This is a genomic window from Rhizobium sp. ZX09 (assembly GCF_017357485.1).
Lineage (GTDB): Bacteria > Pseudomonadota > Alphaproteobacteria > Rhizobiales > Rhizobiaceae > Agrobacterium > Agrobacterium pusense.
The window spans coordinates 114888-172233 of sequence record NZ_CP031363.1 but is presented as its reverse complement, the minus strand read 5'-3'; the positions used below and the strand labels follow the sequence as shown (position 1 = coordinate 172233).

Genomic DNA, 57346 nt, shown 5'->3' with positions numbered 1-57346 from the left:
CGTCTTCAGCAGATCGCGAATTTCGGTAAGGAGCCTCACGTCCTCCGGCGGCGGGGCAGCTGCCGGCTTTTCCTCGACCTTCTTGCGTTCGACGGAATCGCGAAGCTTATTGACGCCCTTCACCATCAAGAAAATGATCCAGGCGAGGATGAGGAAGTTGATGAGAACGGTCAGAAAGTTACCGTAAGCGAAAACGGCGCCCTGCTCGCGGGCTGCGGCGAGCGAGGTGGCATTGACGTTAGAGCTCAGTGGCAGGAAGTAGTTCGAGAAGTCGAACCCGCCGAAGATTGCGCCGACGATAGGCATGATAAGATCGTTGACGACGGAGTCGACGATCTTGCTGAAAGCGGCACCGATAATAACACCCACGGCAAGGTCCATGACATTGCCGCGGGCAATGAAGGTTTTAAATTCGTTAAGCATTCAGATTGTCCCTCTCGTGCTTCGCGAGCTGAAGCTATGTGACTGTCCCTACACCTTCAACCATACAGATTCCCTTACACTTTTGGAATTCGTCAAGATTGCATTTATCGGGTTTTTTGCGCGCTGATCTTGAACTTTATGATCAGACCGCGCTCATTCTCAATGGCGCGGATTTCGCCTATGCTTGATATCAGGAAACTCTTGCATGGGAGGATGCGTGCTTCCTGGGTGGATCATATTCGGTTCGGCTTTCGCCTATATCCTGCTGCTGTTTGCTGTTGCGAGCTACGGGGACAGGAAGAGCCGTAAGAGAAACGCGCCGAAAAAGGGGCGTCCGTTCGTTTATGCGCTCAGCCTTGCGATCTATTGCACCTCCTGGACCTATTTCGGTGGTGTTGGGCTTGCAGCCGACAAGGGACTGGAATTTCTTGGCATCTATACCGGGCCTATCCTTGCCTTCACCCTTGGCATGCCAATCATCCGACGCATCGTTGAGCTTGCCAAAACGGAAAAACTGACCTCGGTTGCAGACTTCATTGCCGCCCGTTATGGCAAGAATTCCACCGTGGCGATGATTGTCGCCATCATCGCGCTCGTCGGCGCCATTCCCTATATCGCGCTGCAGCTGAAAGCGGTTTCCAGCTCGGTGGCGACGATGGTCGACCCCGGTGATTATGGCATCGGCAGCGGCAACCTCTACTTCCTCGATCTGCCGCTTGTTGTCACCATTGTCATGGCGGGCTTCGCCGTCATGTTCGGCACCCGCCACACGGATGCAACCGAACATCAGGACGGGCTCATACTGGCGATCTCGATGGAATCGCTGGTCAAGCTCGTCGCCATGTGCACCGTCGGCTTCTATGTGCTCTTCGTGCTCTTCGATGGTCCCGCGCATCTATGGCAGCTCGCCTCCGCCAATGAACAGGCGATGCAGGCCATCTCCTATCACACGCCCGTCAGCCGCTGGATCGTCATGACCCTGCTTTCCGGCTTCGCCATCATCCTGCTGCCGCGTCAGTTCCATGTCACAGTCGTGGAAAACCGGACGCCGGAAGAGTTGCGCATGGCGGGGTTCCTGCTACCGCTCTATCTCATCGCCATCAACATCTTCGTACTGCCGATCGCTCTTGCCGGCATTCTGACGCTCGGCGCCAATGGCGACGCCGATCTCTACGTGCTGCAATTGCCGCTCAACCATCAGATGCCGGTCGTGTCCCTGATCACCTTCATCGGCGGTTTTTCGGCCGCGACCGCGATGGTGATCGTCGCGTCGGTCGCGCTGTCGATCATGATTTCCAATGACATTGTCATGCCGATCTTCCTGCGACAGAAGCTGTTGAATCGCTCACCGCACCGGGACAACTTCGCCAAGACCCTGCTCAACATCCGCAGAACGGCGATCTTTGCCGTTATGCTGCTGGGTTATGGTTATTATCGCGCCGCCGACAGCGCCACGGGTCTTGCCTCCATCGGCCTGCTGGCCTTCGCTGCAATTGCCCAGATGGCCCCTGCCCTTTTCGGCGGCCTCTTCTGGCGGCGGGCCAATGCGCGCGGCGCAATCGCGGGGTTGAGTTCCGGCTTCTTCGTCTGGGCCTATCTGCTTTTCCTGCCGAGCTTCGGCGGGCCTGACAATTCCGAGGTTGCGGCGAATATTCTCGGCTTCCTGTTTTCCGGCAGCACCGTGTTCAACGGGCCTGAAGCCGATCCATTCGTGAATGCAGTCATTCTCAGTCTTCTCGTCAACAGCATGGCGTTTGTGCTCGGCTCGCTTTCGCGCAATCCAAGACCGGTAGAACGCATTCAGTCCGGCATCTTCGTCAAGCGTCATTCAAAATCGCAATTCGCCACCCGCGGCTGGAAAACGCGTGTCAGCGTCGGCGATCTGAAAAGCGCGATCGCCCGCTATCTCGGCGAGGAGCGCATGCTCCGTTCATTGGCCACCTATGAAAAAACGGCCGGCAGAAAGCTGAATGACGACCAGCCGGCGGACATGGCGCTGATTCACTTCTCCGAACAGTTACTCGGCAGCGCCATCGGCTCTTCCTCCGCCCGCCTGGTGCTCTCGATCATTCTGCAGAAGGCGGAAGACACCAGCGCAGACACGGCGTGGCTGCTCGACCAGGCAAGCGAAGCGCTGCAGTATAATCAGGACATGTTGCAGACGGCGCTGGCGCAGATGGACCAGGGTATCGCTGTTTTCGATAGCTCCCAGCAGCTGACGATCTGGAACCGGCGCTTTCGCACTCTTCTGGACCTGCCCGAGCAGTTCGGCCAGGTGGGCGTACCACTAACCGACATCGTCTCCATGCTGCAGGAACGAGGCGACATGCCGGCCGGTGATACGGAACAGTTGATCACCAGCTTTCTGACCATGGACCTGCCATTCCCTCTGGTGCTGGCGGGCGGCGAACGCATCATCGAGGTGCGCTCCAACACGATGCCGGACAAGGGCATTGTCGCAACCTTCACCGACATTACCCAGAGGGTGGCAAGCGATCAGGCGCTGAAACAGGCGAATGAAACGCTGGAACAGCGCGTGGTGGAGCGGACCGCCGAACTGACCCGCGTCAACCGCGCGCTGGCTGAGGCGAGAGCGGCAGCCGACGAGGCGAACATCGGCAAGACGCGGTTTTTCGCCGCCGCCGGCCACGATATTCTCCAGCCACTGAATGCCGCCCGTCTCTATTCATCCTCGCTGGTCGAACGGCTCGGAGAATCGGGAGAAAGCGAACTCGTACAGAATATCGACTCGGCGCTGGAATCGGTCGAGACCATCCTTGGCGCGGTGCTCGATATTTCCCGTCTGGACACCGGCTCGATGAAGGCGCGCATGACATCCGTTCCGCTGAACGACTTGCTGAAGCGGATCGAGACCGATTTTGCGCCGATGGCGCAGGAGAAGAACCTCGACCTCGTGGTCATGCCGACTTCGCTGACGGTACGGTCTGATCCCAACCTCCTGCGGCGTCTGATACAGAACCTGGTTTCCAACGCCATCAAATACACGTTGAAGGGCAAAGTGGTTGTCGGCGCGCGCCGCCGGGGCGGCGAAGTGGTCATTCAGGTGACGGACTCCGGCATAGGCATACCCGCCTCCAAGTTCCGCACGGTCTTCAAAGAATTCGCCCGGCTGGACGAAGGTGCAAAAACGGCCTCGGGGCTCGGCCTTGGTCTTTCCATAGTCGACCGGTTGTCGCGCATGCTGCACCATCCGGTTCAATTGAGTTCCACGCCGGGCAAGGGCACGACCTTCCGTATTCACCTCATGCGTGAGGAAGATCGTGTCGCACCCGCGAAGTCGGGCGGCGCCATCGCCAATCCTGCTGCCAGCGATCGCCTCCAGGGCGTGCGGGTGCTGTGCATCGACAACGAGCCAAAAATCCTTGAGGGCATGACGCTGTTGCTGACGGGATGGGGCTGCGACGTTTTACCAGCGGGATCCGTGGCGGCGCTGGAAGAACCATTTCTTTCTCTGACCGCAGCACCCGACGTCATCGTCGCTGATTATCATCTTGATGATGGCGATGGCATCAGCGCCATCCGCCTCATCAGGACATTTTATGGCAAAACGATCCCGGCTCTGCTGGTAACGGCAGATCGTAGCCCGGAAGTGCGCAGCGATGCCGAAAAATACGGAATTGCCGTCCAGCACAAGCCGGTGAAACCGGCGGCGCTGCGCGTCTATATCAACCAGATATCCAGTACCGTGCGGGCAGCGGCCGAGTAAAAACTCCCGGACCTTGCGATCCGGGAGCGGTATCTATCTTCAAAAACCGGCGTATCAGGCCGCTTGATTGTACCGGTCTCGGCCTGTCGCCGAGCCCTGCTCCATCTGGAACCGCTGCACGAGTTCGAGAAGCGCTTTTACTTCACCGGACAGTATCATGCTGGCCGCGCTTGACTGTTCGGCAAGCGCCGCGTTCTGCTGGGTCATCTGGTCCATCTGGTTGACGGAACTGTTGACGTTGTGAAGTGCGGAAGACTGATCCTGCGTTGCCGTCGCAATGGTTTCGACATGCTGGCTGACGGTAACGATCTGCTGGCTGATGGCGGAAAGAACCGTGCCCGCCTCCTGCACCAGCTTCGACCCGGAACTGACCTCATGCGTCGACTGGTTGATGAGCTGCTTGATCTCGCGGGCTGCGTCGGCGGAGCGCTGTGCAAGCTCGCGCACTTCCTGCGCCACGACGGCGAAGCCCTTGCCGGCCTCACCAGCACGTGCGGCCTCGATACCGGCATTGAGCGCCAGAAGATTGGTCTGGAAAGCAATGTCGTCGATGACCTCGATGATCTGTTCGATCTTGCGCGAGGCATCTTCGATGCGGCCCATGGCGTCGACGGCATTGCTGACGACCGAACCGGAGCTGTCGGCGTTCTGCTTGGTAATGCGAACGGCCTCATTGGCCTCGCGCGCCCTTTCAGCCGATGACTTGACGGTAGCGGTGATTTCCTCGACAGCGGCAGCGGTTTCCTCCAGCGAGGCGGCCTGGTTTTCGGTACGCTTCGACAGATCGACCGAAGATTGCTCGATTTCGATACCGCTGTGCTGAATGATGAGCGTGCGCTCCCGGATCTGGCCCAGCGCATCCCGCAGGTTGAGCAGGGAACTGTTGAAGTCCGTGCGCAGCCGGTCGAGGCGACCCGAGAAGGGCGTATCAATCGTACGGCTGAGATCGCCACGCGATAGCCTGCCGAGACCGGACGCAATCTCGTCGACCGCGAATTCGATCTGGCCGTCCAGCTCCCGTTTCTCGGCGTCATTGCGGTAACGTTCGGACTCGGCCGCAGCACGTTCCTCGGCGCTCTTGCCCTCAATCGCCAGTTTCTCAAGTGCATTTTCGCGGAAAATCACCAAAGCGCGTGCAATGTTGCCAAACTCATTGGTGTTGGTGGCATAGGGGATCGGTGTATCGAGATTGCCGTCCGAAAGGGACTTCACTGCATCGGTCAGCTTGCCCAGGGGCTGAAGCGTACGCTTGATGAGGAAATAGGCGAGCAAGCCGACGCCAAGCATGGCGAGCCCGCCACAGATCAGCATCATGTCGCGCAGGCTGTATATCTGCGCATCGTAGACATCCATGGGAACACCCACGAACAGAATGCCGACGGTTGCGCCGGTTTTGTTCGTAACGGGCATATAACCCGTCATGTAGCTGGTGCCGAACAGCGTCGCGGTGCCAAAATAGGATTCACCCTTGGAGACTTTTTCGAAAGCGGGATGATCGGTCGCAAGCTTGGTTCCTGCTGCTCTCTCGCCCTTTTCGTTCTTCAGATTGGTGGTCATGCGAATGAATTCGCCGCCTCTGGCTTCAAAAACAGTGGAGATGCCACCGTTTCCGGCTGCGGTGCGGTCGACGAGATCATTATCGCGCATCGTTCCGATGCTGGCGCGGCCCACGCTCTTGAGGTCGCCATCCACCAATTCGAGGGCAACACCACCAACTTTCAGTTCGTAAAGGATCGCCATGCTGCGCATTGCGCTGTGCGTATCACGCAGCGCGGTGGTGATGATGTTGTCCTTCAAGCGAAGGTAAGTCGAAAAACCAACCGCCGCCACGCTGAGCGCGATCAGACCGATCGTCAAAGCCACGACCTTGCCAGCAACGGACTTAAAGAGCCGGTTGTGCATGAAACAGTTCCCCAAAGCCAAACTTATAAAAGTTCTAGTTGGCAACTGTTAAAAAACCGCGAAGCGCCGATGGCGCCTTTTAGGAGGGTGCGGAAGCTAAGCGAGCCTTCTGCCCGCACAAGGGGACCGGAGAACCCGTCCCATCAATGGATGTAACCGAGCCTGATAGCCTTGGCGATCGCCTGGATGCGGTTAACGGAATCGAGTTTGATCGTCGCCGAACCGAGATAGGCATTGACGGTGTGGACGGAAAGGCCGAGCTTGACCGCAATTTCTTCGCTGATACGGCCATCCCCCGCCAGTTGCAGGCAGGCGATTTCCCTCTCGCTCAACGCTTCCGAGGGCGCCGCCTTGCGCTCGTCCAGCGCCAGCATATCGACCATGATCTCGCAGCACTTGATGTGCTGTTCGATCACCACTTCATTGTCGAGAACGAGATTGGTGCCGCAGAAGACGATATAGCCGTTACCGATGGTGCCGAGGCGCACCGGTAGCGCCAGACCCGCATAGGGCAACGTATCGTTCTCGATCCGGCGCAGAAGTGCAGGCACATCGGGAAGATCGGCGAAGCCGCCGGCGTTCTTGTTGCGCCAGATGACCGGCAAAAGCGACGTCTCGATGTGATCGAGAAGAATATCGCCGACAGCGCGAATGAACTGCGTGCTCTGCTCCGCGGCATTCATGCCCCAGTTTTCCAGCTCGCAGGTCAGCTTCTTCTTGTTGGGGAAACCGGAAGCGGCCGCCTTCGTCACCACGAAATTGCGCGCGCCGACCAGCTTCTGCATGGCGACAAGCTTCGGAAACAGATCCGACCGGCTCGTCACGACAGGGCTGCGGTAAAACATGCCCGTTTGACCAGTACCCTCATTGTCTTTCGTCTGTACCATCCGTCCGACCATTATACGAGGTTGTTGCGCACGGCGTAGGCAATTGCCTCCGAGCGGGTTTTTGTCGCAGTTTTACGCATCACGCTTGTGATGTAATTATTGATCGTATTGCGTGAAATGCCAAGGATCATCGCAATTTCGTCACTCGTCTTGCCTTCCGCGATCCAGAAAAGGCACTCCAGCTCGCGCTCGGTGAGGTCGATATCGCGCACGGCTTTTGCCTCGCTGGCAATACCGAAACTGACGCAATAGCCCGTCAGAAGCGCGATTTCACGCAGGCGTTCCGGCGACGGAACCGCTTCCTCGGGGAACAGCAGCAGGAGAGAAAGGCGAATGCGCCCCACGCAGAAAGACAGCGCGGAATACTGCCGGTCTATGCCATAAGGAACCGAAACGTCCTCTGGAAGCAAGAGCAGCCGCGGCTGCAGAAGCGAAAGGCATTTTTCCATTTCGCTCGAACGGTTCTGGCTATTGGCAAGCTCAACGCCCAACCGGCGCACCAGATCGAAAGGCCAATCGGATGTGACGATGAATTTAAGCCCGGTTTCTTCGAGAAGGTCATCCCGCGCCAGCAGGTAGTGCGAGGCGCCAGCGTAAGTCACGAGCAAATCAAGCGCGCCTGCAACGTTACCGGCAGCAGCCGTGGCTGCGACGTTCTTGGCAAGCTGATCACGCGGCAGGGGCTTACCCATGCCCTCCATAGGCTTGGCAGACAGCCTGCGGATATCAACATCGACTTTCAATCGCCTACGCCCTCTTGCTCCCAGTGGGAGATTATACCTCGGGATGGAATCATTCCATTCGAGAAGCTTACCAAAATGGGACGGCAAGCCCCCGGAGACCGAATCATTTCATTTTATGGAACGGACTGGGATTTGCCATTACCTGACACCAGCCTTTCCACGTATTTCACCGTTCGTCTATTGCTAAAAAAACATACTGAAAAGCTGTTCAATCCATAAACGGCATTCTCAGCCAATTCCCAGCAAACTGTATCGTTGCTGAATTTTTTGTAAACACTGTCCTAAAACGAGATTGCCACGATGCGTCCGCCAAGGATAGCGAAAAGCCTAAAAACGGAAAAAAGGCCGGGTAAAACTCCGGCCTTTTCGATATTACGCTGCTTTTTCCACTGCCCATTTGCGCAGAATCTTGGCGGCTCTTTCCTCGCTGATTTCCACCATGCGGGAGAGCCTGCGTTCGGGCCCTTCGCGTACCCGGCGGTTGAAGGTGCCTTCGCCATCGCCGCCCGCCAGAAGATCGTCGGTGCTGTCGAAGCCGAAATCCGCCCCGAACCCTTCCATGAGACCGCCCGCGCCCGCATCCATGCCGGGAGAGAAGTCCGGCAGTTCGAGGCCGGCGGCTTCCTGGCTGAGCTGGCCTGCGGCCGCGCCGTTGCCGGTAACCGTGCGTACCAGCGGGCGTACACCGAGCCAGACGACAAGGAAGGCGACCGCAACAAAGGCGAGGGAATTGATGATGCCGGCAGAATTGCGGCTCAGCACTTCCATGACACCCGGTCCGCTGGCGGCCTCGTCAAGCAACTGGGTTTCGAGGAAATCCATTGCAGTCAGGGTGACCATATCGCCACGGTCGGACGAAATGCCGGCGGCGGAGGTGACGATCTTCTGCATTTCGGCGAGGTAGGCGTCGATCTTGGCCTGATCGGCGGGTTCACCGACCATCTTTGCGATACGCCCCTTGTTGACGACCACCGCGACGGAAATCTTTTCGACCGTATAGCCGTTCTTCACCGTGGCGACCGTCTTGGAGTTGATCTCGTAGTTGGTCTGTTCTTCTTTCTTCGCCGATTCGTCTGACGATTGCGGCGTGCTGCCGCCGCCCTGAGGTGCGGCCTGCGGAACATTCTGCTCCACGGTCGCGGCCGTGTCTGGCTGTGTTTCCTGCGACTTCTGGTCTTCTTTCACGGTCCGCACCGACCGTTCGACACGCGATTCCGGATCGTAGACGGTTTCCTGAATCTGGCGGCTGTCGGTATTGAGCTGCGCCGTCACGCTCGAGCGGAAATTGTCCATGCCGAGGAAGGGCGCCAGCGCCTTGTCGATATTGGTCTCGATTTCCTGCTGAACGTTCTGCGCCAGCGTCAGCGAACGGTTCATGGCGGCATTGGTGACGTCGTCACCGGACGCCAGAAGCTGGCCCGTGGAATCGAGCAGGGTCACATCGTCGACTTCAAGGCCGGGAACGGCCGAGGCAACGAGGTGACGAATGGAAGCGGAGGCCTTGCGGCCGGCGGAGGCACTCGCACGGATCATGACAGATGCGGTGGGCTTCTGTTCGCCGCGGCGGAAATTGCCGACGTCGGGCATGACGATATGCACGCGTGCGGCTGCGATGCCATCGATCTGCTGGATGGAGCGGCCGATCTCACCCTCAAGGGCGCGAACGCGCGTCACTTCCTGCATGAAGGAGGTCAGGCCGAGAGAACCGACATTGTCGAAAAGTTCATAACCGGCATTGGCGCTGTCGGGCAGGCCACGTTCAGCCAGAAGCAGCCGCGCCTTGCTGGTAAGCCCGACCGGGACCTGAAGGCTGGAACCATCAGTCCCCACCTGAAAGTCGAGACCCGACTCGGCGAGCGCAATGCTGATCTTGTTGAGGTCGCTCTTTTCAAGCCCCACATAAAGGGTCTCGTAAGCGGGACGGTTCACATAAAGCGCTGCAGCGAGGATAATGGCCATGGACACAACGCCCACGCCGCCCAACATCAGCAGCCGCGTCTGCCCCAGCGCCGCGACATTCTTCAAGACCTGAGGGATTTGATTTAACAGATTCATTCTGTTCCGCACCGTCATTCATAGAGTCCGAGACCTTTTGGCCCCGTGATGACAATAGGGTGCGAAGCTTGCGCGAGCGTTGCCTTTCTCCGCATTCTGCGAAGAGGCAGGCGCCCCTGGAAACAGCGCTAGAAGAGGTCGAAGTCGCCGGAGGCCTTGTCGAGCGGCTGGGAATGGCCGTGGCGGAAGGCCGCGCCGAGGGCCTTCTGCATTTCAGCAAGCTTGACGAGGCTGAGCGCGGTGGAGACATCCACGATCCAGTCGCCCGGGATGGAGCCGGTAATGGTGTCTATGAACTCAGCCAGGCCACGCGTCTTCTGGACCGCAAGGTCGATGCCCTGCAGCAGCTTGACGCCTTCGCTCGACAATTGGCCGCTGGTCACTTCAAGCAATTGCGGCTCGATGCGCTCGATGAGATAGGCGACATCGTGCAGTTCCGATACCACACGCATCAGAACATCCGGCAGGGCTTCTTCGAACGGAGTGGTGGCGGTGTGCTCTGCAAGCTGCATTGGTAACTCCGTACTAGAAAAATTCGATATCGTTGGCGACGGGTTTGGGCGCCGGCACCGGACGCGTTTCCATGGCCACCGTCTTCTGTGTTTCCGCGCCGCTGAGCGGATGCTGGCGGGCGCGGCCCGAGACCGGCCAGAATTCGATCTTGCGGCCATGCTCCCCGCCCGTGGAGGAGCTTATGACTGGAATGCCTTCATCCTTGAGAAACTTCATCGCGAATATGGCATTCTGCTCACCGACATTGGAGAAGCTGGCGATCGTCTTCGCGCCGCCGAAAATCTTGGCCTCCAGCCGGTCACGACGGGCGCCCTGCTTCAACAGGCCGTTGATAAGAAGTTCCATGAGATGCACGCCATAACGCGTCGCATCTCCGCCGGTCACACTACCGGTTCCCGGAAGCAGGAAGTGGTTCATTCCTCCAACGCCGGAAACGGGGTCTCTCAGACAGGCAGCCACGCACGAACCGAGTATCGTCGTCAGCACCACATCGGGATCGCTGACGACCTTATACTCGCCCTGAATGATATGTACGCGCTTGGCTGCAGCTTCAATCATTTCAGCGATCCGAACACCGCTTCGATGGCAGCGCGCATCTTGTCGATGGTGAAGGGCTTGGCCAGCACGTTGTTGGCGCCGAGCTGGGCAGCCTTCTGCACCAGCGCGCGGTCGCCCTGCGCGGTGAGAATGATGAAGGCGGCCTTCTTGGTGGTCGGGTTGGCCCGCACGGCGTGCAGGAAACCGAGGCCATCCATCTTCGGCATGTTGAAATCGGAGATGACGAGATGATGGGGCTGCTGCTCCATGATCTTCATTCCCTGCTCGCCGTCACCTGCGGCGGTGATCTGCTTGAAGCCGAGCTGTGTCAGCGCATCGCTGAGGAGCAGCCGGCTGGTCACCTGATCGTCAACGATCAGAACTTTGATCTTTTCTGCGAGAGACATTAGTCAGCACCTTCTTTGCGGGCAGTGGTTAGTTTGAGGATTTCTTCGCCGATGGAGCCGAGCGGCAATTGCTGTTCGACCGCGCCTAACTCGTAGGCCACGCGGGGCATGCCATAGACGACACAGGTTTTTTCGTTCTGGCCGACGGTACGCGCACCGGCATGGCGCATTTTCAGAAGTCCGGCGGCACCATCGCGCCCCATGCCGGTCAGGATGACGCCGACGGCGTTGCGTCCGGCAAGTTCGGCTACAGAGTCGAACAACACATCGACGGAGGGCCGGTGGCCGTTGACGGGATCGCGCTCTACGAGCCGGCAGCAGGGCGCTGAACGATTGGCGATCTGCAGGTGACGCTCGCCGCCCGGCGCGAGATAGATCTTGCCGGTCTGCAGGCGGGCGCCATCCGTCGCCTCTTCCACCACGGGAGCGCAGATGCGGTTCAGCCGTTCTGCGAAGCTCTTCGTGAAGGTGGGCGGCATATGCTGAGTAATTACGGTCGGCGGGCAATTGGCCGGGAATTTCTGGAGCACCGCGATCAACGCTTCGACACCCCCCGTGGACGAACCGATGGCCACGACCTTGCGCCCCGCCCGATATTCGCTGACCGGGACGGGCTGCGGCGCGGCTGCGGCTTCCGGCCGCGCCGCACGGTAAGCAGCGTGTTGGGAGCGCGCGGCAGCCTTCACCTTGTCAGCCAGATCGCCGAAGGGGCGCGCATCGCCTGGCGCCGGCTTGCCGACACAGTCGAAGGCGCCGATTTCGAGTGCCGCGAGCGAGGCGTCCGCCCCGCGATGTGTCAGCGACGAGACCATGATGACCGGCATGGGCCGCAGGCGCATGATCTTTTCGAGAAACTCCAGCCCGTTCATTTCCGGCATCTCGATGTCGAGTGTCACGACATCGGGATTGAGCTGCTTGATGGCGGCACGCGCTTCCATGGCGTTGCCGGCCTGCCCGACGACCTCGACCTCCGGATCGGCCTTGAGGACAGCCGAAATCAGGCCGCGCATGGTCGGACTATCATCGACGACGAGTACCCGTGCGAGTGCGCTCATGCCTTCCTCCCCGAAGCGTGACCGATGTAGCGATAGGTGGTGATACCCGTATTATCGAACAGGTTCTTAGCGTCACCGGAGACACGTTCGGAATGACCGATATAAAGATGACCACCTTCCGGTAGCAGGCCTGCAAAACGCGACCAGATGCGCATCTGCGTCGGCTCGTCGAAATAGATGACGACGTTGCGGCAGAAGATGACGTCGAAATTGCCCTTGAAGGGCCATTGCGTCATCAGGTTCAATTCATTGAAGGTGATGAGGCGCTTGACCTTGTCGTCGATCTGGAACTTGCGGCGGCCGCCAGCATCCACTTCCGTGAACCATTGCTTGCGCATGGCGGGAGACACGGTTTCGAGCGCATTATCGTCATAGACCCCGGCACGGGCCTGCGCCAATATCTTGGGGTCGATATCCGTCGCCAGGATTTTGAAGTCGTAATCGGCTGCATTCGGAAACATGGCGAGCACGGTGAGCGCTATGGAATAGGGCTCCTGTCCGTCGGAGCAAGCGGCGGACCAGATGCGAACACGCCCGCCGCTCTTAGCCCTTGCAATGAGGCCAGGAAGAACCTCGTCACGCAAATGTTCGAAATGATGGTTTTCGCGGAAGAAGCGGGTGAAATTCGTGGTCAGGTGCGACAGCATTTCGCGCCGCGCCTGCGCGCCATCTGGAGATGACACCAGAACACAATATTCACGAAAGCCCGAAAGGCCGAGATTGCGGATGTGTTTCGACAGGCGGGAGTAAACCAGCGACGCCTTGGTGTCGTTGAGATAGATGCCCGCATCGGCATAGATCATCGCCGCGATTTCCGAGAGGTCACGTCTCGTCAGCGGGTATTCACCGCTGGCAAGAACGTCATCCGGAGACTGGCGCTGGTCGTTGAAATTAAGTGCTGCCATGAATGATCCGCTTTCAACCCGCCGCCGCGAGCGACATTTCCTGCTTCAAGGGCTGTCCGCGCGAGGCGCTGACGATGGCATCGACATCCAGAATGAGAGCGACGCGCCCGTCGCCGAGAATCGTTGCGGCGGCAATGCCCGGAACATGGGTATAGTTGGCCTCCAACGACTTGATGACAACCTGGCGCTGACCCTGGATCGCATCAACCATCAGGGCACGCTGGCCGCCGCCTTCCGACTCCACCAAAAGAGCGACGCCTTCGACCGGATCGGCCTGCGTCGGGCGGAAATTCAGCACGCGGCCGACATCCACCAGCGGGCAGAAGGAGTTGCGGATGGAGATCAGCCGCTGGTTCGCACCGAAGGAGTGAATGTTCTTCGCTTCCGGCTGCAGGGTTTCCACGATCGCGGTCAACGGCACCACCAGTGTCTGGCCGGCAACCGTCACCACCATGCCGTCGAGAACGGCAAGCGTCAGCGGCAGGCTCATGGTGAAGGTGGAGCCTTGGCCGGGGCGCGAGGAGATGTTGATGCGACCGCCGAGCGCCTGAATGGAGCGCTTGACCACGTCCATGCCCACACCGCGGCCGGAAATGTCGGAAATCTTGTCGGCGGTCGAGAAGCCCGGGGCGAAGATGAGATTGTCGATCTCTTCATCCGTCAGGTTCGCATCTGCAGCGATGAGATCGTTGTCGATCGCCTTCTGGCGCACGCGCTCGCGGTTGATGCCGGCACCGTCGTCCTGAAGCTCGATCAGGATGCGGCCGGAGCGGTGTTTGGCCGAAAGCTTGATAGTGCCTTCCGGGTTCTTTCCAGCGGCTTCGCGCTTTTCGGGCGTTTCGATGCCATGATCAACGGCATTGCGGATCATATGCGTCAGCGGTTCGGCCAGCTTGTCGATGACCGTCTTGTCGACTTCGGTGTTCTCACCTTCGGTGACAAGACGGATCTGCTTGCCGATCATGTCGGCGACTTCGCGAACGATACGCGACATGCGCTGGAACACCGGTTTTACCGGCTGCGCACGGATCGCCATGACGCTGTCCTGGATTTCGCGCGTCAGCTGCTGCAGCTCGTCGAGACCCATATTGACGGCTGACGTACCGCTCGCATCGTTTTCGATGACGCTCTGCGACAGCATCGCCTGATTGATGACGAGCTCGCCGACGAGATTGATCAGGCGATCGACACGGTCGAGATCGACGCGGATGGTCTGGCCGGCACTTGCATTGGCAGCGGCATTGGCGTTTGCCTGCGCTGCGGCAGGTGCTGCCGCAGCTTCACGCTTTTCGATGGCGGCATTGACGCTCTGGGCGATCTGCGTCGTTGCGACGGCCGTTTCGACAGCTGCCGCAACATAAGACGCTTCCGCCGTGGCGACTTCAACAACGGGCTGCTCTTCCGCGCCGCTATCAAGCGCCGAAAGGTCGAACGGCACGGGGATCATCGGGAGTTCTTCCTCGTCGGCAGCGGCCTCCGAAAGAACTGGCGTGATTTCGAGATCGCAATCCCATTCGGCAAATTCGAAGACGCTGCGGATACCTTCTTCACCCTTGTCGGTCGTGATCGAAACCGTCCAGGAGAGATAGGATGCTTCAGGATCGAGTTTGTCGAGCGAAGGCAGCTCGGACATGTCGCAATTGATGCTCATCTCCCCAATGCGGGAAAGATCGCGCAGCAGAAGTGCCGCCTCGTTGCCCTTTGAATAAAGCGATGCATGCGGCTTGAAGGTGATCTGGAAGGATGGCGCTTCCATCAGCGGCGTGGTTTCGTCGGCAAAGTCCGTGAAGGAGAAGGGGATCGGCTCGAAGCCGCTCTCATCCGTCGGTTTGGCCTTCACGGGTTCCGGCGCCTTTACTGCGACGGGAGCGGGCGCGGATGCCGGAACGGCTTCGCCGTTTGCCAGCGCCTCCAGTTCCTTCACGAGGCCACGGGTGCGGCTTTCATCGACGCTGCCACCGTCTCTTGCGGCATTGGTGAGGTCTGCCAGCACGTCGGCAGAGCGCAGCATGACTTTGAGAACATCCTGCGTCGGTTCCAGCTTATTGGAACGCACGCAGTCGAGGGTCGTTTCAAAGACGTGCGCAAAGGCCACGAGATCATCGAGACCGAAGGCACCTGCCCCGCCCTTGATAGAATGAACGGCACGGAAAACGGCGTTGACGGTTTCCGGATCACGGTCGCCGTCATTCAATTTAAGAAGCCCCGATTCCAGTTCGGCGAGCTGCTCCTCGCATTCCTGGAAAAAGATTTCCTTGATTTCGTTCATATCCATCGTGAAATGTCCCGTATCAGGCGGTTACGCGCTCAATGGCATCGATGAGTTTGGCAGGGTCGAACGGCTTGACGATCCAGCCCGTCGCACCGGCCTGGCGGGCGCGGTTCTTCTTCTCTGCATCGCTTTCGGTCGTCAGAACGAGGATAGGGATCGCCCGGTACTTTTCGTTGCGACGAACACCCTCTATGAAACCGAAACCGTCGAGACGGGGCATGTTGATGTCAGTCACGATGACGTCGGGGTTGCTCTGCTCGAGCACTTCGAGGCCCTCGACGCCGTCTTCGGCCTGAATGGTTTCGAAACCGGCATTGTTGAGCGTGACCAGGAGCATGTTCCTGATCGTCCGGGAATCATCCACGGTAAGAACTTTTTTCTTCACTTTTGCATCTCCTTCAGGAGCAAATGATCGATATCGACGCCTATCAGTTTCATGGTCTTGTCGAATGCATCGGACACGCTGGCAAAGCCGAAGCGTTTGCCGTCCTCTTCCCAGGATTTGGCGCCGGCCATGAGGACCTGCGCACAAAGGGCGCCGATACGTTCCACCTCTGACGCGTCCACCGACAGCGGTGCTCCCCGCAACGTCATCAGCTTGCCGTGCAGGGCCGATGCTTCGTTGAGGTCCAGCACCGGTGACAGTTTCAGCGTCGCCTCAGCTGCTTTTCTGGCTGCCATTACATGACTCCCTGACGTCTGAATTGTTGGTAATCCTGGCGGTAATCCGTGCGGCTATCCTCACGGGCCATAAATGATGATTGCTGCCGATCCGCACCGGTGGCGGCAGCGAAATGTTCCTGGCGGGCAATACGAAATTCGCGCACGGTGCGGCCGAGTTCCAGAATGACGGTTTGAAGCGTGTCGGCCTCGGAGGCGCTCGCGCTGATATCGACGGCATTGCGGTCCGCCTGCCGTTGCTGCCCGCCAATATCGGCGGCAACAGACTGCAGTTCGCCGGCCTGCTCGGCCGTAAGCCGCGAGACTTCAGCGATCATGTCGTTGATGCCCGAGACTTGCCGGACGACGCCGCCGATCGCGTCCTGTGTGCGGTTGACCATGCGGACGCCGCCCTCGACCTGGGTCTTCGTGGTTCCGACAAGGCTCTTGATCTCCCTTGCGGCATCTGCAGACCGCTGGGCGAGCGCCCGGACTTCCTGCGCGACGACAGCGAACCCACGACCGCTTTCACCCGCACGCGCCGCCTCGATGCCGGCATTGAGCGCGAGAAGGTTGGTCTGAAAAGCGATCTCGTCAATCGTGCCAATGATCCTGCCGATCTGTTCGGCGGATTGTTCGATGTCCGACATGGCGTCGATCGCCTCGCCGATCGCACGGCCGCTTTCGACGGCCGCGTCGCGGGCGCTCGAAACCGCCTTTTCCGTCGCCGCAATGCGAGCGCCGTTTTCGGCAACGTTCCCGATCAGGGCCTGAATCGCATGCGAGGTTTCGGCAAGGGCTTCGGCCTGCTGGCGTGAACGCTCGGCAATGGAACGGCCGATATCGGCAAAACGTCCGCTCAAGGCCTCCGCCTCGCCGACGCTGTTATGGGCCGCCGTCAACGACGCGCCTATGGTTTCAAGGGCCGTGTTGAATGTTGTCGCGACATCCCGATAGGCGTCTGGAACGTCACCGTCTATCCGTGCGTGCAAATCGCCTGCCGCAAAAGCTTTCAACGCGACGCCGAAGAGGTTTGCCGCTTCAGCCCGGTCATTGTCGCGTTGTTCCTGAAGTTCGCGGCCATGACGCAGGCGTAGTTCATTAAAGCGCAGCGAGACCGCTATCTCGGTATCGACCATCACGAGGCGAACGACATTCTTTACCGCTTCGGCGAGCTCACGGCTCTTCTTGCGGCTACCCGGCAGGATGGATCGGGGCGCGTGTTCCGCCACCAGTCCACCAACGAGGTGCTCCAGAACGACGGCGTGGCTGGCGATTTGCCAGCGCGGATCGAGACCCATGCGGCTGGCATTGTCGGAAAGCACCTTCACCCGCTCGGCATAGAGCGCATCGAAACGTGCATCCGTCAAAACGCTCCAGTGCGACGATTGCAGATCGTGCAGGCGTTCGAGCTGGTTTTCGCTGTCGAAGGACGGGGAACAGTCCGGCATGGACTGGAAACGGGTCATCACATCGCGCAGGCCGGCCTTGACGTAAGGCTCCAGCATGCCGCGATAGCTGCGCAGGAAGTCGGATTGCGTCTCATCGAGGCCGGCAAAACGCAACCGCCCCGCCAGGCTTCCGCCTGCCGATCTGCGCGCTTGATCTGATGGCAAGTCCTGCCCCAACCGACGTCCCCAACAACATGACGGCCGGTGAAACCCGGCCAATTTGCCAAGGTTCAGAACGCCAGCACCCTGAGGGGATTTTTGAACGAACACACCCATCGCGGACGATGCGGCATCGACGCTTGCCAGACCTTCTTGAACCAAGAAACGAAATACCGGATCGGCACCGGTACGGCAGTGCGGCGTCATGCCTGGAAGGGGAGAGACCCCATTCCGCCGTGGAAATACCACCAATCTTTATGGTTAATTCCTTGCTTGAAAGTTAAGAAACGCGGCGTTGCGGGTCAAACGGTAAAATTTGTAAAGTCTTTTAACGGCCCCTGCCCCGACTTTGCCGCAAATGAGCAAAAACAAAAAGGAATTGAGCGCTTCGGGCGGTTTTTCCGGCCTGTGTGCTGGACAAGCGCGGGTGGCTTCCCCTAAAACAAATCAACGGGATATTCGCGCAGCGGTGATGCTTTAAAGAGACGTTTTCGATCAAGGAGATGCCAACTTGCAATGGATGGAGAAAGGCCGCAGTTCAAGGCGCCATCCGCAAGTGCTGATCGGTCTCGTGGTCGCCAGCCTTCTTCTCATGATCGGCTTCCAGGCGCCTTCGGGTATCAAGCCGCTTTCCAAGACCAGCCGCCTCGAACGCATGCAGACCGTCGATCTTGGCCGCTCCCTTTCGCTTCGCGACAAGGATTGCGACAACGGCGGTGATTTCGGTTGCCGGTCAGGCAATGCGGCCCCGGGTATTGGTCAGGACGCGTTTTCCTTAACCGCCGTCAGTGTTGACCTTGAGGCAAAGGCGCGGCTCGTTGCTGTTGCCGTCGCGCCACAAGCGTCCCGAGACTTTGCCAGCGTGGTACCACGCGCGCCTCCGCATCTTATGTACTAGTCATTCCGGCGGTCATCATCATTGGATTCATTGGAATCCTGAGGGATTGGAGTCGTCGGAAATCCGCCGCAAGCTCCCATTCCAGAGAGAAAACCGCTGCCGCATATGACACTTGCAACCATTCTTCCTTTTATTGTCGCATTGCCCTTCGTCGGCGCACTCCTGACGGCGTTCATGCCGCGCGAGGGTGCTGCTGCAGCTCCCGCTTCCGTTGCGGGGGCAGTTGCCCTTTTCGGTCTGGTCAGCAGTATTTTCCTTTATACCAGCGTCAGCGGGGGCGCCGTTCTTAAATACGACGTGGAATGGCTGCCGCAGCTCGGTTTGAACTTCACACTGCGGCTCGACGGATTTGCCTGGATCTTCTCGATGCTGATTACCGGCATCGGCCTGCTGGTGGTGCTTTACGCCCGCTACTACATGTCGACTGAAGACCCCATACCGCGCTTCTTCGCCTTTCTTCTCGCCTTCATGGGTTCGATGCTCGGCGTCGTTCTATCCGGCAACGTCATTCTGCTGTCCATCTTCTGGGAAATGACGAGCATCTTCTCATTCCTTCTGATCGGCTACTGGCACCAGAATGCCGGCGCCCGCGACGGCGCTCGCATGGCGCTGACAGTGACGGGGATTGGTGGCTTCAGCTTGCTGGCGGGTCTGCTGATCCTCGGTCACATGGCCGGCAGCTACGATCTCGACAGGATCATCGAGGCCGGCGCTGCCATTCGCGCGCATCCGCTTTATGTACCTGCGCTCATTCTTATTCTCGGCGGCGCTCTGACAAAGAGCGCGCAGTTTCCCTTTCACTTCTGGCTGCCCAATGCCATGGCGGCACCAACACCCGTTTCCGCCTATCTCCACTCGGCTACCATGGTGAAAGCGGGTGTTTTCCTGCTGGCAAGGTTCTGGCCGGTGCTTGCGGGCACGCCGGAATGGTTCTGGCTGGTCGGCGCGGCCGGCGTCATAACTCTGCTGCTCGGTGCCTACTTTGCCATGTTCCAGCAGGATCTGAAGGGATTGCTGGCCTATTCCACCATCAGCCATCTCGGGCTCATCACCACGCTGTTAAGCCTTGGCAGCCCGCTCGCTGCGGTGGCGGCCATCTTTCACATGGTCAACCATGCCACCTTCAAGGCCTCGCTCTTCATGGCGGCCGGCATCATCGACCATGAGACCGGAACACGTGACATGCGGCGGCTGAGCGGGCTCTATACCTATATGCCGGCAACGGCGACACTCGCCATGGCGGCAAGTGCGGCCATGGCCGGGGTTCCTCTGTTCAACGGGTTCCTCTCCAAGGAAATGTTCTTTGCCGAGGCCGTCGAAACCCATGCCGACTCGCTTCTCGACCGGGCGCTGCCCTATGTGGCAACATTATCCGGCGCATTTGCCGTCGCCTATTCGCTGCGCTTCATTCACACGGTGTTCTTTGGCCCCAAGCCAGTCGATCTGCCAAACCCCAATCCGCACGAGCCGCCGCGCTGGATGCGGTTTCCGATCGAATTCCTCGTCTTCGCCTGCCTGATCGTCGGCATCGTTCCGAGCCTTTCCATCGGCCCGTTCCTGCATACGGCCGTGCTTTCCGTTCTCGGCGCACAGACACCCGTGTACAGCCTGTCGATCTGGCACGGTTTCAATCTGCCGCTGATCATGAGTATCGCGGCGCTGATCGGCGGGGTAACGATCTACGTCTTGCTCGGCGGTTATTTCTCGCGCTGCGATGACGGTCCGCCGATCTTCCGGCATTTGCGGGGTCAGCGCATCTTCGAGCGCATTCTCGTCACCGTGTCCTGGAAGTGGGCGCGGTGGCTGGAAAGCACGCTCGGCACCCGGCGCCTGCAGCCGCAGCTGAGGCTTCTTATCCTCGTGGCGCTTCTTGCCGGTTTCTCGCCGCTCTTCCTTTCGGAATTCGCTCTGTCGCTGCCGCGGGTAACAACCTTCGATCCGATCTTCGCCATTCTGTGGTTGATCGGTATGATTGCGGCCATGGGTGCTGCCTGGCAGGCGAAATATCATCGCCTTGCAGCCCTTGTCATGCTTGGCGTTTCGGGGCTCGTCACCTGCCTCACCTTCATCTGGCTTTCCGCACCGGATCTGGCGATTACCCAGCTTTTGGTGGAAATCGTCACCACCGTTCTCATCCTGCTCGGCCTCAGGTGGTTGCCGAAACGCTTCGAAAAAGTGGACAGCAGCGATGAGTTGCCGGCGCAGCTTCGCCGTGCCCGCGATTTCCTGCTGGCCGCCGCCAGCGGCATTGGAATGTCCGTCATCGCCTATGCCGTGATGACGCTGCCAGTGCCGAATGCCATTGCGACCTATTTCCTCGAACGCGCTTACAGCGAAGGCGGCGGCACCAATGTGGTCAACGTCATCCTGGTCGATTTCCGTGGCTTCGACACCTTCGGCGAAATCGCGGTTCTGGCCATCGTGGCGCTCACCGTCTTCGCGCTGCTTCGCCGTTTCCGTCCCGCCCATGAAAGCATCGGACTTCCGGAACAGCAGCAGATGCAGAACGCCTTCGATGCGGAGCGCCCGGATCGCAGCAAGGGCGATACCGTTCGCGACTATCTCTACGTGCCATCCATCGTGATGCAGTGGATGTTCCCCGTCATCATCACCTTTTCCATTTTCCTCTTCATGCGCGGCCACGATATGCCGGGCGGCGGTTTTGCGGCCGGTATCACCATGGCGATCGCCTTCCTTCTGCAATATCTCGCCGGCGGGGCGCGCTGGGCCGAGGACCGCATCCGTATCCTGCCGCTGCGCTGGATGGGCTTTGGCCTCTTGATGGCGGCGGCGACGGGTATCGGCTCGTGGTACTTCGGCTACCCGTTCTTGACCTCTTATTTCCAGTATACGGAGATACCCTATATCGGCAAAATGCCGACGGCTTCCGCCCTGCTGTTCGATCTCGGCGTCTTTTCGCTGGTCGTTGGCTCCACCGTTCTTATCCTGATAGCACTGGCACACCAATCGTTGCGCAACTACCGCGTTCGCACGCCTGACGCCGCAAAAGCGGAGGACGTGTAATGGAACTCATTCTTTCAATCGGCATCGGCATCATGACTGGCTCCGGCGTATGGCTCATCCTGCGCCCGCGCACCTATCAGGTCATCGTCGGGCTTTCGCTTTTGTCCTATGCCGTGAACCTGTTCATCTTCGGCGTCGGCGGCATCAAGACCAACGCACCGCCGGTGCTGGTGAACGGCGTCGACAGTTCGACGCTTGCCGACCCGGTGCCGCAGGCGCTGGTGCTGACCGCAATCGTGATCGGCTTTGCCACGACAGCGCTTTTCCTCGTCGTGCTGCTCGCAGCGCGCGGCCTCACCGGCACTGACCATGTGGACGGGAGGGAGTCGAAATGATGTCGTTCCCCTTCCACATCGTCATAGCACCCATCCTGCTGCCGCTCATTACCGCCGCGCTGCTGCTGTTCTTTGACGAGCGCCAGCGTGTGGCCAAAGCCGCGATCAGCTTCACCTCCACGGTGCTGCTGCTGGTGGTTGCGATTCTGCTGTTTCGCGAGGTGAACTCAACCGTTAATACCGAGATCGCTGCTGTGGTTTCGAGCGGCGTCTATCTGCTCGGCAACTGGCCGGCACCCTTCGGCATCGTGCTCGTCGCCGATCGCCTGTCGGGCCTGATGGTCCTGTTGACCGCATTGCTCGCCATTCCCTCGCTCATCTATTCGATGGCGAAATGGCACAAGGCGGGCGCCCATTTCCATTCGCTGTTCCAGATGATGCTGATGGGCGTTAACGGCGCGTTCCTGACCGGCGACCTCTTCAACCTTTTCGTATTCTTCGAAGTGATGCTGGCGGCATCTTACGGGCTGCTGCTGCATGGCTCCGGCCAGCAACGCGTCAAGGCAGGGCTGCATTATATCGCCATCAACCTCGTTGCCGCCTTGTTTTTCCTGATTGGCGTCAGTCTGATCTATGGCGTGACGGGCACGCTGAACATGGGTGATCTCGCCCACCGGATAGAGGGGCTGAACCCCGACCAGCGCATGCTGCTGGAAACCGGCTCGGCCATCCTCGGCATCGCGTTTCTGGTCAAGGCCGGCATGTGGCCGCTGAATTTCTGGCTGCCCTCCGCCTATGGTGCGGCATCTGCACCGGTCGGCGGGCTATTCGCGATCATGAGCAAGGTCGGCATTTATGTCATCGCCCGCCTCTCCTTCCTGCTGTTCGGCCAGACGGCCGGGGAATCGGCCGGTTTCGGCCACGATGCGCTGCTGGTCGGCGGCATCGCCACCATCATCTTCGGTGCCATCGGGGTTCTGGCGTCGCAGGCGCTGGGACGGCTTGCCGGCTTTTCGGTTCTGGTCTCATCGGGAACGCTGCTTGCAGCCATGGGTACCGGCAATCCCACGGTGGCGGCCGGCGCACTTTATTACCTTGTCAGCTCCACCCTCACCATCAGTGCCTTCTTCATGCTCATCGAACTTGTCGAGCGCGGGCAGGATGCGGGCGCAAACGTTCTTGCCGTAACCATGGAGGCTTATGGCGAAGGCGAGGAAGAAGACGAGGAAGAGGAAATCGGCGTGACCATGCCTGCCACCATGGCCGTGCTGGGCGCATGCTTTGCCGCCTGCGGCATCCTGCTCGCCGGCCTGCCGCCGCTTTCCGGCTTCATTGCCAAATTCTCGATGCTATCGGCCATTCTCAATCCGTCCGGTCTCGGCGCCAATGACAGCATCTCCACCCTGTCATGGTGGATCGTCTTCCTGATCGTCTTTTCCGGCTTCGCTTCACTGATCTCGATGACCCGTGCCGGCATCCGTACTTTCTGGGCCTCCATCGAAGGCACCGTGCCGCGCGTGCTCGTCATCGAAATCGCACCCATCATGCTGCTTCTCGGCCTGACACTCGCCATGACCGTTCAGGCGGGGCCGGTGATGCGTTACATGCAGGAAACGGCGCGCATCCTCGATCTGCCCGCGAGCTATATCCAGGGCGTCATTTCCGCGCCACGGGCGGGCGGCAATCCGGAGGCAGAGCCATGATGAACCGTGTCCTGCCCTACCCGCTACTGACTGTTTCCCTGATCTTCTTCTGGATGACGATCAACAGTTTCTCGCCGGGGCATCTGCTGCTCGGAACTGCGGTGGCGCTCATCGCTTCCTGGGCGATGGCGTCGCTGAGGCCGGCAAAACCCCGCATTCGCAACTGGCATCGGCTGGTGCAGCTGATCCTTATCGTGCTTTACGATATCGTCAGGTCCAATCTCTCGGTCGCGAAGATCATTCTGTTCAGGCGCGAAAGGGACCGCAAATCGGGTTTTCTGGCCGTGCCGCTCGATATACGCGATCCCATGGCGCTGGCCGTTCTGGCGACAATCCTCACCTCGACGCCGGGAAGCGCCTGGCTTGAATATAATTCCAGTCAGGGCACGCTCCTGCTCCACGTCCTCGACGACGTGGACGAGGCCGCGTGGATAAGCCTCATCAAGAACCGATATGAAAAACTGCTGATGGAGATATTCGAATGAGTTCGATTATCCTTTTCTGGTCCTTTTCGCTGGCGCAGCTGATGCTGGCCATTGCCATGACGATTTCGGTCTATCGCATCGCCATTGGCCCGCGCGCGCAGGACCGGGTGCTCGGCATGGATACGCTCTATGTCAACGCCATGCTGCTGCTGCTGACCTTCGGCCTGCGCACCGGCAACGACATCTATTTCGAGGCATCGCTGCTGATCGCAATTCTGGGCTTCGTCTCGACCGTCGCCCTTTCCAAATTCCTGATGCGCGGGGAGGTCATAGAATGAGCAACGCCGCAGAATTTCCGCTCTGGGCCGCCATCGCCGTGGCTTTCTTCGTCCTCCTCGGCGCCTCCCTGACGCTGATCGGCACTATCGGCTTTGCCAAGCTCAACAGCTTCTATGAACGCCTGCATGCGCCCACACTCGGCACCAGCTGGGGCACGGGCGGCATCGTCATGGCCTCGATCATCTATTTCTCCGTCTCTGGCGGCCGCTTCGCTTTCCACGAAATCTTCATCGGCATTTTCATGACGGTGACGACGCCGGTTTCCCTGATGCTTCTCGGCCGCGCTGCACTTTATCGGGACCGGGCGGAGCAGAATTCGGATAATCGGGAGCATTTATAATTGCTTAGGTGCGCGTTGAAGCAGTGACTTTACGAAAAGTCAGGGAAATCCTCCTGCTTCGAACGGTCTTTACCCCGTTCACGATATCCGATTTGCGAGCCGGAATTTCGTGAGTCCAATGATAACGCCCGGAGCCCATGAGCAGGACACCTGAGCGGGGCTGAAGCACAACGCCACATGTGCCGGATCCGCGCAAATCGCGGAAAACCATCTCGCAAGCGGATAGAAGGCTTATCGACACGATTGTATCGTCGAAACAGGGGACACAATCGACATGCGCGCTGATCCCCTGCCCTGGAAAGTATTCGTTCGCGATAACCTGATCAGGCAAGCTCTCGCAGTGGCCGTCCCTCACTAATCTTCTGGCGAATACGCCCAGCCATGGCGGCAAAGGCCCGAGATAGGCATCCGGCGCAACTGCGCGGGCTTTATAGTCATACCGATAACCGAAATGCTGCACACGACGCTTCAGTTCCGTGCTCCACCCCCCGGAATCCAATATGGTTGCGGTGGCAGCTTCCTCTTGCGGCGAAAGGAAGTCACCGAAATATATGACGCCGGGCGGTAAAGAAGATGGAATTACAGTATGATCCATTTGCGGGCTGTTCTCCCTTTACGATGAAAAACGTGTGTTACAAACTCGTCATTCTCATCTAGCGCAGAGGTGCCGTCATCTTTCGTTTTATGTGTGCGTATCCCGGATAGTCGGAAAACTGAAACGGGTACGCAACCGTTCTAGCAAAACCACTGCGTTCAGCAGCCCGATCCATATCAAAGGCTCCATCGTAGTGAGAACTGTTTACGACAGTAATTGCAACCTTGCCGGAGCTCAAAAGATGGGCTGCGGCACTCCCAAGAAAACGGCGATCAATTTTGTTGTCACGACCATTTCACGCCGAACGGTCACGGGAATGGCAAATCGCCAAGCTGGGCAAAAAATCCATTAAGCAGAGGTTAAGAATCTGCCAAGCATCTGATATTTTTGGTATAATGTTAGCGGACGAAATACACTCACCCAAAAAACATATTTACGAGGATTTTCGCCTACCCGCCCACGAGGCAAATGTTTATTGCCATTATGGCTATCGTTGATTCCCACAAGATTAGGTCGGATCGGTCCGAACACGCACCTATATAAATTTATCAATCTGGAGATTTAATGGTGCCCGGAGGCGGATTTGAACCACCGACACGCGGATTTTCAATCCGCTGCTCTACCAACTGAGCTATCCGGGCACTTCAGGTCCTTGAAGAACCTCCGCTTTTCGCGGTCGGGATCGTTTGCGCCCCGAAAGTGAGCGGGGTTATAACATCTTGTTCGAACATGGCAAGCGCCCTTCCGAAGTTTTTTGACAGTTTTTTCACGGCGCCTGTGGATGGCTGGAAAGAGCGCAGGGCGAAGGCCGGTTCACGCAGGAAAACTGACTGTATGGCCTCCTGATGCCAGAGCGCATTTGCCCGCGTCATGTTTGCGAGGGACCTATCCCGGCCGGTGGCGGGCGCAGCATGGCAGGTGGGGCTATGCTCCTTCGCGGCGCCGTGCTGCGAAACCAAGCGCGAAAGGCACCACGGCTACCAGCGCCGCCATGACGGGCGAAGACGCAAAGATGCGGCTTGCAAGCGAGGTGACGGCTACGGAGCGCACGACCGTCATCAGGCGGGAATTCTCGCGGTCGCGCTCATGGTGGGGCTGTGCGGGCCTGTGGCGGGACATCTCGGCCGCCTCAAGCCGCTTGACATCACGCCGGATCTTTTCGACCTGTTGGCGAAGCTCGTCCAGTTCGGCACGCAGCGCCGGGTCGACGGTATTGGCGGCAGGTGTCCTCCTGGCTGCGGTTTTTTCCACCGTCTCTTCGGCGGCCACAGCTTCCGCCTCTTCGTCCAGTTCGGCCAACTCGTCGTCCAGGTCTGATGGCTTATCGAAACCGTGGGATCGCAGTGGTGCTTTCATCGCTGTCTCCTGAGGCGTGCTGAATTGCGGCGGCGGGCGCTTTTGCCCGGTCAGACTTTTCAACGCCTCAGCCCGGCAAAGGATGCATGGAAGCGGGTAGACAGGCATAATAAAACAGGCCCCGAAGGGCCTGTTCAATCATCTCACTGGAGCCTCAGGCCGCCTTCGCGGCGCTGGCATAGGGATCGAAGCGACCGTAGAAGGTCTCGCCCTTGGCGGCCATTTCCTTCAGCAGCGGCGTCGGCTGGAAGCGCGGTCCGTATGTCTCGCTGAGCTTTTCGGCGAGCGCGACGAAGCTCTTCACGCCCATGCCGTCAATGTAGGACAGCGCGCCTCCGGTATAGGGCGCGAAGCCGAAACCGAGGATGGAACCGACATCCGCCTCACGCGGATCGGTAACGATGCCTTCTTCCACCGTGCGGGCGGCTTCCAGCGCCACGGTGACGAGGAAGCGCTGCTTCAGCACCTCCATATCCACGTCTTCAGGCTTCTGCTGCGGATAGAGGTCCTTCAGGCCAGGCCAGAGGGACTTCTTGGCGGGCTTTGGCGGGTAGTCGTAAAAGCCCTTGGCGTTCTTACGGCCAAAGCGGCCCTCGCCTTCCACCAGCTTCTTCACCAGCTCCATATGGCGCGGATCGACCGCCTTTTCGCCGAGATCGGCGACGGTGGCTTTCAGGATCTTGTAGGAAAGATCGATGGCCACTTCGTCGTTTAGCGCCAAGGGGCCCACCGGCATACCGGCGAATTTCGCTGCATTTTCGATCATCGCGGGCGGCACGCCTTCGATCAGCATGTCGTAGCTTTCGGCCATGTAACGCAGCACGCAGCGATTGACGAAGAAGCCGCGGGTGTCGTTGACGACGATCGGGGTCTTCTTGATCTTGGCCACATAATCAAGTGCGACGGCGAGCGCCTTGTCGCCGGTTTCCTTGCCGAGGATCACTTCCGTCAGCATCATCTTCTCGACCGGCGAGAAGAAGTGGATGCCGATGAAATCGGTCGGACGCCTGGAGTTCTTTGCCAGCCCCGTGATTGGCAAGGTGGACGTGTTGGATGCAAAGATTGCGCCTTCGGGCAAAACGGCTTCCACGGCCTCGATGACGGCTTTCTTCACGTCGCGGTCTTCAAAGACGGCCTCGATAACGAGATCCGCATCAGACAATGCAGTGTAATCCGCCGTGGGAGTGACGAGATCGAGCAGGGCCTTGCCTTCATCCTGCGTCAGCCTGCCCTTGCCGATGGCGGCCTTGACGCTTTCCTCGCAATGGCCCTTGCCCTTGTCTGCGGCTTCCTGATCGCGATCCACCAGCGTGACGGGAATACCCGCTGCGGCGGTGACGTGAGCGACGGCCGCCCCCATGAAGCCCGCGCCAACGACGCCAACCTTTTTGAACTCCGTCTTCGGCTGGCCGGCCGGACGGCGCGCGCCCTTGCCCAGCTCCTGCATGGAAATGAACAGCGAGCGGATCATGCCGAAGGCTTCCTTCGAGCGAAGGATTTCGGTGAAATAACGCTGCTCCACCTTCAGCGCCGTATCGAAAGGCAATTGCAGCCCTTCATAAACGCATTTGAGGATGGCGAGTGCGGCCGGATAGTTGCCGGCGCTTTCGCGGCGGAGGATCGCCGGAGCAGCGGGCCACAGCTGGGCAGCCGCAGGCGTCCAAATGCCGCCGCCGGGCGCCTTGAAGCCCTTTTCATCCCAGGGCGCGACCGGCTTCAGGCCGTCCTTGATCATCTGCTTTGCGGTTGCGACCAGCTGATCCGGCTCGACTACCTGGTGCACCAGCCCCATGGCCTTGGCGCGCGCGCCGGTCAGCGACTGGCCCGTCGTCATCATCTGCAAGGCGGATTGCGCGTCCGTCAGACGCGGCACGCGCTGCGTGCCGCCAGCGCCCGGGAAGATGCCGACCTTGACTTCCGGCAGTGCAATCTTGAGGCTCTTGGCGCTGGAGGCCACGCGGCCGTGGCAGGCGAGTGACAGTTCGAAAGCGCCCCCCATGCAGGTGCCGTTGATGGCCGAAACCCAGGGCTTGCCGTTGGTCTCGATCTTGCGGAACAGGCCGGTCATGCGGCCCACCAGCTCGAACAGCTTTGCTGCCGCCTGATCCGGGTTCTTCGTCTTCTCGTCATTGTAGAAGGAGAACATCGACTTGATCATCGACAGATCGGCGCCGCCGGAAAAGGTGCTTTTGCCCGACGTGAAGACGACGCCCTTGACGGCGCTATCGGCGACGGTGGCGTCGAGAATGGCGTTCAACTCGTCCATCACCTCTGACGTGAAGACGTTCATGGACTTTTCCGGCATGTCCCAGGTGACGAGGGCAATGCCGTCTGCGTCCGTCTCGATGGTGAAATTGGTGTAAGTGCTCATTTGGGATTCCTCTTCCCTGAATCGTAATGGCCGCTTCGCTTTACTCGTCATCCTCGGGCCTGACCCGAGGATCCAAGCACCGGGGATAAATCCTCTGGTCAAGCCCAAGGATGACGGAAGCGGGCCGTAGCCGCTGTCTCAAACCCGCTCGATAACCGTCGCGGTGCCCATGCCCGCGCCGATGCAGAGCGTGACGAGCGCGGTGTTCAGATCGCGCCGTTCCAGCTCATCCAGCACCGTACCAAGGATCATCGCGCCGGTTGCACCCAGCGGATGGCCCATGGCGATTGCGCCGCCATTGACGTTCATGCGGTCGTGGTCAATGTCGAAAGCCTGCATGTAGCGCAGGACCACGGCGGCGAAGGCTTCGTTGAGTTCGAAGAGATCGATATCGGCAAGCGACATGCCGGTCTTCTTCAGCAGCTTTTCGGTAACATCCACCGGGCCGGTCAGCATCAGCGCTGGGTCGGAGCCGATATTAGCGAAAGCCTTGATGCGGGCACGCGGCTTCACGCCCATTGCTTCGCCGCCCGCCTTCGAACCAACCAGCACGGCGGCCGCGCCATCGACGATACCCGACGAATTGCCGGCGTGGTGCACGTAGTTGATCCGCTCCACTTCCGGGTGGGCCATGATGCCGACAGCTTCGAAGCCACCCATTTCACCAGGCATCTGGAAGGACGGGTTGAGCGAAGCCAGCGCCTGCATATCGGTGCCGGGGCGCATGTGCTCGTCGCGGTCAAGGATCGTCAGGCCGTTCTGGTCCTTCACCGGAATGACCGATTTGTTGAAATAGCCTTTTTCCCAGGCATGCGCCGCGCGCTTCTGGCTTTCGACGGCATAGGCGTCGACATCGTCACGGGAGAAACCATATTTGGTGGCGATGAGATCGGCCGACACGCCCTGCGGCATGAAGAAGGCCGGGAAGTTGACCGAGGGGTCCATGTACCAGGCACCGCCCGACATGCCCATGCCGACGCGGGACATGCTTTCGACACCGCCGGCGATGACGATATCGTCCGAACCGGCCTTCACCTTGCCCGCCGCGAAGTTGATGGCGTCGAGACCAGAGGCGCAGAAGCGCGAGATCTGCATGCCCGGCGCCCTGTTGGAATAACCGGCCTCGAAGGCGGCGGCTTTTGGGATCACCGCGCCGGCATCCATGACAGGATCGACGCAGCCCATGATGATGTCATCGACGGCAGAGGTATCCAGCCCGTTGCGGTCGCGGATGGCTTCCAGCGTCTTGGCGGCAAGGCGAACGGAGGGCACCTCATGCAGGCTGCCATCCTTCTTGCCGCGTCCGCGCGGGGTGCGGACATGGTCGTAGATAAATACGTCGGTCATAAACTTTCTCCCTTGCACCGTATTCTCAGTGCATTAAACTCATCTCAGCGTCCATTTTCCGCGGCGATCATCATCAGCGGCAACAAGGCGTCCCTTTTTTCTCAACTCCGTCGCCGCCCAACGCATGTCGTATTGCCACGAATAAAAAAGATCGTGCCCGCGCAGGTCCTTTTCGTGATGGTCCCAAATGTACTTGGCTACATACAAAATTGATCCTTCGCCTTTATTCGCCTTAAGCGCCTCGACTACCCAATCTGTTAGATCTGCCTTCGTGACCATTGGAACCCTCGTTCTCAGAATGCTTCCGCGACCAGTTCCATCATGGTGTCCGCGCCGGTTTCGATGCGGGCCTTGCGCAGCGCCGTTTCCGGCATGATGCGCTCCATGTAAAACTTCGCCGTGACAAGCTTGGTCTTGAGGTAATCCTCATCCGAAGCGCTGCCTGCTGCAAGCGCTTCGCTGGCGGCTTTCGCCATGCGCGCCTGCATGTAACCCAGCACCACGATGCCGAAGAGGTGCATATAGTCGGTCGAGCCGGCACCGGCATTGTCTGGCTTGGCCATGGCGTTCTGCATGAACCACATGGTTGCGGCCTGAAGGTCGTTCAAGCCCTTCTTCAGGCCCTTGGTGTAGAGGCTGAGCTTTTCATCGGCGCGGTTTTCCTCGCAGAAATCGCCGATTTCCTTAAACAAAGCCATCACGGCACGGCCGCCATTCATACCGAGCTTGCGGCCGACCAGATCGAGCGCCTGAATACCGTTGGCGCCCTCATAGATCATGGTGATACGCGCATCGCGGACATATTGGCTCATGCCATGTTCTTCGATGTAGCCGTGACCGCCAAAGACCTGCTGCGCCATCACCGCGTGGTCAAAGCCCTTGTCAGTCAGAACACCCTTGAGGATCGGGGTGACGAGACCGATCAGGTCGTCTGCGGCCTGCCGTTCCTTCTCATCGGTGGAACGGTGGGCGATATCGGATTGCAGCGCTGTCCACAAAAGGAAAGCGCGGCCTGCCTCGTTATAGGCCTTGATGGTCATCAGCGTGCGGCGAATATCCGGGTGCACGATGATCGGATCGGCCTTCTTGTCCGGGAACTTGGCACCGGACAGCGAGCGGCCCTGAATGCGCTCTCGGGCGTATTCGACGGCGTTCTGATAGGCGATTTCGCCTACGGAAAGCCCCTGCAGGCCGACGCCGAGGCGCGCCTCGTTCATCATCACGAACATGGCCGAAAGGCCCTTGTTTTCCGCACCGAGCAGATAACCCGTCGCATCATCGTAATTCATGACGCAGGTGGCGTTGCCGTGAATACCCATCTTGTGCTCGATCGCACCACAGGTGACGCTGTTGCGCTCGCCGAGCGTGCCGTCTTGCCTGACAAGGAATTTCGGCACGATGAAGAGAGAAATCCCTTTGGTGCCTTCAGGAGCGCCCTCGATGCGGGCAAGCACCAGATGGACGATATTATCGGTCATGGAATGTTCGCCGGCGGAGATGAAAATCTTCTGACCGGAAATCTTGTAAGTGCCGTCGCCCTGCGGCACGGCCTTGGTGCGCAGGAGACCGAGATCGGTGCCGCAATGGGGTTCGGTGAGGTTCATGGTGCCGGACCAGATACCTTCGACCATTTTCGGCAGATAGGTCTGCTTCTGCTCCGGAGTACCGTGAACGAGAACGGCGGCAATAGCGCCCTGTGTCAGGCCGGGATACATCATCAAGGACAGGTTGGCGGAAGACATATATTCGCCGATCGCCGCATGCAGCGTATAGGGCAGGCCCTGCCCGCCAAATTCCTGGGGAACGGCAAGGCCGATCCAGCCGCCTTCGCAATAGGCGTCATAGGCTTCCTTGAAACCATCGGGCACGGAGACAGAACCGTCATCGGCGCGCTTGCAACCCTGCTGGTCACCGGAAAGATTGAGTGGGAAAAGTCGTTCCTCGGCAAGCTTTGCCGCTTCGCCGGTGATTGCCTCGATCATGTCGGGCGTCGCATCCTCGAAGCCGGGCAGGTTATTATACCGCTCCAGGCCGAGAACGTCATTCAGGATAAAAAGCGTGTCCTTAACTGGGGCCTTGTAAACAGGCATTACCGATGTTCCTCCGCATCGTGGGCGCCGGAGATAATCCGGCCGATATGACGTGACAATATTTGACGTGCGCGTAAACGTCAAATAAATTCCATGGGGTTATCGCTCTCCCTTTTTGCGTAATTTGCATCCGAACTGCCGCGGGGCTCGGCCTGCATCGCAAAAGTTAAAAAATTCCGACCTTGGTTAACCACTTCTTTACCACGTTTCGTGAATTCTCCCGATGGAGGTAACTGCTTCGTTCATCGGCGCATTTTCCTCCACGGGGGCAAATACCGGCTCTAGAATTGCTGCATGTTGCGGCGACGGCGTGTCCAAACAGGCAACGTCGCGACAGATAACCGGGCACGGCGGGCGGAAGCGAAGCGAGCGAAAAGATGAACGGATTGCGATCGAAAACCCAACAGCCAAGCGACAGGTCGTCGCTTGATGCTCTCAATCGCACCATTGAAGGCCTTGAAGCCCGCATCGAAGGGTTGATGAGCCAGAAGTTTCCGCGCGACCAGCGGGCCGCTGGCGCCGCGCCGGAAACGAAGAGCGAAACCTATGCCGCACCACGCGAGCCACGCACGAGCTTGACGCCACCGCAACTTGATCCCGTCAACGAAATACGCCAGCGCCAGCGTCTGCTGGAGACCAGCTTCCAGCGCCCGCAGGAACCTGCCGCCCGCCCGGAACGCACGATCACACGGCCACTCGCGCCGGAATATCGGCAGAGGGAGCCCCAGCCGGCTCCTCAGGCCGCACCGCGCGCACGCGCCATCCCGCCCTATCAGGAGCCACGCAATGACGCGGCCCTGCAGGAAATCGCGCAGGCACTCGTGAACCTCCGCCACGAATTGAAGCACGATATTGCAGAGGGCGTTGCGCGGGAGGCGCAGGGACTGCGCGCGGAAATCCGCAATATCCGCGCCGCGGCGGAAGACCAGCAATTCATCGGCGATCTGCGCGATGACATCGCACGGCTTGCCGGAAGCATCGACCAGCTCGGCAATCTGGCATCTCCGGATGTCTATGCGCTGCGCAACGAATTCGAGGACCTGCGCCTCACCATTGACCAGCTCGCACGCGAAGACAGCGTCCATCGGATCGAAAGCCGCTGGAACAATGTGGAAGACACGCTGCGTGGTTTCGATGCTGGCGCCCTTCAGGATGAAATCGTCTCCCTCGCCTATCGTCTCGATGACATCAAGACGCAGCTCGGCGGCATGAGCAACAATCCGGCCGTTCGCGTGCTCGAGGAGAAGCTGATCGCGATCGCCAGCGCGGTCGAGCAACTCGGCAAGCACATGCAGCCGAATGAAGCGGTCTTTAGCGAACAGTTTTCCGGTCTCGATCAGCGGCTGGACGAAATCAGCCGCGCCATTGCGGCGACCGGCACACGCGCCAATGCGCAGGCAACCGACAATGCGCTCGCCCAGCGACTGGAAAACCGCCTGAACGGCCTCGCCGAACAGCTCGGTGATATCAACCGTCTCGCCGCTGCAAAACCGGAACCCTCCGTTGATCTTACTGCGCGCCTTGAAGCGCTGGCCGGCAAGATCGATGAGCTGAGCACCGCGCGCGATGCAGCGCAACTGCATGAGCGACTGGACCAGCTTTCACTGCTTCTGGAACGGTCGCAGCGCCCTTCGCAACAGGCGGAGCTGACGTCTTTCCTCAGCGACATTTCTCGCAAGATCGATGCGCTCGACCACGGCACAGTCAATGAGGGTCTGGCCGAACGGCTCGACACGCTCTCTCGGCAGATCGAGGAGCTCGATTATCGCTATAGCCAGCCGCAGCTGGCATCGGGCCTCAGTGAAAGCGCCTTTTCGCGCCTGGAAGAGCGGCTTGGCACTATCGCCGCGCGACTGGATGAGACCGCCCATGCCGCCCCCGCTGACAGCCATGCGCTGGCGAGCCTTGAAAACCAGATCGCCCATCTCTCGACGCTGATCAGCCAGCCGGTTCAGATGCAGGCCGCAGGCATGTCGCCTGAACTCGATGCGCGCATGGCGGCGATCGAAGACTATATGGCTTCGAACGACGAATATATCATCGAAGCGGCCCGGCAGGCAGCCGAGGCCGTTCTCGACGCCTATACCCGCAACAACCTCTCGGCCGGCGCGAACATCGCCGACATGTCGATGCTGACCGATCTCGCGGCCGATTTGCGCAACCTTGAAGCGCTGAGCCGCAACACCGAAGAGCGCACGCACCGCACCTTCGAAGCACTGCACGAAACGCTGGTGCAGATTGCCGGCCGCCTGGATAATCTCGACAACGGACCGTCTTACCGCGACGAGCCCACCCGTCACGTTGCAGAGCAGGCTGTTGCCGCAGGCCGCGAAGACGTCGCGATGCCGGCCGCCATATTCCCGGAAGAAGGCTATATAGCCGAAGAGCAGGCCATTCTTGAGGATGTCAGCGACAACGACGCGACCGCCATCGTGCCGCCCGCTGCCGTCAAGCCCGCAAAAGCAGAGAAAACGAGCCTGCTCGCCGGGCTGACGAAGCGCTTCAAAACAAGCACGGCGAAGCCCGCAAAGACCAAGGAAGAACCCGTATCGGCCTCTTCCGCCCGCACCCAGGTTGAGCCTGCCCCGTCGCTTGATCCGATCGACGTTCTGCCAGCCGGTCAGGAGAACGAACTCCTGGAGCCCGGTTCGGGCGCGCCTGATATCAAGAAAATCCTGGAACGCGTGCGCGCCAGCCAGGTGGCCGCCACCGGCAAGGCCGTGGACGCGGAAGGACGGACGGACTTTATCGCCGCCGCCCGCCGTGCCGCGCAGGCCGCCGCGATGGAAACAGCGCCGGAAAAGCTTGAAACCGGCAAAAAGAAAAGAAAGACCGAAACTTCGGCTCTTTCGCGTTATCGCCGGCCGCTGCTGCTCGGTATCGGCGCGATCCTTCTGGCGATGATGGCCATGCCCCTCGTCAAGACACTGATCAGCGGCACGGAAGCCCCGGCGCCGGTGATTGAACAGAAGATGGACAATGCACCGGTTTCCGCCCTACCCGAAACCGGCGACAAGGCCGTCACCATACCGTCTGACCTCGCGATCGAATCCGGGCAGGCAGCCCCGGCCGATAGCATCGAGAACTCCACTCCGGCACAGAATACCATTGACCACCGGACCATTGGCGGTGCGCCGCTACCCGAGGAGCCGCCGGTCGCCGATGTTCCCGCCGTGGATCCCGCAAAATCCGGCACCGTCGCGCAGGCAGAATCGCCGAAACCGGCTGAGGCCGTCTTCACGGCCGCTCCCGCCGACGGCGCCATCGTCGTTCCCGCCGGGATAGAGCCCGCATCGCTTGCTGAAGCCGCCGCCAAGGGCGACACGCAGGCGCTATTCGAAATCGCAGCCCGCTACACCGACGGTCGCGGCGTTGCCGCCGACCGTGCCGAAGCCGCGAAGTGGTACAAGCTGGCTGCCGATCGCGGTCTTGCGCCCGCGCAATATCGTCTCGCCAATCTTTACGAGAAGGCGAACGGCGTCGAACGCAACCTTCCGGAAGCGAAGCGCTATTACACGCTGGCCGCCGAACAGGGCAATGCGGGCGCCATGCACAATCTTGCCGTCCTGCTCGCTTCCGACGCGGCGGGCCAGCCGGATTTTGCTGCCGCCGCGCAGTGGTTCATCAAGGCCTCCGAACTCGGTGTGCGCGACAGCCAGTTCAATCTTGCCATCCTCTACGCGCGCGGCAGCGGCGTGAAACAGGATATCGAGGAATCCTACAAGTGGTTCGCCATTGCCGCCAAGGATGGCGATGCCGATGCCGCCCAGAAGCGCGACGAAGTGGCGGGGGCCTTGAACCCGCAGCAGCTCCAGAGCGCCAAGGCCAAGGTGGAGGCGTGGAAGGTCAAGCCGCTTTCGGAAGATGCCAACAGCGTCAACCCGCCGGAAGAGTGGGCTGGCAAGGAAGGCGTGAAAACCGCCTCCGTGGACATGGAAAAGGCGATCCGCAACATTCAGGCGATCCTCAACAAGAACGGCTTCGATGCCGGGCAGCCGGACGGCAAGCTCGGCAAGAACACCGTGACGGCCATCAAGGACTTTCAGAAATCCGTGGGCCAGACCCCGGACGGGCGCATTACCAACGAACTGGTGACAGCGCTTCTCGCCCGCAATAAATAATGGTTCTGAAACCCAAAAAGCGGCCCCCCGGCCGCTTTTTGGCAACGCCTGACAGGAATGTGGGCGGCTGCCTTCGCCAGACCTCTATCTTTCCAAATTATCAACGTATTTACCGTTGAATGTTGACAGGTTAGGCCCTCGCGGGCATGACGGATGAAGGCTGGGCATGCCCGGTCTTTTCAGACAGAAAGTGTAAATCGCGGCAAGGCCCCCTCACCGGACAAGCCATGCCGCCCGGAACCATTTGCCCGAGGTCCGAGCCGTGACTGTCTATCTGCCGATCGCAGAACTGTCGGTGAATATTTTCATCATTCTCGGCATGGGCGCGGCCGTCGGTTTTTTGTCCGGCATGTTCGGTGTGGGCGGTGGCTTTCTGATCACCCCGCTGCTGATTTTCTACAATATTCCGCCAGTCGTGGCCGTGGCGACGGGCGCCAACCAGGTGGTGGCCTCCTCCGTTTCAGGCTCGATCACCCATTTCCGGCGTGGAACCCTCGACGTCAAGCTCGGCAGCGTTCTGCTCGTCGGCGGCCTCCTGGGCGCCACGGTCGGCGTGTGGATATTCTCGTTACTTCGCAGCATCGGCCAGCTCGACCTCATCGTTTCGCTGCTCTACGTCATCCTGCTCGGCACCGTAGGCGGGTTGATGCTGAAGGAAAGCATTTCGGCACTTCGCCGCGCCGCCCGCAACGAGACGGTGACGCTGCGCCGGCCGGGACACCACAACTGGGTACACCGCCTGCCGCTGAAAATGCGGTTCAAGAAATCGAAAATCTATCTCAGCATCATTCCAGTCGTCACGCTCGGTTTCGGCATCGGCATACTCACCTCCATCATGGGTGTGGGCGGCGGTTTCATCATGGTGCCGGCGATGATCTATCTGTTACGCATTCCCACCAGTGTGGTTGTCGGCACCTCACTGTTCCAGATCATTTTCGTCACCGCATACACGACCGTCGTACAGGCAGCGACCAACTACTCCGTCGATGTGGTGCTGGCCTTCATCCTGATGGTGGCTGGCGTCATCGGCGCGCAATATGGTGTACGCGTCGGCCAGAAACTGCGCGGCGAACAGCTGCGTGCGCTGCTGGCGCTTCTTGTCCTCGCCGTCGCCCTTCGCCTTGCGGTATCGCTGGTGGTGCGGCCGGAAGACCTGTTTTCGGTCGCCGTCGGGGGGTTAGGTTATTGACCCGCCATTTGTTGCTTGTTGCCCTTGCCCTGCTCTCCTGTCTTGCCTTCGGGCAAACTGCTTCCGCCCAGACGCCGCCGCTTGCGCTGCCGCCGGGTCCGCAGCAGCGCCCCCTGCAGGAAAACATCGAAATCGGCGCTTCGACGACGGAAATTCCGATAGCCTCGGATTTTCGCGGGGCGGATTTCACGCTCTTCGGGGCGCTCAACAATACCGACCAGCTGCTGCTGGCCATCGGGCAATATGACATCGTGGTGACGCTGGAAGGGCCGAGCGACTACATGACCGTGCGCAAGAAGGAGCGTGTGGCAGGCATCTGGATCAATACCAGCGCCATCACCTTCACGCCGCTGCCGGAATCCTACTCCATGGCCAGCACCCGCAATATCAGCGATGTCGCCTCCCCCGGAACGCTGCGCGCCATGGGGCTCGGCGTCGACCATCTGTCGCTCAAAAGCGCTGTCTTTTCGGGCGTGCCCGACAATGTCTTCGATTTTCAGGAGGCCTATCGTCGGCTCAAGCTTTCGAGCGGCATCTACCGCAATGATACGACCGGGGTGAGGCTGGAACGCACGGGCCTATTTTGGGCGACCTTGCGCCTGCCCGCCAACGTGCCGAACGGGGTGCACACGGCGCGCGCCTATCTCTTCAAGAGCGGCAAATTCATCGCCCAGCGCGAATTAAAACTGCGCGTCGTCAAGACCGGCATGGAACAGGCGATCACCGATGCCGCGCATCAGACGCCGCTTGCTTACGGCGCGCTTTGCGTTCTGCTCGCCGTCGTTACCGGCTGGGGCGCCAGCATCATCTTCCGCAAGGACTGAGCGTTTTCAATCGCGCAAAAGAGAGCGTCTGCCACCCGCACGGGCAAAGATAGCATTCGCTTCCTTCCGGGGTTTGCTGTAAAATTCAAGGCGTTACAAACGCACGCAGCTGATGGCGGCAAGTGCGGTTGTAACAGGGATGAAAAGGAGAAATGTCATGTTCAAGCACATTCTCATTCCCACCGATGGCTCGCCGCTGGCGCAGATCGCAATCGACCAAGGGTTCGCTCTCGCCAAGGAGGCAGGCGCAAAGGTGACCGTGGTGACGGTATCGGAACCCTTTCATGTGATTGCCAGCGATGTCGAGGACATTGCCGCCATTGCCGAAGAGGAATTCCACCGTTGCGAAGAGGCGGAGCATCTGCTTCGCGATACGCAGGCGCATGCCACCGCCATGGGGCTGGATTGCGAGGCCCTGCTGGCGCGGGCGGGGCGGCCGGACGAGGCGATCATTGAAATAGCCGACAAGACCGGCTGCGACCTCATCGCCATGGCCTCGCACCGGCGCAGGAGTTTCGTCGAGATGCTGCTCGGCAGTGTGACCGCCAAGGTGCTGAAGAATTCGAAGATACCGGTATTGGTCTACCGCCAATAGGCTGCGCTAAAATCTCAGCCGAGCAGACTGGAAAACCGCACCGAGTAGATGCGATCTCTCCCCATCAGATGCGCGACGAGAGCGGCATGATCGAACAGGCCGCGCATTGCCTTGTGGCGTAAATCCAGCCCGCCGCTCAACACCCCGAATGCCGGCATCAACAGACGCGAACCATCGGTGGCGAAACAGGGCCGCCGCACTGTCTTCTCGCGGCGTCGCACAGTGGCAGAGGGATGCAGGTGACCGGCGATTTCACCGGCCGCATCGCCCGGCTTAGGCTCGTGGCGGAAAACGAGATTGCCGTAAAACATCTCATCCACCGAAGAACCCGGCAGATCGACCGTGCCATCGGGGTCGTGGTTGCCGTTGATCCATATCCATTCGCGACCGCGGGCCATCTCGCGGATCAGTTCGCGCAACGGCAGCGGCAGGTGCTGGGAGCCGACGCGATCATGAAAATTGTCGCCCAGGCTGACGACGATCTTCGGATCGTAGCGGCTGATGAGGGAAGACAGTATCTTGAGGGTGGCGATGGTGTCGTAGGGCGGCAGCATGCGTCCACGCCTTGCAAAAGCCGCACCCTTTTCCAGATGCAGGTCGGAAACGACGAGCAGCGACAGGTCGGGCAGGTAGAGCCCACCCAAAGGGTCGCACCAGGCGGAAACGCCGTTGATGGCGGTCTCGCTGCCCAGGCATTCGAAGCCGTTGGAAAACCTGTCGCTCAATGTCAGCCGGCTCAGCACTTTTATCGTTGTTCCTTCAATGCATACTTCAGCACATGGGCATATTTCAGGACATGGCCTCGGCGATCAGCTCATCGGCAGCTTCCGCCAGCACATCGTCCATCGCTTCGCCCGCCACCGTCTCCCGGCCGATTTCCAGCATGACCGGAACGGCGAGGGGCGAAACGTGCTCCAGCGCGCGATGCGTGGTGTGTCCCTTGATTCGCTTCAGCATATCGCCAAGACGGCCAATATCCAAAAGTCCTGCTGCGGCATCGCGTCGCGTCGCTTCCAGCAGGATATGATCCGGCTCATGGCTGCGAAGAACGTCATAAATAAGATCGGCGGACACCGTGACCTGCCGGCCGGTCTTTTCCTTGCCGGGATGGCGGCGTTCGATCAGCCCGGAAATGACTGCGCAATTGCGGAAGGTGCGTTTCAGCATGAAGGATTCGTCCAGCCATGCTTCCAGATCGTCGCCAAGCATGTCCTCATCGAGAAGGTCGGCCAGCGACAGGCGGTGGGATTTCAGCCGCATGCCGATATCCTCCATGGCCCAGATGGCGAGCGAATAATCGGTGGCGACGAAACCCATCGGTTTTGCCCCGGCCCGCTCCAGCCGCCGCGTCAGAAGCATGCCGAGCGTCTGATGCGCCAGCCGTCCCTCGAAGGGATACATGACCATGAAGAAGCGCTTACGGAAGGGGAAGGTCTCCACCAATAGCTCGTCGCGCTTGGGAATGATCGACTTCTCCTTCTGGATTGCCAGCCAGTCGCGAACCTGATCCGGCAGGGCATGCCACCGTGTCGGGTCTGCCAGCATGGAGCGCACTTGATCTGCCAGGTAGGTGGAAAGCGGAAATTTGCCACCGGCATAGGAGGGTATCTTCGGATCCATGGAAAAGGCCTGTGAGACCAGGCATTCATTCTCCCTGATGCCCTCGAACCGCAGCACCTTGCCGGCAAAGAGAAAAGTATCGCCCTGCACCAGCTGCTCTAGGAAATATTCCTCGACCTTGCCGAGCGACATGCCACCGCGACCGACCGTGCCCTTGGCATTGCGCTTGACCATGCGGACATTGAGTTCCGCCGCCTCGACGATGGTGCCGAGGTTGAGGCGATATTGCTGCGCTACCGCCGGATTGGACACGCGCCAGCGACCGTCCTTCATCTGGCGGATGCGGGCATAACGTTCATAGGTGCGCAGCGCGTAGCCGCCGGTGGCAGTAAAATCCACCACCCGATCGAAGGTGGCACGCGGCAGGTCGGCATAGGGCGAGGCGCTGGTGACTTCGCGATAGAGTTCATCCGCATCGAAAGGCTCGGCACAGGCCATGCCGAGTACGTGCTGGGCGAGAACATCAAGCGCGCCTTCGGCGATCGGCGGCGTATCCTGCGCGCCGATATAGTTGGCATCCAGCGCTGCCCGGCATTCCATCACCTCGAAGCGGTTGGCGGGAACGAGGATCGCCTTTGACGGCTCGTCCATGCGGTGATTGGCGCGGCCGATACGCTGGGCAAGGCGGCTTGCGCCCTTCGGCGCGCCGACATGCACGACGAGGTCGACATCGCCCCAGTCTATCCCGAGATCAAGCGTGGAGGTCGCGACGACGGCGCGCAGCTTGTTTTCCGCCATCGCCGCTTCGACCCTGCGGCGCTGGCCGGCATCAAGCGAGCCGTGATGCAGCGCGATCGCCAGATTGTCGTCATTGACGGTCCAGAGTTCCTGGAAGACCCTTTCGGCCTGGGAGCGAGTGTTCACAAAGACCAGCGTGGTCTGATGCCGCTTCAGCGCCTCGTACAAATCCTTGCCGGCATAACGTGCCGAATGGCCGGACCATGGGATGCGTTCTTCCGTGTGCAAAATGGAAATATCGGGCTTTGCACCGCCTTCGACGGTTATCAAACCGGCCGGCGGCTTCCCCTGCCCCTGCGGTGCAAGATAACGGCGCAAATCCATCGGCTCCGCCACCGTGGCCGAGAGGCCGATGAAACGGACATCGGGCGCATGCCGGCGCACGCGGGCGAGCGCCAGCGACAACAGATGGCCGCGTTTGGAGGTGACGAGCGAATGCAGCTCATCCAGCACCACATATTTCAGGTCACGGAAAAAGCGCTCGGCCTCCTTGTTGGCGAGCAGCAGCGAGACCTGTTCCGGTGTGGTCAGCAGGATATCCGGCGGGCGCACCTTCTGGCGCTGGCGTTTCGCCTGGGGCGTATCGCCGGTGCGGGTTTCGATGACAATCGGCAGACCCATTTCGGAAACGGGCTTGGTGAGATTACGCTCGATATCGACTGCAAGCGCCTTCAGCGGTGAGATGTAGAGGGTGTGCACGCCGACAAAGCCGGAGCCAGGCGGTATCTTGCCCCGCTCTGTCAGATCGGTGAGCGAGGCCATGAAGCCGCCCAACGTCTTGCCAGCGCCGGTGGGCGCGATCAGCAACATGTTCTCGCCGCCCCGTGCCCGCGCCATAAGCTCCAGCTGATGGGCGCGCGGAGACCACCCTTTTTCGACAAACCATTTCTGGAATGAAAGGGGCAAGGTGCCGACATCTACGCCGGAAATGGGGGACTCGGTGTGTTTCACGCCTTTAACGTAGTGAAAAACCTGAGAAAAAGAAGGGCGGAACAGGGCCACTTGACAGGAAAACATAATCATGGATAAATAATATCCATGATAGCGCAGCAACAGGACATGGAAAAGACCGATGAAACTCGGGGACGGCGTTGAACAGGCCATTCACAGCGTGGGAATGCTGGCGGGACTTTCCGAAGGCGGCGTGTTGTCCGCGGCCGCGCTCGCGGAATTCCACGGCGTTTCCACCAGCTATCTTCTGAAGCACCTGCAATCATTGTCCAGCGCGGGAATAGTTGCCACGGTGCCGGGGCCGAAGGGCGGCTATCGTCTGGCGCGACCGACTGACAAGATCACCCTGCTGGACATCGTTCTGGCCGTTGAAGGGCCGCAGCCGGCTTTCCGTTGCGCAGAAATCCGGCAACGCGGTCCAAACCCATTGCCGGGCAGGTATTTCACCAAGCCCTGTGGTATCAATGCAGCGATGTTGAAGGCGGAGAAGGTCTATAGGGCCGAACTCGCCAAAACCACCATTGCCGATATTCTGGGCGATCTTGCCGCCACTGACGATGGTGGAATTGCTGCGCGTGGCTGTGCCTTCCTGGAGTTGAACGAGCGCAAGACAGCAGCGCGCTGAGACTGGAAAACAGGTTCCGAAGAAAAACCGATCTACGCTGGAGAGCTTCGCCGCTTTCCGGACCGATGACCCATGACTTCAAACTGACCCAACCAACGGAGAGACCCATGAAAACCCGTATCAACTATGCCAAAGCATCCCCCGAAGCCTTCAAGGCCGTCATGGCACTTGAAAATTACGTTCAGGGCAGCGGGCTTGAGCGCCGTTTCGTTCACCTCATCAAGCTGCGTGCCTCGATCATCAATGGCTGTGCCTTCTGCGTGGATATGCATGTAAAGGAAAGCCGCCATGACGGGCTTTCCGAACAATGGATCAACCTGATGAGCGTGTGGCGGGAATCTCCCGTTTATACACAGCAGGAACGCGCATTGCTCGGCTGGGTGGATGCGGTGACGAAGATCGCTGAAACCGGAGCTCCGGACGATGCCTTCGAAACGCTGAAGGCACATTTTTCCGATGAGGAAATCGTGAAAATCACGGTGGCCATCGGCGCCATCAACACCTGGAACCGTATTGCCGTCGGTTTCCGCTCGCAGCATCCGGTCGATGCGGCTGCGAAGGCGGCCTGACCTCGCAAACCCGCGACCGGCGGCCGCTACATGGCAATGTAGCGGTCGTTCCTGTGATTGATAGCAAGCGTGAGGTTCATAACCAGTGCTCCGAGAACGGAGCAGATAATGACGAAAGGTGTGGCGACGAAGAATGAGCAGGCCAGCACCATGCCGTCAAAGGCGAGCTGCACGAGGCCGGCGCGCCAGCCGAAACGATCCTGCAGATAAAGCGCCAGAATGCCGAAACCGCCGAGGCTGGTGCGATGACGAAACAGCGCCAGCATGCCCGCCGCAACCGTCAATCCGCCGAAAAGTGCTGCGGCAACCGGATTGATGCTCTGAAAGGCGAAAAAGCCGGGCATATATTCCGACAGCAGCGCTGTCAGAGCGATGGCGCAGAAGGTCTTGACCGTGAAGGCGAGGCCGAGGCGGCGGAAGGCGAGATAATAAAATGGCAGATTGACGAGGAAGAAGACCGTACCGAAGCTGAGGTCGGTGCCGTAATGCACGAGGAACGCCAGACCAACCGTGCCACCCGTCAAAAGACCGGCTGCGGAAAACAGCGTGACGCCGAGCGATACCAGCATGCTGCCCGCAAGAACGCCCTGCGCGTCTTCCAGCAGCGAATGACGATCCGGCGCGGAGGCCCAAAGATTAAGACGCCTGCGCGCGCTCGTATCGTCCATGCCTTGTCCCCTAAATACCAAGCCCTGCCGAGCTATTGCGCTGAAGTGCGGGAGATTTCAACCACCGTCGCTCAGCGCACGACGATATATCTGTCCGAACGGTGATTGATGGCCAGAAACATGTTGAGGACAAAGGCGCCGACGATCGAATAGACAACCGTGACCGGATCGATGACGAGGAAAGCACAGAGCATGACGAAGGCGTCGAAGGCGAGCTGGATCAGGCCGGCGCGGATGCCAAAGCGATCCTGAATATAGATAGCCAGAATGCCGATGCCGCCAAGGCTGGCGCGGTGGCGATAAAGCGCCAGCAATCCGTAACCCAGCAGCAGACCGCCTAGCAGCGCCGCCCACAGCGGATTGATGCTGTCGATCACCATCCAGCGCGCTTCCACTTCCGTCAGCACCGAGACAAGGCCGATGGCGATGAATGTCTTGAAGGAAAAAGCGAGGCCGAGCCGACGGAAGGACAGGTAATAGAATGGCAGATTGACGAGGAAGAACAGCAGCCCGAAGCTGATGCCGAAGGCATAATGCAGGAGAAAGGCGACACCGGCGGTCCCGCCCGTCAAAAGGCCGACCTTGTTCAGCAGATAAAAGCCGAGCGCCGAGACAATGGCACCGGTGACGATGCCCTGCACGTCTTCCACCGGCGCGTGTCTGGCCGGATCGGAACTCCACATGCCGTAAACGCTTCTCGTTCTCACGCTTTGCCCTCGGTTTCTTTCATATTTTGCACTGCAAAACGAACCCGATCAAGATGGATACGTAAGGAAGGCTGACCTATCGAGCAAATGGAAAGAAATGAGATGTTCAGACCTTGGCGCGGGCAAGAAAAAGAATGCCGGAAAGGGGTTTTCCGGCATCCTTGCGAATGGTGGTCTTGCGAATTTCCATGAGATCAAAACCCGCCCGCTCCAGAAGACCGCTGACATAGGTTTTCGAATGGGCGTAACGAAGGGATTCCCGCAGAACGAAACCATCCTCCCCTGCCGCATCCTCAACCGAAAAGGCAAAGAAGCCGGAGGGCGCCAACAGGGCGGAAACGAGGGGCATGACGGTTTCGAGACTGCCGAGATACATCATTACATCGGCGGCGGCGACGAGATTGGCGCGCTTCGGCGCCAGGGTCGTGGTGAAGAGCCCCGAAGTTTCCGCTTCGAGGGAAAGATCGGCCTGGCCGAGGTGATCGTAGAGATATTTTTCTTCCGCCTTGGCAAGCATGTTCTGTGAAATATCGAAACCTTCCAGCCGCTTTGCGAAGGCTCTGATTTCAACGCCGAGGAGTCCCGTGCCGCAGCCGATGTCGACGACAGTGTCGAACACCCTGCCATCCGCCGCCTTCTCGATCAGCTCCGCCAGTTTCTGCGGCACGCTGTAATCGAGCTTTTCGACCAGCGAAGTTTCGAAACGATCGGCATAATCGTCGAACAGCCCTTCCACATAACGGCTCGGCGGCTGTTCCGGTGTTTCTGCGGCGCCGAGAACCGCGAGTTTCAGTTCGGCTGCAAACAGGCCTTCCTCATCCATCTCGGCGACCTTTTCGTAAGCCACCACGGCCTTGTCCGTTTCCCCCGCCTTTTCGTGATATTCCCCGAAGCGAAACCAGCCCGCCGTCCACCGTGGCGCTAGTTCCAGCGCCTGCTCCATGAGTTCGGCGGCGGCGGGATAATCACCGCCCTCCGCCAACATGCGGGCATAGTCCGCCCGGCGGTCGGCAATGACGTCACCGGAAGAAAACTGGTTTGGGGCCATTCAAGATTCCTGAGAAGATGCGCGCTGTCATTTATCAAGCCATAAAAAAACTCAAGTCCTATTTCATGGCGCACTCGTGGAATTGGCTGATATGCGCGATATGGTGCGCAAAAACTTGCATCGATGTGGTCGGTTTCATATGTCAGGACAAAACAGGAGACTTGCTGATGGCCGGTGAGGTCAACAAATTGCTGGGTGACACAGTGGCCCGAACGGTGGTGAAGCTGCTCGTGGTTTCACTGCTCGTCGGCTTTCTGATGGCGATCTTCGGCTTGACGCCGTGGAACATCATTTACGGCGCGCGCGACTTCGTCGTCGACCTGTGGCGCAGCGGTTTCCATGCGCTGGGGGCGATCGGCGACTATCTGATCCTGGGCGCCACGATCGTCATTCCCGTCTTCATCATCCTGCGCCTTCTGAGCTATCGCCGCTGACATGACTGACACCTCTCTCCAGACGCTTACACGGCGCGGTTTCGTGCTGCTTTCCGCCGGTTCGGTTCTTTCCGCCTGTGTTTCCGTTCCAACCAAAAAGGGCGTACCTTCAGGCACCCGTGATGAGACCGCGGCGGCGCTTCCAATGGTCAATGACCTGCGACGCTCGAAAGGACTTTCGCCGCTTTCCATCAATGGTGCAGCCAGCAGCGCCGCCGCCTATCAGGCCGGACGCATGGTCAAGGCGCAGAAGATGGCGCATCTGATCGGACTGACCGACAGTTTCCTGATCCGAATGAAGGAGGGGAATGTGCCGCTTCCTGCGGCGGAGAATGTGGCCGCCGGTCAGGATAGCGTGGAGCGGGTGGTGAAGGCCTGGATCGGCTCCAAACACCACCTCGAAAACATGCTTGGGCCTTATAACGGCCTCGGCGTGGCGGTCGCCTACGATGCCACCAGCCGCAACCGGCCCTATTGGGCCATGGTGCTCTGCGCCTGAGGTAAAGGGGCGGCAAGCCAGCATCTTCCCTCATTCCTGTGCTTGTCACAGGAATCCAGCCGACGCGCGTCTGCGCGGCGGAGAGTGTTTTCAGCCCAAGTTCTTGGGCTGGCTGGATCCCTGTGACAAGCACAGGATGAGGAAGGAGAGCCCCTGAGGAAGCACTGCCGACCTTCCAGGCCCGCTGTCAGCCGAGCTTACGATCCGCCCAGCGGTCAACCGCGCTGTCGCGCAGATCACGGATCGATTCCACGCCCTCACGGGCAACCAGCTTCGACAGGCCCTTGACGATGGCAGATGGCAGACCGGGGCCTTCATAGACCATGCAGGAGTACAGCTGTACCAGATCCGCACCTGCCCTTACCTTTTCCAAGGCCGTTTCCGGGGACGAAACGCCGCCGACACCGATGATCGGCAAATTGACGCCGACGCGACGGCGCACCTTGGCCAGAACCGTGGTGGAGAGTTCGAAGAGAGGCTTGCCGGAAAGGCCACCCGCCTCACCCTTGTGCGGGCTGGCTCGCAGGCCGTCGCGTGAGAGGGTGGTATTGGAAACGATCAGGCCGTCCAGATCATGGGCAAGCGCTTCTTCAGCAACGTCGTCCAGTCCCTCTTCGGTCAGATCGGGAGCGATCTTGAGGAAGACGGGGATGCGTCTGCCGAAACGTTCAGCTTCCGCCTTGCGGCGTTCCAGCACGGCCGAGAGAAGGGCGGCAAGGCTTTCGCGTGCCTGCAGGTCGCGGAGACCGGGCGTGTTGGGGGACGAAATATTGACGGTGAAATAGGATGCGACCGAATAAAACGCCTCGATGCCCTGCACATAATCGGCGATACGGTCTTCACTGTCCTTGTTGGCGCCGATATTGACGCCGACAATGCCACGCAGATGCGCCTGCTTCAGACGCTCCAGCGCAGCGGCATGGCCTTCATTGTTGAAACCAAGGCGATTGATGACGCCCTCATCTTCCACAAGACGAAAGATACGCGGCTTCGGATTGCCGGCCTGCGCCCGCGGCGTGACGGTGCCGATTTCGGTGAAGCCGAAACCGAGCTTCAGAAGCGGTCCCGGTACTTCCGCATTCTTGTCGTAACCCGCCGCCATGCCGAGCGGATTGGGGAAGACGAGGCCCGCCACGCTCTGCTGCAGTCTCGGGTCGTGCGGCACCATGCAGGTGGGCAGGAAGCCGCTTTTCAGGGCCGCAATGGACAGCCCATGCGCCTTTTCCGGATCGACAAGGAACAGGCCCTTGCGGCCGATCGAGGAAAATAATCCGCTCATCATAAAATCTCCGGAAACTGGTGCTGGCCGTCGTGATCGAGTGCAAGCAGCGTCTCCCAGAGCACGGCGGTCAAGGGAAGAGACCCGTAAAGGTGAGGGAAAAGATCGCCGCCTCTTGAGGGCTCATAGACCAGCTTGTCGCCGAGGGCCGCGCCGTCGACTGCGATCAGCAGCAGATCGGCCTGGCCGGAAAAATGCCGTGCGGCTGTTTCCGCCACCTGCCTGGCCGTGGAAAAATGGATGAAGCCATCGGTCAGGTCGATGGCGGCGCCGTCGAAGACACCCTTTGCCCTGGCCTCGTTCCACAACGTCTCCGGCACGATTTTATAGATGATCGCGGGCGTTTCCTGCATGCGCTCTCCAAGGCTTTCCAACCATCGCGGTTTGCCGCAAAGCTGGGGGATTGTCCACAGTTTCCACGGCATTTTTATTGCTGAGAGCCTGAAAGACCGCCTGCCCACAAGCTTTTCCTTGTAAAGAGGAACCGATTGGCGCAACCTTTGGCGGAGGAGCCGGGCGTGTTTCGACCACCGGCAAAGGGAGTGAGTCAATAACTGGAAAAGAACCGCATAATGCCCTTGGGAGGGGGCCAGAATGTCGGAACTTGTCATTATCATTGCAGATGATCATCCACTTTTTCGCGGTGCCCTGAAACAGGCCGTATCCGGCCTCGACGGACACCAGACCATCGTTGAAGCCGGTGATTTCGAGGCTGCCAGACGCGCAGCCGCAGCCCGCAACGATGCGGATCTGATGCTGCTCGACCTTGCCATGCCAGGGGTCAGCGGGTTTTCGGGCCTCATGGCGCTGCGCGCAGAGTTTTCCAGCCTGCCGATCGTCATCGTATCGGCGACGGATGACGCGACGACCGTCCGCCGCTCAATCGAACTCGGCGCTTCCGGTTTCATTTCAAAATCCTCCGGCATCGATGACATCCGTGATGGCATCCGCGCGGTTCTGGAAGGCGACCTGTGGGTACCGGCCGGCCATCACGGCGAAAAGGAGCACGATCCGGATGTCGCCGATCTCATCGGCAGGCTGCGAACGCTGACGCCGCAGCAGAGCCGTGTTCTCGGCATGCTGGCAGAAGGCCTGCTGAACAAGCAAATCGCCTATGAGCTCAATGTCTCGGAGGCGACGATAAAGGCACATGTCTCCGCGATCCTGTTGAAGCTCAAGGTGGACAGCCGCACGCAGGCGGTCATCCAGCTCGCCAAGATCAACACATCGGCTCTTGTGGCGTAAGCAAGGATTTTATTCCTTTCCTTCCTTTACTCCGGGCCGGATATGGTCTAGATTTCGGGGTGTTAACGACAGGAGCTTTTCCGCTATCGGCTCCGTTTGCGGGCTTTCTACAATGCTTTCACATGAGACGATCTGGAGCGCCATCGATACGCTTGCCGAACGCCATCAGCTGACGCCTTCGGCATTGGCGAAGCGTGCCGGTCTCGACCCTACTTCATTCAATAAGTCGAAGCGTTTCGGGCCGGACGGCCGCAAACGCTGGCCCTCGACGGAGTCCGTTTCCAAGGTGCTCGAAGCGACGGGAGCGAGCGTGGATCAGTTTTTCGGTTATGCTTTCGGAAAGGCGCAGACGCGACCTGCCGGTGCGGAAAGTGCCATCCCCCTGCTCGGTTTCGCTCAGGCCGGTTCCGGCGGTTTTTTTGACGACGGCGGCTTTCCGGCAGGTCAGGGCTGGGACGTGGTTGAGTTTCCCTCGTCTCCCGAACGCAAACAGGGAGTCTACGCGCTGGAAGTGCAGGGAGAGAGCATGATGCCGCTTTACCGCGACGGCGACATCCTCATCGTGGAGCCTGGCGCGCAGGTACGGCGCGGCGACCGCGTGGTGTTGAAGAGCCGTGACGGTGAAGTGATGGCCAAGGTGCTGGCGCGGCAAAGCCCCAAGAGCATCGAACTTCTTTCGCTCAATCCTGAGCATCCCAATCGGAGCTTCGAGATGGCCGATGTGGAATGGATCGCCCGCATCATATGGGCCAGCCAGTAGGCCGATATCCTGCACGTCATCATCGCTTTCACCGCGATGGCTAAAAAGCGCGCAGCACGGTGCCGTGCCTTAGAGGCCGAGTGCCGTCACGGCCGCATCAACCGTCATGACTTTTGCGCCACCGGATGCCGCCTTACGCACGAAACCCTGAAACCTGTCTTCCGGGCAACCGTAAAAGCTTGGCGCAGACGACACATCATGGGTGAAGATGACGAGCCAGCCGCCGTTTTGCAGGACGTCGTCAAGCCAGCGATCAGCGGCATCGAGATAGTTCGGATCGGGCCGCAATTCGACGGCAGCAAGATTATGCGGATCGATGCTGCCGCGGTTGATGCCGGGCATGATCCCGCGGGCGGTCCTGAACCTGCGCCGCAGCATAGGCTGCATGAGTGGCGAAGCCATGCCGAAAGGGGTGGAGAAATTCCGCCTGTGCCCGTTGTCATCGAACGAGGCCAGCACCTTCTCATTACGATCGAGATCCTCTTCCAGCCCTCGCCGTGAAAAGCTCGAGAGTTTGCGATGGGAATAAGTATGGCAGGCGAGCTCATGACCGGCCGTAGCCAGTTCCGAACAGCCCCTTGCGGAAATCATGTCCTGCGGTTCCTCATGTCTGTCGATGAAGACCCCGGAAATATAAAAGGTCCCGCGAACATTCTCGTTTTCCAGAATGCGGGCACCGCTGGTCCAGGCGCTCGCCGGAACATCGTCGAATGTGAAGGAGACAATCGGTTCGGATGTCTCGATCCGCGCCGTCGGTCCAGGGAAATACCGCACCAGCCGGTTATTGACCCGGTCTGCGATCGTTCCGATTTTCTGCGTCATACTAGCCCCCCGGCCCGCCGTGCAAATTACTGTCCCTGTTCCAGTATGTCGTAAGCCTGATGTCTCAAACAATAGATCGCAATAAGAAGAGAAGACCAGATAGGCCCGGTTCCGGTAAAGAAATTACTCTCAAGACAGGAAGAAAGCAGCGCATATACCCAAATTCGCCCAAAAAGCCGCGTCAGGCCGGGATCCGTGCCTCTGTCCACCGCTGTTCGGAAATCATTTGCGGGGATGATCACGAGCCATATGAGAGTGAGGACGAAGGCGGGCAGTCCGCCATTCAAAAGGCTCTCGACATAGCCATTATGCGCGTGAAAGGCCGTGACCGCCCAAGTCTCGGCAATATCGGCCTGTGACAGAAGCCGGTCGCTTGTCCAGAAGGCCTGGAATCCCTGCCCGAAGATCGGCGATTGCGCAAAGGTGTCGAAAGACAGGCGCCATATATCCGTCCGTCCGGTGAACGTGGAATCGATGCCCAGGCTTTCGACGAGGCTCTGTATGCTCGGGAAATAGGTGGAGCCGATTGCAACGATATTGAGAAACGCCAGAAGGCCACCGATCATCAGCAATGTCCGCCCGGCATGCCGCTCCATGACCCAGACCAGGGCGATGGTGACGGGCAAAAGCATCGCTGCAGTTTTTCCGTTGGTCTTCCAGAGAAAAAAGCCGGCCAGCAGCGTAATCGCTATTCCGCCCAGCGTGGACCAGGCATTGCGCAGATAAAGGCCCACCATGAAAAGAATGATCATTGCCGGCGCGGCGGCGTTCTTATGATTGAATATTCCGCGCCAATCGCCTGCAAGCGCCTTCTCATCGAGATCGTAAGGCTGATGGATTGCGCGCGAACTCAGGAAGATAACCCCGAGATAACAAAGCGCCAGCAGGAGAATGGCGAAAACGGCCATCATCCGGTCGAATTGCCGCCTGTCGCGCGGCATGACGACCAGCACGCTGGTGATAAAACACAGGAGCGCCGTGAAAATCAGGCGCTGCAACGACGTGCCGGGCTCCGCACCAAGGACCGAACAAAGCGCGAGCCAGGAAAACAGCAGCAGGATTGGCAAGCGGGGCCTCAGCAAAAGCCCCGTCAGACGATGGCGCAGTGCGAAGACACCGAGGATGAGCGCGATCACCAGACCGGTCAGCTGATTGGCGGCGGCGCGCGGCACGGGTGGCACCGCAAGATTTTCAAAGGGCGCGACAGAAATCCAGATGTAAAGCATCGTGGCGACAAAAAAAATCGCGTCGCGACGGCCGCCCGATAGGGACAAGGCACTGCTGTTTTCCGCAGAAATGGACCGCGTATCAGCAAAACGCGGCATGGTAGCCTGCTTCGGGAACGGAAAATCGGATCATGGACCTGCCCTGCAACGAACAACGAAACCCTTCTGAACCGGGCGATGTCCTAATAACCATAAACAGTCATTATCATCATTATTGTGTAATTGCTTTAACCCTCTCTTACCTCAACAGGGCTAAGACAGGAGAAACTGTCATTCATTCAGGTCGTCGGTGTCGAATACCGCCCGGTTGCCGCCCTTTCAGTTCGTAAGACTTTAAAAGGGACAGTCCTTTTGAATTCGCCCGGCAATGCCGGAAAAAACGGAGAATGAGGTGTCGTTGAACACGCCGCGGCTCGGCCATCTTGTCAGACTTGGATTGGCCTATATGGCATCCGGAGGCGCGCTGTTGATGTCCAGCGCCGCCCAGCTTTTGACCTTCGCGCTGCTAGCACGCCATCTGGGTGTCGAACAATTCGCGCTTTACGCCTCGATCACGGCCGTGACCAATCTGGGCGTTCAGATTTGCGGTATCGGCTCACAGGAATCGCTCATTCGTCGCGTGGCGCAGGATCGCGGCATGTTCCCCGTCATGCTTGGCCACAGTTATCTCCTCAGCGCGGCGACGGGTGTGGTCCTGACGCTCATTGGCATGGTGACGATCCCGGTGTTTTTCCCGACGTCAGAAACATTGCTGCACACGCTGATCACCACTTTCCTGATCCTGTTCACCAATCTCGTTCTCCTGAAGGTTATTTCGCTTTCCACGCAAAGCTTCATCGCCCATTCCGACTTTGCCTCGGCCAACAAGCTGGAGGTGATGTTTGCGGTCGCCCGCACCATTGCCGCCGTGGTTGCCTGCCTCGTCTTCAAGGTGGAAACGGTCGAGGCCTGGGCACTCTGGAACCTCGCCGCCCACACGATTGCAGCCGTGATTTCCGTCAAGGCAATAGGAAGGCTCGGCCGACCGGTCTTTCGGATCGTCCGCGAGGAAATTCGCATCGGCATCCTGTTTTCCACCCAGTTCCTGTTCAAGGCGGTACGCGGCAATGCCGATATTCTCGTCCTTGGAGCCATCGCCAGTGCGGAGGTCCTGGGCAGCTATTCCATCGCCCGCCGGATTCTCGACAGCTCCTATCTTTCCGTCGAGGCTCTGAACCGGCTTATCTATCCCGGATCCGCCTCTGCAGCGCTGCAGGGTATCAGCAAAACCATCGAACGCGCCTATAATGTGCTGAAAGCGGCGCTGTTCATCGCGACTGGCAGTGCGCTGGCAATCTTCATCATCGCGCCCTTCCTGCCGCTTTTATTTGGCGATGAATATGTTTCGCTTCCCACCATCACCCGCGTGCTTTGCTGGGCCGTACTGCCGATGGCCGTGGCGGCTACCGCGCTGGAGGCGCTGGGCGCCTCCGGGCGCCAGGATATCCGCGCCAAGATATGGAATAGCGGCAATCTCATAGGCTCCGTCGTCGTTGCCTTCTTCACCTGGTCTTTCAGCATTTCGGGAACGATTGGCAGCTATTTCATCGTCGAAACCGCCATAGCGGCAGCGGTGTGGGTGGCGCTTCTACGGCTGCGGCGGAGCGAAGAGGCTTTCGCTGCGGTCAAATAGAGCGCGCCTCATTCAGTTGAATAGAGACGGCCCGGGGTCTCTCCTAATAGAGCCCGTAGGGAAAATAACGACGATAAATCTCTTCGAGCCGGCCGTTGCGGGAAAGAGCGGCAAGCGCCTGATCGAAGGCCGGCACCAGCACATTATCCGGATCGACCGTCATGATGGAAAGGCCCTCGCCGAGGAACCTGTCCGACATATAAGGCCCTCCAAAAAGAGTGCAGCAGCCTTCGGACGCGCTTCCTGAAACCCAGAACGGCAAACGCAGGGCATCGGCAAAGATGGCGTCGACCTTACCGGCCTTCAGAGCACCGTACATGGGTTCGTAGCCGTCAAAACCCTCGACCGCCGCCTTGGGAAAAAATGCCTTGAGCATCTGTTCGTGTCGGGAACCGGTCACCACGCCCACTTTCTTGCCAGACAGTGCATCGGCGCCGGAGCCGGCAAGTTTCGTCGCCTTGTTGACAGCCAGCCGGGCCGGCAACAGAAGATAGGGCCGCGAAAAGGTGAAGCTCTTGCGCAGCTCGGCCGTGACGGCGAGACCGGAAATCACCGCTTCGCCCTCTCCCATCTCCAGAGCCGCCTCCAGCTCGTCAAAGGGTAAGGCCTGTACCTGACATTTGCTCTCCACCTTGAGCTGCGCGCACACCTCGCGGACGAGATCGACATGGAAACCTGCAAGCCGCCCTTCCTGATCGGTAAAATTGAAGGGTGGAAAATCCACCGACATCAAAAACCTGATGCGGGGAACGGAGGAAAGGTCGCCACCGGGAAACCGCTCCTGAGCGTCGAAAAGCACTGGCATGCGGTTCCCGTCCGACAGGCCCTCCGCATGAAGCTTTTCGAAAATACCGACAACTTGCAAAGCGAACACTAAAGTAAAAACAAGAATTATATTTCGCGTTACAATCGTCATTCTCATCTATACTATCCGCAGCAGGAAGTGGGGCGTTACCATGACGGTGGCGGCAGTGCATGGATTATTTGCGACACTATACACGAGAATCGTTTCGCACGACGCCTGCCGGGCGAAAAATTGTATTTTCCCGCATAGGCGACAATCCACCCCAGACGGTTCCTGATCGGGGTGAAGCCGGACACATGCGCTTCCTCCGCGCGCTGGGATTTGGCAAGCCCTACATCAGCGCGTGCGAACGGCAGGCGCTGGAAAACGGCTCGACGCTGGAAGCGGAACTGCTGGCCGGCGGCCTTGTCGCGACGGATGCCTATTTTGGCGCTTTCGCCAGATTTTTGCGGTTACCCTTTGTCTCGGAGATCGATCCGGACCGGGTCGCAGATGTCCATCGTCTCGATACGCAGCTAGCCGAGCCGCGCTTGCTACGGCTGACGCCTGCGAACGGTAAACCAGCACTTCTGATTGTGCCCGAGCTGGCGCGGATGGAATTACTGAAAAGCCTGCTGGATCGACATCCGCATCTTCTGGATGAGCTCGTGGTGACGACGCCGCATGCCATGCGCGATGCGATCTGGAAGGCGGGTGAAACACGCCGCTGTCATGAGGCGCGCCAGCAACTCTTCAACACCGCGCCGCAGTACTCTGCGAGGATCACGCTTCAAGGTCATCAGGGCTTTTATAGCGGTATCGTCGTCACCCTGCTTACGCTCTCGCTGCTGTTTCACACGCAGACAGCCATGGCCGTCATCCACGTCGCCCTGACGATGCTTTATTTCTTCACACTGCTGTTCAGGCTGTTTGTGCTGATGCAGACATCAGGAGAGAAAGACACGACGACCGCAGCTACGCTCGAACCCGACGGAAATCTGCCGGTCTATACCATTCTGGTGGCGCTCTATCGTGAGGACGCCATCGTCAGCCAGCTCATCGGCGCGCTGGAGCGGCTCGACTGGCCCAAATCCCGACTGGATATCAAGCTCGTCTGCGAGGCAGATGACGGGGCCACAATCGACGCCATTCTTGGATTAAATCCCGGACAGCATATTGAGATCGTGAGAGTGCCGCCTTCCCTGCCGAGGACCAAGCCCAAGGCGCTTACCTATGCGCTCTCCGGCGCGCGTGGGGCGTTCGTTGCCATCTACGACGCGGAAGATCGGCCACATCCCCTGCAATTGCGTGAAGCCTATGCGACCTTCCGCGATCAGCCGGAGAACGTAGCCTGCCTGCAGGCGCCAGTTATCATCAGCAATGCGCGCTCTTCCTGGATCAGTGCCTGTTTCGCCCTGGAATATGCCGGTCTGTTCCGTTCAATGTTGCCTGTGCTCGCCGCGCACCGGCTACCCCTGCCGCTTGGCGGCACGTCCAACCATTTCCGCACCGCCGTATTGCGTCGCGTCGGCGCCTGGGATCCTTACAATGTGACTGAGGATGCCGATATTGGCCTCAGGCTGCACCAACTCGGCTATCGATGCGGCGTCATATACCGTCAGACACTGGAGGATGCGCCCACCACGCTTCCCGTGTGGCTCAACCAACGGGCGCGCTGGTACAAGGGTTGGCTGCAGAGCTGGCTGGTGATGACCCGCGCGCCCGTTGCGACGGCGCGCCGCATGGGATGGCTCTCCTATATCGTCTTCCAACTGTTGATCGGCGGCATGCTGGTGTCGTCGATGGCTCATCCCCTGCTCTTCGTTTCCGTGGCGTGGATGGCCACGGCTATCGGGAACAGCGGTGCAGACATGCTGTTTTCGTGGCAGGGCGTTCTGTTTCTTACCGATACGCTGAACATCGCCGGCAGTTACGCCATATTCGTGCTGATGGGCAGGAACAGGATGATCGATTACGAGAGGAGGCAGGTGGGAAAACGCTGGCTGGCAATTCCGCTTTATTGGCTGATATTGTCTCTGGCGGCCTGGCGTGCCGTGCTTGAGTTAAAAACCAAACCTTTCGTCTGGAACAAGACGCCTCACGTGCCAAGCGTTAGCAACACTAAATGAAACGGTTGCCGCTTCGATCCTCTACCTGGTCGCAGAAGGCGGCTTCTATTTTCTGCCGATATCGTCGCGATTTGCAAAACCGAAGCCGGCCTTAAGCAACTCGCCCACCGATCCGCATATAATCGACGTCTGCCGGAGCGCTTCGTCCGCCAGACGTCCCGTTTCATTTCAAGCGCGGTCGATTATCGTGCGACAAGCTTGTTCTTGATCAGGCCGACGATGACCTGGACGATCAAACCGCCGACACCGCCGCCAACGAGCTGGCCGGCAAGGGCGCCGATATCCACACCGCCAGCCGCCGCGTCTCCCGCTGCCCCAAGCAGCGATCCGAGCACGGTTCCACCGCCAATACCGCCAATGGCGCCGGCAATCAGGTTGCCGA

General features: G+C 59.4%; 52 protein-coding genes and 1 tRNA gene (2 of these 53 only partly in view). 21 read left to right on the top strand and 32 right to left on the bottom strand.

Going from position 1 to position 57346, the window contains the following annotated elements; all coding sequences use genetic code 11:
• On the bottom strand, positions 1-423 hold the 5' portion of the coding sequence (mscL, locus tag BTN45_RS00810; RefSeq protein WP_004439896.1) for a large conductance mechanosensitive channel protein MscL. 6 nt of this gene lie to the left of the window's left edge; only the first 423 of its 429 coding nucleotides appear in the window; the start codon lies at positions 421-423; its stop codon lies beyond the left edge, outside the window.
• A gap of 217 nt (positions 424-640) precedes the next feature.
• Between mscL and BTN45_RS00805 the strand changes: the two genes are divergently transcribed.
• Complete coding sequence (locus BTN45_RS00805) at positions 641-4150, top strand: hybrid sensor histidine kinase/response regulator (RefSeq protein ID WP_207588572.1); 3510 nt, start codon at positions 641-643, stop codon at positions 4148-4150.
• A 54-nt stretch (positions 4151-4204) separates the two neighbouring features.
• Here BTN45_RS00805 and BTN45_RS00800 read toward each other — a convergent pair whose 3' ends face one another.
• The 13 genes from BTN45_RS00800 to BTN45_RS00740 form a co-directional block, all read right to left on the bottom strand.
• Entirely contained in the window at positions 4205-6052 is a 1848-nt protein-coding gene (locus BTN45_RS00800) for a methyl-accepting chemotaxis protein (protein ID WP_207588570.1), read from the bottom strand.
• A 143-nt stretch (positions 6053-6195) separates the two neighbouring features.
• Positions 6196-6897 carry a helix-turn-helix transcriptional regulator gene (locus BTN45_RS00795; RefSeq protein WP_034496317.1) on the bottom strand — a complete coding sequence of 234 codons (702 nt, stop codon included), beginning with the start codon at positions 6895-6897 and terminating at the stop codon, positions 6196-6198.
• 53 nt (positions 6898-6950) lie between these two features.
• On the bottom strand, positions 6951-7682 hold the full coding sequence (locus BTN45_RS00790; protein ID WP_004439885.1) for a helix-turn-helix transcriptional regulator: 732 nt from the start codon (positions 7680-7682) through the stop codon (positions 6951-6953).
• Positions 7683-8054: 372 nt separating this feature from the next.
• On the bottom strand, positions 8055-9737 hold the full coding sequence (fliF, locus tag BTN45_RS00785; protein WP_004439882.1) for a flagellar basal-body MS-ring/collar protein FliF: 1683 nt from the start codon (positions 9735-9737) through the stop codon (positions 8055-8057).
• Positions 9738-9865: 128 nt separating this feature from the next.
• Positions 9866-10249 carry a hypothetical protein gene (locus BTN45_RS00780; RefSeq protein ID WP_004439880.1) on the bottom strand — a complete coding sequence of 128 codons (384 nt, stop codon included), beginning with the start codon at positions 10247-10249 and terminating at the stop codon, positions 9866-9868.
• Between the two features lie 13 nt (positions 10250-10262).
• A complete protein-coding gene (gene cheD / locus BTN45_RS00775; protein WP_004439878.1) occupies positions 10263-10808 on the bottom strand; it encodes a chemoreceptor glutamine deamidase CheD in 546 nt (181 codons plus the stop codon).
• Positions 10805-11194, bottom strand: a complete 390-nt coding sequence (gene cheY2, locus BTN45_RS00770) for a chemotaxis response regulator CheY2 (RefSeq protein ID WP_003503467.1) — start codon at positions 11192-11194, stop codon at positions 10805-10807. Before cheY2 ends, cheD begins: the two co-directional genes overlap by 4 nt.
• Entirely contained in the window at positions 11194-12249 is a 1056-nt protein-coding gene (cheB, locus tag BTN45_RS00765) for a protein-glutamate O-methylesterase CheB (RefSeq protein ID WP_004439876.1), read from the bottom strand. The genes cheY2 and cheB overlap by 1 nt, the downstream gene beginning before the upstream one ends.
• Complete coding sequence (cheR, locus tag BTN45_RS00760) at positions 12246-13154, bottom strand: protein-glutamate O-methyltransferase CheR (protein ID WP_004439874.1); 909 nt, start codon at positions 13152-13154, stop codon at positions 12246-12248. The genes cheB and cheR overlap by 4 nt, the downstream gene beginning before the upstream one ends.
• Positions 13155-13167: 13 nt before the next feature.
• Entirely contained in the window at positions 13168-15429 is a 2262-nt protein-coding gene (locus BTN45_RS00755) for a chemotaxis protein CheA (RefSeq protein WP_035206775.1), read from the bottom strand.
• Between the two features lie 16 nt (positions 15430-15445).
• Entirely contained in the window at positions 15446-15811 is a 366-nt protein-coding gene (gene cheY1 / locus BTN45_RS00750; protein ID WP_004439870.1) for a chemotaxis response regulator CheY1, read from the bottom strand.
• The gene (locus tag BTN45_RS00745) at positions 15808-16107 is read right to left on the bottom strand and encodes an STAS domain-containing protein (RefSeq protein ID WP_004439868.1); all 300 of its coding nucleotides are present in this window, start codon (positions 16105-16107) and stop codon (positions 15808-15810) included. The genes cheY1 and BTN45_RS00745 overlap by 4 nt, the downstream gene beginning before the upstream one ends.
• Entirely contained in the window at positions 16107-17702 is a 1596-nt protein-coding gene (locus tag BTN45_RS00740; protein WP_223216931.1) for a globin-coupled sensor protein, read from the bottom strand. Before BTN45_RS00740 ends, BTN45_RS00745 begins: the two co-directional genes overlap by 1 nt.
• A gap of 93 nt (positions 17703-17795) precedes the next feature.
• Here BTN45_RS00740 and BTN45_RS00735 point away from each other — a divergent pair, with 93 nt between their 5' ends.
• The 8 genes from BTN45_RS00735 (at position 17796) to mnhG (ending at position 24700) form a co-directional block, all read left to right on the top strand.
• On the top strand, positions 17796-18137 hold the full coding sequence (locus BTN45_RS00735; RefSeq protein WP_135856022.1) for a hypothetical protein: 342 nt from the start codon (positions 17796-17798) through the stop codon (positions 18135-18137).
• Between the two features lie 79 nt (positions 18138-18216).
• The gene (locus BTN45_RS00730) at positions 18217-18594 is read left to right on the top strand and encodes a hypothetical protein (protein ID WP_035206773.1); all 378 of its coding nucleotides are present in this window, start codon (positions 18217-18219) and stop codon (positions 18592-18594) included.
• Positions 18595-18699: 105 nt separating this feature from the next.
• The gene (locus BTN45_RS00725) at positions 18700-21618 is read left to right on the top strand and encodes a monovalent cation/H+ antiporter subunit A (RefSeq protein WP_072493963.1); all 2919 of its coding nucleotides are present in this window, start codon (positions 18700-18702) and stop codon (positions 21616-21618) included.
• Positions 21618-21953 (top strand): Na+/H+ antiporter subunit C, encoded by a 336-nt coding sequence (locus BTN45_RS00720; protein WP_003514993.1) that lies wholly within the window; start codon positions 21618-21620, stop codon positions 21951-21953. Before BTN45_RS00725 ends, BTN45_RS00720 begins: the two co-directional genes overlap by 1 nt.
• Positions 21950-23596 carry a monovalent cation/H+ antiporter subunit D gene (locus tag BTN45_RS00715; RefSeq protein ID WP_004439856.1) on the top strand — a complete coding sequence of 549 codons (1647 nt, stop codon included), beginning with the start codon at positions 21950-21952 and terminating at the stop codon, positions 23594-23596. Before BTN45_RS00720 ends, BTN45_RS00715 begins: the two co-directional genes overlap by 4 nt.
• Entirely contained in the window at positions 23593-24081 is a 489-nt protein-coding gene (locus BTN45_RS00710; RefSeq protein WP_004439853.1) for a Na+/H+ antiporter subunit E, read from the top strand. Before BTN45_RS00715 ends, BTN45_RS00710 begins: the two co-directional genes overlap by 4 nt.
• Complete coding sequence (locus BTN45_RS00705) at positions 24078-24359, top strand: K+/H+ antiporter subunit F (protein WP_004439850.1); 282 nt, start codon at positions 24078-24080, stop codon at positions 24357-24359. Before BTN45_RS00710 ends, BTN45_RS00705 begins: the two co-directional genes overlap by 4 nt.
• Positions 24356-24700: a monovalent cation/H(+) antiporter subunit G gene (gene mnhG, locus BTN45_RS00700; protein ID WP_004439848.1), complete on the top strand. Its 345-nt coding sequence runs from the start codon at positions 24356-24358 to the stop codon at positions 24698-24700. Before BTN45_RS00705 ends, mnhG begins: the two co-directional genes overlap by 4 nt.
• A gap of 4 nt (positions 24701-24704) precedes the next feature.
• Here mnhG and BTN45_RS00695 read toward each other — a convergent pair whose 3' ends face one another.
• From BTN45_RS00695 to BTN45_RS00665, 7 genes are all read right to left on the bottom strand, one after another.
• Positions 24705-25295, bottom strand: a complete 591-nt coding sequence (locus BTN45_RS00695) for an alpha-ketoglutarate-dependent dioxygenase AlkB (protein WP_207588568.1) — start codon at positions 25293-25295, stop codon at positions 24705-24707.
• Between the two features lie 565 nt (positions 25296-25860).
• Positions 25861-25936, bottom strand: a tRNA-Phe gene (locus tag BTN45_RS00690).
• 283 nt (positions 25937-26219) lie between these two features.
• Positions 26220-26651 carry a hypothetical protein gene (locus BTN45_RS00685; RefSeq protein WP_207588567.1) on the bottom strand — a complete coding sequence of 144 codons (432 nt, stop codon included), beginning with the start codon at positions 26649-26651 and terminating at the stop codon, positions 26220-26222.
• 154 nt (positions 26652-26805) lie between these two features.
• On the bottom strand, positions 26806-29022 hold the full coding sequence (locus BTN45_RS00680; RefSeq protein ID WP_207588565.1) for a 3-hydroxyacyl-CoA dehydrogenase NAD-binding domain-containing protein: 2217 nt from the start codon (positions 29020-29022) through the stop codon (positions 26806-26808).
• Between the two features lie 138 nt (positions 29023-29160).
• A complete protein-coding gene (locus tag BTN45_RS00675) occupies positions 29161-30369 on the bottom strand; it encodes an acetyl-CoA C-acetyltransferase (RefSeq protein ID WP_112555896.1) in 1209 nt (402 codons plus the stop codon).
• A 39-nt stretch (positions 30370-30408) separates the two neighbouring features.
• Positions 30409-30648 carry a hypothetical protein gene (locus BTN45_RS00670; RefSeq protein WP_045532859.1) on the bottom strand — a complete coding sequence of 80 codons (240 nt, stop codon included), beginning with the start codon at positions 30646-30648 and terminating at the stop codon, positions 30409-30411.
• A 14-nt stretch (positions 30649-30662) separates the two neighbouring features.
• Positions 30663-32459, bottom strand: a complete 1797-nt coding sequence (locus BTN45_RS00665) for an acyl-CoA dehydrogenase C-terminal domain-containing protein (protein WP_207588563.1) — start codon at positions 32457-32459, stop codon at positions 30663-30665.
• A gap of 377 nt (positions 32460-32836) precedes the next feature.
• Here BTN45_RS00665 and podJ point away from each other — a divergent pair, with 377 nt between their 5' ends.
• From podJ to BTN45_RS00645, 4 genes are all read left to right on the top strand, one after another.
• Entirely contained in the window at positions 32837-36580 is a 3744-nt protein-coding gene (podJ, locus tag BTN45_RS00660) for a peptidoglycan-binding protein (protein WP_207588560.1), read from the top strand.
• Positions 36581-36842: 262 nt separating this feature from the next.
• On the top strand, positions 36843-37769 hold the full coding sequence (locus BTN45_RS00655; protein ID WP_207588555.1) for a sulfite exporter TauE/SafE family protein: 927 nt from the start codon (positions 36843-36845) through the stop codon (positions 37767-37769).
• Complete coding sequence (locus tag BTN45_RS00650; RefSeq protein WP_207588554.1) at positions 37766-38593, top strand: TIGR02186 family protein; 828 nt, start codon at positions 37766-37768, stop codon at positions 38591-38593. Before BTN45_RS00655 ends, BTN45_RS00650 begins: the two co-directional genes overlap by 4 nt.
• Before the next feature lie 157 nt (positions 38594-38750).
• Positions 38751-39188, top strand: coding sequence for a universal stress protein (locus BTN45_RS00645; RefSeq protein WP_006697645.1), 438 nt, complete (start codon positions 38751-38753; stop codon positions 39186-39188).
• Positions 39189-39202: 14 nt separating this feature from the next.
• On the opposite strand, the gene pdeM is transcribed toward BTN45_RS00645, so the two are convergent.
• Positions 39203-39931, bottom strand: a complete 729-nt coding sequence (gene pdeM, locus BTN45_RS00640; RefSeq protein WP_035206761.1) for a ligase-associated DNA damage response endonuclease PdeM — start codon at positions 39929-39931, stop codon at positions 39203-39205.
• 46 nt (positions 39932-39977) lie between these two features.
• Complete coding sequence (locus BTN45_RS00635; RefSeq protein ID WP_246751651.1) at positions 39978-42569, bottom strand: ligase-associated DNA damage response DEXH box helicase; 2592 nt, start codon at positions 42567-42569, stop codon at positions 39978-39980.
• Between the two features lie 49 nt (positions 42570-42618).
• Here BTN45_RS00635 and BTN45_RS00630 point away from each other — a divergent pair, with 49 nt between their 5' ends.
• Together BTN45_RS00630 and BTN45_RS00625 are read left to right on the top strand one after the other, a co-directional pair.
• On the top strand, positions 42619-43122 hold the full coding sequence (locus BTN45_RS00630; protein WP_004439813.1) for an Rrf2 family transcriptional regulator: 504 nt from the start codon (positions 42619-42621) through the stop codon (positions 43120-43122).
• A 107-nt stretch (positions 43123-43229) separates the two neighbouring features.
• Positions 43230-43691, top strand: a complete 462-nt coding sequence (locus BTN45_RS00625; protein ID WP_006698962.1) for a carboxymuconolactone decarboxylase family protein — start codon at positions 43230-43232, stop codon at positions 43689-43691.
• A gap of 26 nt (positions 43692-43717) precedes the next feature.
• Here BTN45_RS00625 and BTN45_RS00620 read toward each other — a convergent pair whose 3' ends face one another.
• The 3 genes from BTN45_RS00620 to BTN45_RS00610 form a co-directional block, all read right to left on the bottom strand.
• Entirely contained in the window at positions 43718-44359 is a 642-nt protein-coding gene (locus tag BTN45_RS00620) for a YitT family protein (protein ID WP_004439810.1), read from the bottom strand.
• Positions 44360-44430: 71 nt separating this feature from the next.
• Positions 44431-45042, bottom strand: a complete 612-nt coding sequence (locus BTN45_RS00615) for a YitT family protein (RefSeq protein ID WP_006698960.1) — start codon at positions 45040-45042, stop codon at positions 44431-44433.
• A gap of 130 nt (positions 45043-45172) precedes the next feature.
• Positions 45173-46114, bottom strand: coding sequence for a class I SAM-dependent methyltransferase (locus BTN45_RS00610; protein WP_207588549.1), 942 nt, complete (start codon positions 46112-46114; stop codon positions 45173-45175).
• Between the two features lie 167 nt (positions 46115-46281).
• On the opposite strand from BTN45_RS00610, the gene BTN45_RS00605 reads away from it, so the two are divergent.
• Together BTN45_RS00605 and BTN45_RS00600 are read left to right on the top strand one after the other, a co-directional pair.
• Positions 46282-46548 (top strand): DUF6460 domain-containing protein, encoded by a 267-nt coding sequence (locus BTN45_RS00605; RefSeq protein WP_004439806.1) that lies wholly within the window; start codon positions 46282-46284, stop codon positions 46546-46548.
• A 1-nt stretch (position 46549) separates the two neighbouring features.
• Positions 46550-47047: a CAP domain-containing protein gene (locus tag BTN45_RS00600; protein ID WP_207588548.1), complete on the top strand. Its 498-nt coding sequence runs from the start codon at positions 46550-46552 to the stop codon at positions 47045-47047.
• 187 nt (positions 47048-47234) lie between these two features.
• Here BTN45_RS00600 and BTN45_RS00595 read toward each other — a convergent pair whose 3' ends face one another.
• Entirely contained in the window at positions 47235-48326 is a 1092-nt protein-coding gene (locus tag BTN45_RS00595) for a quinone-dependent dihydroorotate dehydrogenase (RefSeq protein WP_207588547.1), read from the bottom strand.
• Positions 48326-48679, bottom strand: coding sequence for a DUF952 domain-containing protein (locus BTN45_RS00590; RefSeq protein WP_207588545.1), 354 nt, complete (start codon positions 48677-48679; stop codon positions 48326-48328). The genes BTN45_RS00595 and BTN45_RS00590 overlap by 1 nt, the downstream gene beginning before the upstream one ends.
• A 241-nt stretch (positions 48680-48920) precedes the next feature.
• Between BTN45_RS00590 and BTN45_RS00585 the strand changes: the two genes are divergently transcribed.
• Positions 48921-49571, top strand: a complete 651-nt coding sequence (locus BTN45_RS00585; RefSeq protein ID WP_006698958.1) for a response regulator transcription factor — start codon at positions 48921-48923, stop codon at positions 49569-49571.
• 112 nt (positions 49572-49683) lie between these two features.
• Positions 49684-50331 (top strand): helix-turn-helix transcriptional regulator, encoded by a 648-nt coding sequence (locus BTN45_RS00580; protein ID WP_004439793.1) that lies wholly within the window; start codon positions 49684-49686, stop codon positions 50329-50331.
• A 69-nt stretch (positions 50332-50400) separates the two neighbouring features.
• Here the strand turns inward: BTN45_RS00580 and BTN45_RS00575 are convergent, their stop codons facing one another.
• Together BTN45_RS00575 and uppY are read right to left on the bottom strand one after the other, a co-directional pair.
• Positions 50401-51153, bottom strand: a complete 753-nt coding sequence (locus BTN45_RS00575) for a polysaccharide deacetylase family protein (protein WP_207588544.1) — start codon at positions 51151-51153, stop codon at positions 50401-50403.
• Between the two features lie 26 nt (positions 51154-51179).
• Complete coding sequence (gene uppY / locus BTN45_RS00570) at positions 51180-52478, bottom strand: Wzy-type polysaccharide biosynthesis protein UppY (protein WP_207588543.1); 1299 nt, start codon at positions 52476-52478, stop codon at positions 51180-51182.
• Positions 52479-52746: 268 nt separating this feature from the next.
• Between uppY and uppX the strand changes: the two genes are divergently transcribed.
• Complete coding sequence (uppX, locus tag BTN45_RS00565; RefSeq protein WP_048902651.1) at positions 52747-54051, top strand: Wzx-type polysaccharide biosynthesis protein UppX; 1305 nt, start codon at positions 52747-52749, stop codon at positions 54049-54051.
• 43 nt (positions 54052-54094) lie between these two features.
• On the opposite strand, the gene BTN45_RS00560 is transcribed toward uppX, so the two are convergent.
• Positions 54095-54856, bottom strand: a complete 762-nt coding sequence (locus tag BTN45_RS00560) for a transporter substrate-binding domain-containing protein (protein ID WP_207588542.1) — start codon at positions 54854-54856, stop codon at positions 54095-54097.
• Positions 54857-55026: 170 nt separating this feature from the next.
• On the opposite strand from BTN45_RS00560, the gene BTN45_RS00555 reads away from it, so the two are divergent.
• Positions 55027-56964, top strand: a complete 1938-nt coding sequence (locus BTN45_RS00555; protein ID WP_207588541.1) for a glycosyltransferase family 2 protein — start codon at positions 55027-55029, stop codon at positions 56962-56964.
• A gap of 182 nt (positions 56965-57146) precedes the next feature.
• Here BTN45_RS00555 and BTN45_RS00550 read toward each other — a convergent pair whose 3' ends face one another.
• On the bottom strand, positions 57147-57346 hold the 3' portion of the coding sequence (locus tag BTN45_RS00550; RefSeq protein ID WP_006698952.1) for a hypothetical protein. 94 nt of this gene lie beyond the right edge of the window; 200 of the gene's 294 nt are visible here — the last part of the coding sequence; the start codon falls outside the window, past its right edge; its stop codon occupies positions 57147-57149.

Excerpts from the sequence above, each read along its gene's own strand:
- cheB (WP_004439876.1), bottom strand. The coding sequence starts at position 12,249 with ATGAGCGCACTCGCACGGGTACTCGTCGTCGATGATAGTCCGACCATG.
- BTN45_RS00725 (WP_072493963.1), top strand. The coding sequence starts at position 18,700 with ATGACACTTGCAACCATTCTTCCTTTTATTGTCGCATTGCCCTTCGTC.
- BTN45_RS00580 (WP_004439793.1), top strand. The coding sequence starts at position 49,684 with ATGCTTTCACATGAGACGATCTGGAGCGCCATCGATACGCTTGCCGAA.
- BTN45_RS00720 (WP_003514993.1), top strand. The coding sequence starts at position 21,618 with ATGGAACTCATTCTTTCAATCGGCATCGGCATCATGACTGGCTCCGGC.
- BTN45_RS00585 (WP_006698958.1), top strand. The coding sequence starts at position 48,921 with ATGTCGGAACTTGTCATTATCATTGCAGATGATCATCCACTTTTTCGC.
- BTN45_RS00715 (WP_004439856.1), top strand. The coding sequence starts at position 21,950 with ATGATGTCGTTCCCCTTCCACATCGTCATAGCACCCATCCTGCTGCCG.
- BTN45_RS00680 (WP_207588565.1), bottom strand. The coding sequence starts at position 29,022 with ATGAGCACTTACACCAATTTCACCATCGAGACGGACGCAGACGGCATT.
- BTN45_RS00645 (WP_006697645.1), top strand. The coding sequence starts at position 38,751 with ATGTTCAAGCACATTCTCATTCCCACCGATGGCTCGCCGCTGGCGCAG.
- BTN45_RS00745 (WP_004439868.1), bottom strand. The coding sequence starts at position 16,107 with ATGGCAGCCAGAAAAGCAGCTGAGGCGACGCTGAAACTGTCACCGGTG.
- BTN45_RS00610 (WP_207588549.1), bottom strand. The coding sequence starts at position 46,114 with ATGGCCCCAAACCAGTTTTCTTCCGGTGACGTCATTGCCGACCGCCGG.
- uppX (WP_048902651.1), top strand. The coding sequence starts at position 52,747 with ATGCCGGAAAAAACGGAGAATGAGGTGTCGTTGAACACGCCGCGGCTC.
- mnhG (WP_004439848.1), top strand. The coding sequence starts at position 24,356 with ATGAGCAACGCCGCAGAATTTCCGCTCTGGGCCGCCATCGCCGTGGCT.
- BTN45_RS00800 (WP_207588570.1), bottom strand. The coding sequence starts at position 6,052 with ATGCACAACCGGCTCTTTAAGTCCGTTGCTGGCAAGGTCGTGGCTTTG.
- BTN45_RS00555 (WP_207588541.1), top strand. The coding sequence starts at position 55,027 with ATGGATTATTTGCGACACTATACACGAGAATCGTTTCGCACGACGCCT.
- BTN45_RS00600 (WP_207588548.1), top strand. The coding sequence starts at position 46,550 with ATGACTGACACCTCTCTCCAGACGCTTACACGGCGCGGTTTCGTGCTG.
- BTN45_RS00595 (WP_207588547.1), bottom strand. The coding sequence starts at position 48,326 with ATGAGCGGATTATTTTCCTCGATCGGCCGCAAGGGCCTGTTCCTTGTC.
- BTN45_RS00635 (WP_246751651.1), bottom strand. The coding sequence starts at position 42,569 with ATGATTATGTTTTCCTGTCAAGTGGCCCTGTTCCGCCCTTCTTTTTCT.
- fliF (WP_004439882.1), bottom strand. The coding sequence starts at position 9,737 with ATGAATCTGTTAAATCAAATCCCTCAGGTCTTGAAGAATGTCGCGGCG.
- BTN45_RS00755 (WP_035206775.1), bottom strand. The coding sequence starts at position 15,429 with ATGGATATGAACGAAATCAAGGAAATCTTTTTCCAGGAATGCGAGGAG.
- BTN45_RS00625 (WP_006698962.1), top strand. The coding sequence starts at position 43,230 with ATGAAAACCCGTATCAACTATGCCAAAGCATCCCCCGAAGCCTTCAAG.
- BTN45_RS00665 (WP_207588563.1), bottom strand. The coding sequence starts at position 32,459 with ATGCCTGTTTACAAGGCCCCAGTTAAGGACACGCTTTTTATCCTGAAT.
- BTN45_RS00695 (WP_207588568.1), bottom strand. The coding sequence starts at position 25,295 with ATGGATCATACTGTAATTCCATCTTCTTTACCGCCCGGCGTCATATAT.
- BTN45_RS00780 (WP_004439880.1), bottom strand. The coding sequence starts at position 10,249 with ATGCAGCTTGCAGAGCACACCGCCACCACTCCGTTCGAAGAAGCCCTG.
- cheD (WP_004439878.1), bottom strand. The coding sequence starts at position 10,808 with ATGATTGAAGCTGCAGCCAAGCGCGTACATATCATTCAGGGCGAGTAT.
- BTN45_RS00605 (WP_004439806.1), top strand. The coding sequence starts at position 46,282 with ATGGCCGGTGAGGTCAACAAATTGCTGGGTGACACAGTGGCCCGAACG.
- BTN45_RS00730 (WP_035206773.1), top strand. The coding sequence starts at position 18,217 with ATGGAGAAAGGCCGCAGTTCAAGGCGCCATCCGCAAGTGCTGATCGGT.
- BTN45_RS00575 (WP_207588544.1), bottom strand. The coding sequence starts at position 51,153 with ATGACGCAGAAAATCGGAACGATCGCAGACCGGGTCAATAACCGGCTG.
- BTN45_RS00675 (WP_112555896.1), bottom strand. The coding sequence starts at position 30,369 with ATGACCGACGTATTTATCTACGACCATGTCCGCACCCCGCGCGGACGC.
- uppY (WP_207588543.1), bottom strand. The coding sequence starts at position 52,478 with ATGCCGCGTTTTGCTGATACGCGGTCCATTTCTGCGGAAAACAGCAGT.
- cheR (WP_004439874.1), bottom strand. The coding sequence starts at position 13,154 with ATGGCAGCACTTAATTTCAACGACCAGCGCCAGTCTCCGGATGACGTT.
- BTN45_RS00685 (WP_207588567.1), bottom strand. The coding sequence starts at position 26,651 with ATGAAAGCACCACTGCGATCCCACGGTTTCGATAAGCCATCAGACCTG.
- BTN45_RS00705 (WP_004439850.1), top strand. The coding sequence starts at position 24,078 with ATGAGTTCGATTATCCTTTTCTGGTCCTTTTCGCTGGCGCAGCTGATG.
- cheY2 (WP_003503467.1), bottom strand. The coding sequence starts at position 11,194 with ATGTCTCTCGCAGAAAAGATCAAAGTTCTGATCGTTGACGATCAGGTG.
- BTN45_RS00560 (WP_207588542.1), bottom strand. The coding sequence starts at position 54,856 with ATGCCAGTGCTTTTCGACGCTCAGGAGCGGTTTCCCGGTGGCGACCTT.
- BTN45_RS00630 (WP_004439813.1), top strand. The coding sequence starts at position 42,619 with ATGAAACTCGGGGACGGCGTTGAACAGGCCATTCACAGCGTGGGAATG.
- BTN45_RS00590 (WP_207588545.1), bottom strand. The coding sequence starts at position 48,679 with ATGCAGGAAACGCCCGCGATCATCTATAAAATCGTGCCGGAGACGTTG.
- BTN45_RS00795 (WP_034496317.1), bottom strand. The coding sequence starts at position 6,897 with ATGTTTTACCGCAGCCCTGTCGTGACGAGCCGGTCGGATCTGTTTCCG.
- BTN45_RS00710 (WP_004439853.1), top strand. The coding sequence starts at position 23,593 with ATGATGAACCGTGTCCTGCCCTACCCGCTACTGACTGTTTCCCTGATC.
- BTN45_RS00670 (WP_045532859.1), bottom strand. The coding sequence starts at position 30,648 with ATGGTCACGAAGGCAGATCTAACAGATTGGGTAGTCGAGGCGCTTAAG.
- BTN45_RS00620 (WP_004439810.1), bottom strand. The coding sequence starts at position 44,359 with ATGGACGATACGAGCGCGCGCAGGCGTCTTAATCTTTGGGCCTCCGCG.
- podJ (WP_207588560.1), top strand. The coding sequence starts at position 32,837 with ATGAACGGATTGCGATCGAAAACCCAACAGCCAAGCGACAGGTCGTCG.
- BTN45_RS00615 (WP_006698960.1), bottom strand. The coding sequence starts at position 45,042 with ATGTGGAGTTCCGATCCGGCCAGACACGCGCCGGTGGAAGACGTGCAG.